The organism is Sphingomonas sp. S1-29 (assembly GCF_026167545.1).
In the GTDB taxonomy this organism is placed as follows: domain Bacteria; phylum Pseudomonadota; class Alphaproteobacteria; order Sphingomonadales; family Sphingomonadaceae; genus Sphingomonas.
The window spans coordinates 2,890,515-2,946,188 of sequence record NZ_CP110678.1 but is presented as its reverse complement, the minus strand read 5'-3'; the positions used below and the strand labels follow the sequence as shown (position 1 = coordinate 2,946,188).

Sequence of the window (55,674 nt, the reverse complement as noted above, 5' to 3'; positions counted from 1 at the left end):
CTGGGGCGGCAAGAGGGGCACCACCGCGATCGAATATCGCCCGGTGCACGAATATACGCTCACCGACGACATCGAGTATATCAAGCCCAAGAAGCGGGTATATTGATCCGCGGAGACTGAACCAAAGGACAAGGCGATGACCGTGTGGATGGTCCGTTCGGAATATGATCCCGAAGCTCGGGTTTGGTATGTAGCCGATTCGGACATCCCCGGCATCGCCGCCGACGCAGCCACGCTCGAAGCGCTGGCGGAAAAGATCGGACGGCTGTTGCCCGATCTGCTCGATTTGAACGCCTCGCTGGTTGCCGATGTCGCGCGCCTCGAAGGCCCGCACAGCATCCGCATCGTCGCGCACCACGAACGTGATTTTGCCGTCGCCGCCTGATCGATGGTGCAGGGCTATACCGATCGCGTGAAGCAGTTGCTCGTCGAGCATGGCTGCGCACGGCTACGCGCGGGCAAGGGCGATCACGAAATCTGGCAGTGCCCCGATCAGTTGCGATCGATCGTGGTCGTGGCAAGATCATGTCCCGCCACACCGCGAACGCCATATTGAAGCAAGCCGGTATCAAGACGAAGATCTAAGCCCGCCGTTTCCCGGTCCGGTTTTGGCTACCTCCCCGATATTTCATCCCCTCCCCCGGAACCATCCGCCGCGAATGCGGTTCGGGACGCGATGGAAGCCGGGGTTGCCGACGCCATCGTGTACGCCGTGTTCGCGGCGCTTGGCGTCATCGGCGTCGGCGTCGTGCTGTGGGCGTTGCTTTTCGATTCTCCGAAGGCGCGTACGACCGACGTACCGTCGCGTCTTTTTTCCATCCCATCGCCGCCCGACATTGAAGGGGAGCCCATGACCGATCAGACCCAGCCTGCCACTACCGCCGAAGACACGTCGCGCCGCGCCGCGATCAACGACTATCCGCTGCTCGCCAGCCCGCATATTTCGCTCAGCGGTCCGGTCGATCACGACATGTACGCGCTGTTCCGCGACGGCCTGGCTGTCGCGCCCAAGGACACCGCGACCGTCATCACCATTTCGACGCTAGGCGGCGATCCTGAGGTCGCGCGGCTGATGGGCGACGACATTCGCCTGCTGCGTGAATTCGAGGGCCGCGAATTCCTGTTCCTCGGCAAGGTCGCGGTCTATTCGGCCGGCGCCACTTTCATGTCGGCCTTCCCGGTCGACAAGCGCTTCCTGACGCGCGGCACACGGATCATGATCCACGAGCGGATCATGAACAAGACGATCGAGATCGCCGGCCCGCTCAAGACCTGCATCGCCACGCTCAAGGCCAATCTGCACGAGATCGAACATTCGATCCTGATTGAGGAAGAGGGCTTTCGCGCGATCGTCGAGGGATCGAAGGTAGCGATCGAGGATCTGGTCAAGCGCGCGCCCGAAAATTGGTACATTGAGGCCGAGGAGGCACGCGACCTGGGGCTAGTGCTCGACGTGGTGTGACGCATCGCACGGCCGACATGCGGTATTTGCGTATGTCGGCCGGTCATGTATCTGACCGCCAAGCTTGAACGAGGGGGGCCACACCCCACTTCGTCAGGAACCGAGGAACGAGAGCATCATGGCCACATTTACCCTGCCGAAGAACAGCGTCATCAAGAAGGAAGGCAAGGTCCACAAGGCCGCCGCCGACGCCAAGCGGGTCAAGAAGCTCAAAATCTATCGCTACGATCCCGATTCGGGCGAGAACCCGCGCTACGATATGTTCGAGGTCGATCTCGACGATTGCGGCCCGATGGTGCTCGACGCGCTGATTAAGGTGAAGGCCGAGGCCGATCCCAGTCTCACCTTCCGCCGTTCGTGCCGCGAGGGGATTTGCGGGTCCTGCTCGATGAACATCGACGGCACCAACACGCTGGCCTGCACCAAGGCGATCGAGGACGTGAAGGGCGATATCCGCATCACCCCGCTGCCGCACATGGACGTGATCAAGGACCTGGTGCCTGATTTCACCCATTTCTACGCGCAATATTCGTCGATCAAGCCGTGGCTGCAAACCGTCACCCCGCCGCCTTCGGGCAAGGAGCGGCTCCAGTCGCCCGAGGATCGCAGCAAGCTCGACGGCTTGTACGAGTGCATCCTGTGCGCCTGCTGCTCGACCGCGTGCCCGAGCTATTGGTGGAACAGCGACAAGTTCCTGGGGCCGGCGATCCTGCTCCAGGCCTATCGCTGGCTCGCCGACAGCCGCGACGAGATGACCGGCGAGCGGCTCGACGAGCTCGAGGATCCGTTCCGCCTGTATCGCTGCCACACGATCATGAACTGCGCGAACGTCTGCCCCAAGGGCCTGAACCCCGCCAAGGCGATCGCCGAGATCAAGAAGATGGAAGCCGAACGCGTAGTATGATGCTGCGTAAATCCTCCCCCGCCAGGGGGAGGTGGCGGGCGGGCTAGCGCCCGTTGGAGGGGGCGGATGGGGAGACGGTGGTGGTGAGCCACGACCGGCATCGCTTACCTCCCCCTCCGTCAGCCTCTGGCTGACACCTCCCCCTGGCGGGGGGAGGATAAACAAGCCTCGCTTGTGCTCTTTGATGCCAGACTCGTAACGTGCTGAGCGGAACAGTCCTCCCCCGCCAGGGGGAGGTGGCGCGCGCGCCAGCGCGTGTCGGAGGGGGCGGATGGGGTAACCTTGGTGGGAGATGCCACACCGCACCGCGTCCCTCCCCCTCCGTCAGCCTTCGGCTGCCACCTCCCCTTGCGGGGAAGGATAACGGGGGCCCACTTGGCCCGCAGCCCCCTACCCGCTATCCCGCTCGCCACGCAGCGCATCCGCCGCGCACGAACGGACCCCGATTGGCTGACTCCCCCTCCCCCCATTTTCGCTATTTCGCCGATCCCGATCTCCCCGGCTGGCACCGCTGGGAAATGATCGACGACACCCGCTTCAACGCCAGCCTCGCACCGATCTCGACCCGGATCGACGGGCCGATCGCACGCGTGCGGATGGTGCCGCGACGGCGGCATTCGAACCTGCGCGACCATGTTCATGGCGGCGCGCTGCTTGGCTTCATCGACGTCGCGGTGTTCGCCGCGGCGCGCGCGTTCGGGGTAATGGGCGAAGGCGGCGCCTCGACCGTCGACCTGTCGACCCAGTTTATCGCCGGCGCCGATACGACCGGCCCGATCGAAGCGCATGTCGAGATGCTGCGCGAAACCGGTCGGTTGTTCTTCGTGCGCGGGCTGGTGGTGCAGGGCGACGACAGCGACTGGACGACGATCGCCAGCTTCGCCTGCACCGCGCGCAAGGGGAGCATCCGCGCATGACCCAGGTGCTCGCCGCCTATGAAGCGCTGATCGCCGCGGGCGAATTGAAGCGCGATCCCGACCAGGCCGCCGCTGCTGCGCGGCTCGACACGCTCGCGACCGAACTCTCGGCCACCCCCAAGCGCGGCAGCGTGTTGTGGCGGATGCTCGGTCGTGCCCCCGAACCGCCCAAGGGCGTCTACCTGTGGGGCGGCGTCGGGCGCGGCAAATCGATGTTGATGGACCTGTTCTACGATCACGTCCCGGTCCGCCGCAAACGCCGCGTCCATTTCCACGCCTTCATGCAGGAGGTGCATGCGCGCATCCATGCCGAGCGCGCCAAGGAAAGCGGCGACCCGATCGCGCCGGTCGCCGCCGCCCTCGTCGGCGAAACCCGGCTGCTCGCGTTCGACGAGATGGTCATCAACAATTCGGCCGACGCGATGGTGCTCTCGCGGCTGTTCACCGCGATGATGGAGCGCGGTCTTACCGTCGTCGCCACCTCGAACCGCCCGCCCGCCGATCTCTACAAGGACGGCCTCAACCGCGAGCATTTCCTGCCCTTCATCGATCTGATCGAGGCGCGAATGGACGTGCGCCCGCTCAACGGCCCTACCGACTATCGGCGCGACCGGCTCGGGCGGATGGACACCTGGCTCACCCCCAACGGCACCCAGACGACGCAGGCGCTGTCGGCGGCGTTCTTCCGCCTGACCGATTTCGCGGTCGAGGACCGCGCGCATGTTCCGACCTGCGAGGTCGAGATCGGCGACACCCGCACGATGCACGTCCCCAAATGCCTCAAAGGGGTGGGCGTGTTCAGCTTCAAGCGGCTGTGCGGCGAGGCCCGCGGCGCGCCCGACTATCTTGCGATCGCGCGCAAGTTCCACACCGTCATCATCGTCGGCATCCCGCGCCTGGGTCCCGAGAACCGCAACGAGGCCGCACGCTTCGTCACGCTGATCGATTCGCTCTACGAATTGAAGGTTAAGCTGCTGGCGGGGGCTGATGCCGAGCCCGACGATCTCTACACCCGCGGCGACGGCGCGTTCGAGTTCGAGCGCACTGCGAGCCGACTGAACGAAATGCGTTCCGAGGCGTATATGGAGCTCGGCCACGGCGCGTCCGAATAACCGGACGCGCTTTGATACCACTCCATCGCACCTTATTGCACATCATTCGCAAGTGCAAAGAAACCCGTAACCCGCGCAGTTTGGCGGTTGCCCCATCGCGGCAAACCCGGTAGGCGAAGGCCCAATGCGATTTCGCCCGGCGAATTCGTGACATTGAACGACGGACGAGGGAGACCCTGATGGCTCGCAAGAAGATAGCGCTGATCGGCGCCGGCATGATCGGCGGCACGCTCGCCCATCTCGCCGCCATGAAGGAACTGGGCGACATCGTCCTGTTCGACGTCGCCGAGGGGCTGCCGCAGGGCAAGGCACTCGACCTGTCGCAGTCGAGCCCAGTCGAAGGCTTCGATAGCAAGCTCAAGGGCGCGAACTCGTACGAGGACATCGCCGACGCCGATGTCTGCATCGTCACTGCCGGCATCGCGCGCAAGCCCGGCATGAGCCGCGATGATCTGCTAAAGACCAACCTCGGCGTTATGAAGGCAGTCGGCGAAGGCATCGCCGCGCACGCGCCCAACAGCTTCGTCATCTGCATCACCAACCCGCTCGACGCGATGGTTTGGGCGTTGCGCGAATTCAGCGGCCTGCCGCACCAGAAGGTCGTCGGCATGGCCGGCGTGCTCGACAGCGCACGCTTCCAGCATTTCCTCGCCGAGGAATTCGACGTGTCGGTGCAGGACGTCACCGCCTTCGTGCTCGGCGGCCATGGCGACACAATGGTGCCGGTGATCGAATATTCGACCGTCGCGGGCATCCCCGTCCCCGACCTCATCAAGATGGGCTGGTCGACGCAGGAGCGGATCGATGCGATCGTGCAGCGCACGCGCTCGGGCGGCGGCGAGATCGTCGGTCTGCTCAAGACCGGCAGCGCCTATTACGCGCCCGCCTCGTCGGCGATCGCGATGGCTGAGAGCTTCCTGAAGGACAAGAAGCGCCTGCTGCCCTGCGCCGCGCACCTGACCGGCCAGTACGGCGTCGACAATCTCTATGTTGGCGTGCCGATCGTGATCGGTGCCAACGGCGTCGAGCGCATCGTCGAAATCGAACTCAACGAAACCGCACGCGCCAATTTCGACGTGTCAGTCGAAGCCGTGAAGGAGCTGGTCGTCGCATGCAAGGGCATCGAACCCGCGCTCGCTTGACCGTATCGACGTCGCGCCGCTTCGGCGGCGCGGCTGCGATCGTGATGGTGCTGGCCGCCGGCTCGCTCCGCCCCGTGGGCGCGGCGAGCGCGCAGGGCGTGGCGGCGGCCGCCGCCGCCTATCCGGCGACACCGGTGCTCGACGCCTTCCGCGCCACCTGCTCGAACCTGCGCGATCTAGCCGGCACCGAACGCCGGGCGACTTCCACGGGCTGGACCAAGCTCGCCGATCCCGCCGCCACCCCACTTGCCGGGCTGATGCGGTTCAGCGAGACCGCTGCTGCGGATTTCGTCAAGAAAGGCGGCGGTACGATGCGCCCTTCATCGATGTTCAAGCGCGAGATCGCCGGCGAGTTGGTGTATCTGGTGCTGTCGGGGGTCACGCTCGAAGGGCGCACCGTCAATGGTTGCCGCCTCTACGATGCCGACGAACCGCGCCGCATCGCGCCCGCCACCGTCACCGCCTGGATCGGCCGTGAGCCGGTCCAATCGGTCGACCAGTCCGCGCTCGCGCGCACCACCTGGGAACCCGGCATGGCCAAGGGTCAGGACAGTTTCGAACTCTCGTTCCTCGCCACCGCCAGCCCGATGCTCGGGGTGCCGCAGGTCGCGGGAATCGCGCTCAAGGCCGATCAGGTGATCGACACGTGATATTCTCCCTTTCGCACACGCGCTTCGGCGCGGCCCGTTTTTCCGCTGTATTGAAGGAAACCTACCCTTGAGCATTCTCGTCGACAGGCACACCAAGGTCATCACCCAGGGGATGACCGGCGAAACCGGCACCTTCCACACCCAGCAGGCGCTTGCCTATGGCACGCAGATGGTCGGCGGCGTCACGCCGGGCAAGGGCGGCACGACGCATATCGACCTGCCGGTGTTCGACACCGTCGCCGAGGCCGTCGCCAAGACCGGCGCGACCGCCAGCGTGATCTACGTGCCGCCCCCCTTTGCCGCCGATTCGATCCTCGAGGCGATCGACGCCGAAGTCCCGCTGATCGTGACGATCACCGAGGGCATTCCGGTGCTCGACATGGTCAAGGTCAAGCGCGCGCTGTCGGGTTCGAAGTCGCGGCTGATCGGCCCGAACTGCCCCGGCGTGCTGACGCCGGGCGAGTGCAAGATCGGCATCATGCCGGGCAGCATCTTTTCCAAGGGCAGCGTCGGCGTCGTCTCGCGCTCGGGCACGCTCACCTATGAGGCGGTGTTCCAGACCACCAATGCCGGCCTTGGCCAGACCACCGCGGTCGGCATCGGCGGCGATCCGGTCAACGGCACCAACTTCATCGACGTGCTCGAGATGTTCCTGGCCGATGACGAGACCAAGTCGATCATCATGATCGGCGAGATCGGCGGATCGGCCGAAGAAGAAGCCGCCCAATTCCTGCGCGACGAAGCAAAGCGGGGCCGCAGCAAGCCGATGGCAGGCTTCATTGCCGGTCGCACCGCGCCTCCGGGTCGTCGCATGGGCCATGCCGGGGCAATCGTCTCGGGCGGCCAGGGCGGCGCCGAAGACAAGATCGCGGCGATGGAAGCCGCCGGCATTAAGGTCGCGGCGAGCCCCAGCGAACTCGGCTCGACGCTGGCCGAGGTGCTGAAGAACCGCTGACCCTCTCCCCTGGATAGGGGAGAGGATACCGCAGCTTGCCAGCTTGCTGGCTAGCGCAGCTTGGAAAGGGGTGGTGCAGCCGCAGCGCCGAACCGCCCCTCTCCAGCAACGACTAGGACCGCAAAGCCGCGGACCAGCTTTTCTCAAGTCTCTCCCCCTATAACGGAGGAGAGAAAGAGGTGATTGAAATGGGTTACGAAGGTCAGGATTTCAGCGAGATCGCAGGCGGCGTCAGCCCCGCGTTCGTCGATGCGATGTACGCGCGCTACAAGGCCGATGTTGGCTCGATCGAGGCCGGCTGGCGTGCCTTTTTCGAAGGACTCGAATCGACCGCGACCGGCCCGAGCTGGGCGCGCAGCAACTGGCCGCCCAAGGACACCGACGCGCTCACCGCAGCACTCGATCCGACGCAGATGCAGGTCGAGCCCAAGCCCGCCAAGGGCGCCCCCGCGCCCAAACCAGCCGCCGCTGCCGCGCCTTCCCCTTCGGCAGCCGATATCCAGCGCGCCGCGAATGATTCGATCCGCGCGATGATGCTGATCCGCACCTATCGCGTGCGCGGTCATCTCGCCGCCAAGCTCGATCCGCTAGGCATCGCCAAGCACGAGATGCCCGCCGATCTTCGCACCGAATATCACGGCTTCAGCGACGACGAGATCGATCGCCCGGTATTCCTGGGCGGCGCGCTCGGCATGCAGACCGGCACGATCCGCGAGATCGTCGACACGCTGCGCAAGAATTACTGCGGCAATGTCGGCCTGGAATATATGCACATCGCCGATGTCGAGGAGCGCCGCTTCCTCCAGGAGCGTATGGAAGGCCGCGACAAGGCGATCGAATTCAGCCCCGAGGGCAAGAAGGCGATCCTGAGCAAGGTCGTGCAGGCCGAGCAGTGGGAGAAATTCTTGGGCCGCAAATATGTCGGCACCAAGCGCTTCGGCCTCGACGGCGGCGAGGCGATGATCCCCGCGCTCGAATCGATCATCAAATATGGCGGCGCGATGGGCGTGCGCGAGATCGTCTATGGCATGGCGCATCGCGGCCGTCTGAACGTGTTGGCCAACGTGATGGCCAAGCCGACCCGCGTAATCTTCCACGAATTCTCGGGCGGCTCGGCCAACCCCGACGAGGTCGGCGGCTCGGGCGACGTGAAATATCACCTCGGCACCTCGACCGATCGCGAGTTTGACGGCGTCAACGTCCATATGTCGCTGGTCGCCAACCCATCGCATCTCGAAGCGGTGAACCCCGTCGTGCTCGGCAAGGTCCGCGCGCAGCAGACCTTCCGCCAGGACCTCGAAAAGCACGAACAGGTGCTGCCGGTGCTGATCCATGGCGACGCCGCCTTCGCGGGACAGGGTATCGTGTGGGAATGCCTCGGCTTTTCCGGCATCCGCGGCTACAATACCGGCGGCTGCCTGCACTTCGTCATCAACAACCAGGTCGGCTTCACCACCAGCCCGCAATTCGCGCGGTCGTCGCCCTATCCGTCGGATGTCGCCAAAGGCGTCCAGGCACCGGTGTTCCACGTCAATGGCGACGATCCCGAAGCCGTGACCTTCGCGTGCAAGATGGCGATCGAGTTCCGCCAGGCGTTCAAGCGCGACATCGTGATCGACATGTGGTGCTATCGCCGCTTCGGCCATAACGAAGGCGACGAACCGAGCTTCACCCAGCCGCTGATGTACGCCAAGATCAAGCAGCATCCGCCGGTCAGCGAGGTCTATGCCAAGCGCCTGGTGAGCGAAGGCGTGATCGACGACCAGTTCGTCCCCGGCAAAGTCGCCGAGATCACCGCCGAACTCGAGGAGTCCTTCGAGGCGGCCAAGAGCTACAAGCCCAACAAGGTCGATTGGTTCGCCGGCCGCTGGTCGGGGCTGCACATGCCCGCCGAAGAGGAAAGCTCGCGGCGCAACATCGAGACCGGCATCGAACCCAAGCTGTTCGATTCGCTCGGCCGCACGCTCACCGACGTCCCCGAGGGGCTCGAGATCCACAAGACGCTGGCGCGCGTGCTCGATGCCAAGCGCGGCATGTTCAAGTCGGGCGAGAATTTCGACTGGGCGACCGGCGAGGCGCTCGCGTTCGGATCGTTGCTGTCGGAGGGCTATGGAGTCCGCCTGTCGGGCCAGGATTCGGGGCGCGGCACCTTCAGCCAGCGGCATGCGGTATGGGTCGATCAGACCGACGAGCATCGCTACGTGCCGCTCAAGGACATCCCGCATGGCCGCTTCGAGGTACTCGACTCGCCGCTTAGCGAATATGGCGTGCTCGGCTTCGAATATGGCTTCGCGCTCGCCGATCCCAAGACGTTGGTACTTTGGGAGGCGCAGTTCGGCGACTTCATGAACGGTGCGCAGATCATGATCGATCAGTTCATCGCTAGCGGAGAAGCCAAGTGGCTGCGCGCCAACGGCCTCGTCCTGCTGCTGCCGCACGGCTATGAAGGCCAAGGCCCCGAGCATTCGTCGGCACGCCCCGAACGCTTCCTGCAGATGTGCGCGCAGGACAATATGCAGGTCGCCAATTGCACCACGCCTGCCAACTACTTCCACCTGCTGCGCCGCCAGATGCACCGCAATTTCCGCAAGCCCCTGGTGGTGATGACCCCCAAGTCGCTGCTGCGCCACAAGATGGCGGTGTCGAAGGCGGCGGACTTCCAGGGTGCAAGCCACTTCATGCGGATCCTGTCGGACCCCACGCCGCCAGCCGATGCCGATGTGAAGCGGCTGGTGCTCTGCACCGGCAAAGTCGCCTATGACCTGATCGAGGCACGCGACGCGGCGGGCGACAAGAACACCGCAATCGTCCGCCTCGAACAGCTTTACCCCTTCCCCGGCGAGCCGCTGGTCAAGCGCCTCGAGCGCATGATCAATCTCGAAGAGGTGGTGTGGGCGCAGGAAGAGCCCAAGAACATGGGCGCATGGTTCTTCGTCGAGCCGTTCATCGAGGAATGCCTTGGCCAGGTCGCAGGTGCGCCAGCGCGTCCGCGCTATTCCGGTCGCACCGCGGCGGCGTCGCCCGCCACTGGGCTGATGAAGCGGCACCAGGCCGAGCAAGGCGCGTTGGTTGCCGATGCGCTTGGCCATAGCGTGCGCGAGGAAATCCGCCGCGCGCGCAAGACCGAAGACGAACGCACTGCTGGCAAGGCTGCCGGCTGAACGATTTGACTATTCTCACGCCCCGCGGTTGCGGGGTCGCGAAAGGAATACTGATGGCTACCGAAATCCTCGTGCCGACACTGGGTGAATCGATCACCGAAGCGACCCTGGGCGAATGGCTCAAGCAGCCCGGCGATGCCGTCGCCGCCGATGAGCCCGTCGCCAGCCTCGAAACCGACAAGGTCTCGGTCGAGGTCAACGCGCCTGCCGCCGGTGTCATGGGCGCGCACAGCGTCAATGCCGGTGACACGGTGAATGTCGGCGCGGTGATCGGCTCGATCGACGCCGGTGACGGTGCCGCTGCGGCACCAAAGGCCGCCGCACCCGCCGCACCAGCACCGGCTGCCGCACCCCAGCCGGAAGCTGCGCCCGCGCCTGCTGCGCCGGCAGAAGCCCCCGCCCGGCTCGACGCCGCCGCGCTGTCGCCGTCGGTTCGCCGCGCGATCCTCGAACATGGCGTCGATCCTGCGACGGTGAAGGGTTCGGGCAAGGACGGTCGCATCACCCGCGAGGACGTCACCGCCGCCGCATCGGGCAAGGCCGCAGCGCCTGCACCTGCCCCCGCCGCAGCCCCCGCGCCTGCTGCCGCCGCGAGCACGGGTGGCGAGCGTTCGCAGGAGCGAGTCCGCATGACCCGCCTGCGCCAGACGATCGCCAAGCGGCTGAAGGAAGCGCAGGACACCGCCGCTTTGCTCACCACCTTCAACGACGTCGACATGACCGCGGTCATCGAAGCGCGCACGAAGTATAAGGAGCTGTTCGAGAAGAAGCATGGCGTGAAGCTCGGCTTCATGGGCTTCTTCGTGAAGGCCGCCTGCATGGCGCTCAAGGACGTGCCTAGCGTCAACGGCCAGATCGACGGCGACGAGATCGTCTATCACGACTATGCCGACATCTCGGTCGCGGTCTCGGCGCCGCAGGGCCTGGTCGTGCCCGTGATCCGCGACGCCGACAAGATGAGCGTCGCACAGGTCGAAAAGACGATCGGCGATTTCGGCAAGCGCGCCAAGGACGGCACGCTCAAGATGGACGAGATGAAGGGCGGCACCTTCACCATCTCGAACGGCGGCGTGTTCGGTTCGCTGATGTCGACCCCGATCATCAACCCGCCCCAGTCGGCGGTGCTCGGCCTCCACCGCATCGAAGACCGCCCCGTCGTCCGCGACGGCCAGGTCGTGGTGCGCCCGATGATGTATCTGGCGCTCAGCTACGATCACCGCCTGATCGACGGCCGCGAAGCGGTGACCTTCCTCGTCGCGCTCAAGAACGCGATCGAAGACCCGACGCGCATCCTGATCGACCTGTAATTTCGCGACCCCCGGTAGCCATCCGCGATCATGCGATGCCTACCGGGGAGCTGGCGAAGTACCTATGTCGCGACTACACAATTTGAGGCAGACCATGGCTGAATACGACTTCGACGTTCTGGTGATCGGCTCCGGCCCCGGCGGCTATGTCGCGGCGATCCGTGCGGCACAGCTTGGGCTTCGCACCGCATGCGTCGAGGGACGCGAGACGCTGGGCGGCACCTGCCTCAACGTCGGCTGCATCCCGTCCAAGGCGATGCTCCACGCATCCGAATTGTTCGCCGAAGCCAGCCATGGCGCGCTCGCCAAGTTCGGCGTTGAGATCGAGGGGGTGAAGCTCAACCTCGACCAGATGCACGCCGAAAAGGCCAAGGCGGTCGGCGAGCTGACCGGCGGCATCGCCTTCCTGTTCAAGAAGAACAAGGTCGAGTGGATCAAGGGCTATGCGACGTTCGAGGACAGCTCGACCGTCCGCGTCGGCGATCGCACGATCACCGCGCGCGACATCGTCATCGCCACCGGCTCGTCGGTCACCCCGCTGCCCGGCGTCGAGATCGACAATGACGCCGGCATCGTCGTCGATTCGACCGGCGCGCTCGCGCTCCCCAAGGTGCCCGAGCATCTGGTGGTGATCGGCGGCGGCGTCATCGGCCTAGAGCTTGGCAGCGTGTGGCTGCGCCTCGGTGCCAAGGTCACCGTGGTCGAATATGTCGACCAGATCCTCCCCGGCTTCGACGAGGAAGTCCGCAAGGAATCGGCCAAGATCTTCAAAAAGCAGGGCTTCGAGCTGAAGACCTCGACCAAGGTCACCGGCGTCACCGTCGAGGGCGGCAAGGCGACCGTCACCACCGAACCCGCCGCCGGCGGCGAAGCGACGACGATCCAGGCCGACGCCGTGCTGGTTTCGATCGGTCGCCGCCCCAACACCGACAAGCTCGGGCTCGACAAGATCGGGCTCGAGGTAAACCAGCGCGGCCAGATCGAGATCAACCACGACTTCTCGACCAAGGTCGACGGCGTCTGGGCGATCGGCGATTGCGTCCCCGGCCTGATGCTCGCGCACAAGGCCGAGGACGAAGGCGTCGCGGTGGCCGAGAATATCGCGGGCAACACCGGCATCATCAACCATGACGTGATCCCCAGCGTCGTCTACACCATGCCCGAAATCGCCGGCGTCGGCCTGACCGAGGAAGCCGCGCGCAAGCATGGCGAGATCAAGGTCGGCAAATTCCCCTTCGCCGCCAACAGCCGCGCCAAGACCAACCGCGACACCGACGGCTTCGTCAAGGTGATCGCCGACGCCAAGACCGATCGCGTGCTCGGCGTCCACATCATCTCGTCGCTGGCGGGCACGATGATCGCACAGGCCGCACAGGCGATGGAATTCGGCGCAACCTCCGAAGACATCGCCCTGACCTGCCACGCGCATCCAACCCACGCCGAAGCTCTGAAGGAAGCCGCGATGGCGGTACAGGGCAAGCCGATCCACATCTGATTACAGGGCTGGCGGCGCTGTTGGCGGCGCCAGCCCTACCCACTGTAATTCAACCGTAGTCGTTCACACGCGCGGTTGAAACGTCTGCAACGCGGGCGTCAGGCTTTATTGCCATCAGAAGGGGTGTCCACGTCGAACAGCTGTACCCGCTCATCCGCATGCTCGCGGTAGTGAGACAGCCTCGATTCGAGCGTGCCTACATGGACCTCAAGCTTATGCCCGTCGGGATCGAGAAAATAGGTTGAGGCGCCTTCGCTCCGATCGACCTTCCAGATTGTGCATTGTGCGATCAGGCGCTTATGCAGCGCCGCGTAATCCCCGTCCGCCACGCTGAAGGCAATGTGAGTGTAATCCGGGTGCGGCGATGTTCGCGTCTGCGGATCGCGAGACAGGCAAAGCCAAAGCGGTCCCACTTCCAAATAGGCGCCATCGGCCCACATCGCACGCACCGAAAAGCCCAGAAGGTCACGATAAAATGCTACCGACCGCGCGACGTCGGTGACCGCAAGCGTGATGTGGTTCAGTCTCGTCACACCTGGCTGCATCGCTCACCTCCAGAACGCCCTGCCGATGTTTCAAGCACCGATTTGGCGGACGCACCTAAAATGATGATCCGTCTTTGTGCCGAAACCCCTGCCCGGCCGCCAGATGCATATCGATGTCGGGATAATGGCAATCGGTGTCGCCCGGTCCGCCAACCGCGACGAACACGCAATCGAATGGCGCGCGGTTCTGCAGCATATGGCCGTTCGCCTCCCCCGCCGGGAACGAAGCGCAATCGCCCGGGCGCATCACCTGCTCGCCGGCATCGTCGATCAGGATCGCTTCGCCGCTCAGGATCACCAGAAATTCGTCCTCGCCCTCGTGCCAATGCCGCTGTGACGAGCACGCGCCGGGCTTTAGCGTCACATGGCTGACCCCGAATTGCGATAGTCCGCTGGCAGGGCCTAGCCGCCGATACCACCGGTCACGCACCGGCCCGGCATATTCGGGCGGGTAGCCAGTCGCGTTGGTGAGCGGAAAGGCATCGAGGGTGAGTTTGGGCATCGCTTGCTCCAGCGTATCGTGCGACCGATCCTCCGCGATCCGCGCAGCGAGAGCAAGCACGCGCCGCGCCTCTAGCCCCTACTCACGCGACCCGCTACGCCCGCCCCATGCCTCCCGCCCTTCCCATCGCCCCCCTCCTCCCGCTGCTCGACTGGTTCGCGATCGCCACCTTCGCGGCATCGGGCGCGATCGCAGCGGCGCGCGCGCAGCAGACCTTCGTGACTGCGGCATTCTTCGCGCTCATCACCGGGGTGGGTGGCGGGACGGTGCGCGATCTGTTGATCGGCGCGCCGGTATTCTGGGTGCATGATCCGCTGCTCGCGACGATCTGCCTCGGCGCGGCGTTGCTGGTGTGGATGACGCCCGAGCGCTGGTGGCGCGGCAATACGCTCGACTGGCTCGATGCGGTCGGGCTGGCCGCCTATGCGGTGTTCGGCGCGGCCAAGGCCTTTCGGCTCGGCGTTCCGCCGGTCCCGGCGATCCTGATGGGGGTGATCACTGCGTGCGTGGGCGGCATCATTCGCGACGTGCTGGCGGGCGAACCGTCGATCCTGATGCGCCCCGAACTCTATGTTACCGCCGCCGCGCTGGCCGCAGGGCTGTATGTCGGAATCGTCGCGCTCGGCGCCCCCAGCATCGTCGCGTCGAGCGTCGCGGTAACCGCGGGCTTCGCACTCCGCGCAGCAGCCATCCACTTTCGCCTCGCGCTGCCCTCGTATCGCGGCAAACGCTGACCGCCCTCTCCCCTCCGGAGAAGGAGAGCGTTACCCCCGAACGACGCCCACATCCTTGAACGCGCGCGGCTCGACCGGTGGCACGGCGCTGTCGTTGAGCTCGCACTGCCAATAGCCGACATCGATCCAGCGCCCGAACTTGTAGCCGACCTCGCGATACACTCCCGCGCGGCGGAACCCCATCTGCTCGTGCAACGTGATCGATGCGTCATTGGGCAGCGCCAGCACGCCGATCGCCTGGGTGAAGCCCTGCGCGCGCAGCGTGTCGATCAGCGCCTCGTACAACAGCCGCCCGGTGCCGCGCTGCTGCGCCTCGCCCGCCAGGTAGATCGAGGTTTCGACGACATAGCGATACGCCGGCCGATCGCGCCAGCGACCGGCATAGGCATAGCCCAGCACCCCGCCGCCGCCTTCGCCGCCATTGGTCGCCACCAGCCAGGGATAATAGCCGTCGCTCGCGGTGATCCGGACGCGCATCGCGCGGGTATCGGGTGCCTCGGTCTCGAACGACACGGTGCCGCCGATCACAAAGGGTGCGTAGATCGCGGCGATCGCCGCGGCATCGCCGGCTTCGGCTGCCCGGATCGCGATCATGGCTTCATCCCCTTCATGGCAGCGTGCGCTCAATGAGGAAGGCCGCGATCCGCGCATCCTCGCGCGACGCGACCCCAGGCCCCATGCCGGCGCATTCGATGCAGCGCGCCTGCATCGCCGGCCCCTTGGCCAGCATCCGCATGTCGCCGATCGCCTGCGCGAACACCCCGCGCCGCTCGGCCGCCATCCGCGCGAAGATGTCGCGTGCGACCTCGCCCTCGCCGGCTTCCTCGTCACCCGATTGCGCGAACATCGCCGCCAGCTGCGCCGCGAAACCCGGCTCCTTTTCGAGATAGACCGGACGCACCTTCACCGGATCGAGCTTCGCCAGCCGCGCTGCCTCGGCGATCGCATCGGGCAGGCTGCCGAAACGATCGACCAGCCCCAGCTGGCGTGCGGTGCCGCCGTCCCAGACGCGTCCCTGTGCGATCTGGTTCACCCGCGCGACCGGCAGCTTGCGCGACTGCGACACCAGGGTCAGGAACCGCCGATAGCCATTCTCGATCGACGATTGCAGGATCGTGTCGACCGCGGCGTTGGTGCCGCGGAAAAGGTCGGGCTGCCCCGACAACGGCGTCGTTGCGATCCCGTCGGCGGTCACGCCGATCTTGGTGATCGCGTTCTCGAAGGTCGGGATGACCCCGAAGATGCCGATCGATCCGGTGATCGTGTTGGGTTCGGCGAAGATCACGTCGCCGGGGGTCGATACCCAATAGCCACCCGACGCGGCGAGCCCGCCCATCGACACCACCACCGGGAGCCCCTTGGCCTTGGCCTGCAGGATCGCCTGGCGGATCTTTTCCGATGCCAGCACCGATCCGCCCGGCGAATCGACGCGGACGACCAGCGCCTTGAGCTTCTTTTCGGCCAGCCCCTTCAGCAGCAGGTTCGAAATCGTGTCACCCGCCGCGGTTCCCGGGCCGGCCTTGCCGTCGATGATCGTCCCAGCGACCGTGATCACGCCGATCGCGTCGCCGCTGGTCGGCAACGGGTTCGCCGCCAGCCAGCTCGCCAGCTTGATCGTCTTGAAATTGCCCGCAGGCTTGCCGGCATCGGCGCCCGCCAGTTCGGCGACCCGCTTGCCGAAGCTGGTGCGGTCGCCGAGCTTGTCGATCAGCCCCGCGGTCAGGTTGGCGCGCGCGATGTCGCCATTGGCGGCGGTCACCAGCGTATCGGGCCGTGCGACGAACTCGGCGACGCGCGCCTTGGGCCGCGCCTTCTGCACCGCTTCCTGCCACTGGCTGAAGATCGCGCCGTACAGCGCCTGGTTGGCGGCGCGCGCCTCGGGCGACTGATCCGCGCGGGTATAGGGTTCGACCGCGGCCTTGTAGGTGCCGACGCGATAGATATGCGCGTTGATCCCCAGCCGGTCGATCAACCCCTTATAATAAAGCTGCGAACCGCCCGGACCGCTGAACAATGTGCCGCCGAACGGATCCATCCAGATTTCGCTGGCGTTGGCTGCGACCAGATAGCTGTCGTCCGAATAGGCGGTGGCGAACGCCAGCACCGGCTTGCCGCTTTGGCGTACCCGCCCGACCGCTTCGGCGAGCTGCGACACCGCGGCGGGATAGCCCCCCATGAAGCTGTCCATGTCGAGCACGACCGCCTTCACCCGCGTATCGCTCTGCGCGGTGTCGAGCGCGCGGATCACGTCGCGCAGCCGATGCTGCTTGGCGACGTCGCCGCCCGCCAGCGTCGCGAACGGATCGCTTTCCTCGGGCTGTTCGACGATCGTGCCGCTCAGGTCGACCAGCAGCGCGCCATTGGTGATCGCTGCGGCGTTGGGCCGCGCCGACAAGGCGGCGAAGATCAGGCCGAAGAACAGCAGCATCGCGAGCAGGACCAGCCCGTCCTTGATGCCCACCAGCAATTTCCAAGCGCCGCGTACCAGCTTCACGTCAAAATCCTCCGGGTCGAACGGTTCGTCGTTCCTGTCATGCGCTAGAGCATGGGTACAGACAGGTAAACGCCTGTATTACGCCACCAATACGCATTTGCGGGCGAAAGCCGCGAAATCGGGTGCCGTCGCGGTTGACGAATCCCCTCCACCGCCGCATATGGAGGTTCGTTAGCACTCGCCTTGGGTGAGTGCTAAACCAATTTTATCCCTTAAACAGGAAAGGAAAGCGCGCATGAACTTTCGTCCCTTGCACGATCGCGTTCTCGTTCGCCGCGTCGAAGCCGAAGAGAAGACCGCCGGCGGCATCATCATCCCCGACACCGCCAAGGAAAAGCCCCAAGAGGGTGAAGTCGTCGCAGCCGGCACCGGCGCGCGCAACGACACCGGCGACATCCACCCGCTCGAGGTGAAGGCCGGCGACAAGATCCTGTTCGGCAAATGGTCGGGCACCGAGGTCAAGGTGAACGGCGAAGACCTGCTCATCATGAAGGAAAGCGACATTCTGGGCATCGTCGAGGCCTGATCTTCAGGCTTCCGATTGTTTCCATTTCGTCAATTTCATCCACTTTAGCTGAAAGGACAGCCTCATCATGGCATCCAAGGACGTAAAATTCGGCCGCGACGCGCGTGAGCGCATTCTCCGCGGCGTCGACATCCTGGCCGACGCGGTCAAGGTAACGCTGGGGCCAAAGGGCCGCAACGTCGTGATCGACAAGTCGTTCGGCGCGCCGCGCATCACCAAGGACGGCGTCACCGTCGCCAAGGAAATCGAACTCAAGGACAAGTTCGAGAACATGGGCGCGCAGATGGTCCGCGAAGTCGCTTCGAAGACCAACGACATCGCCGGCGACGGCACCACCACCGCGACCGTGCTTGCCCAGGCGATCGTTCGCGAAGGCATGAAGTCGGTTGCCGCCGGCATGAACCCGATGGACCTGAAGCGCGGCGTCGATCTGGCCGTCACCAAGGTGGTGGCCGATCTGCAGTCGCGTTCGAAGCCCGTTTCGGGTTCGGCCGAAATCGCCCAGGTCGGGATCATCTCGGCCAATGGCGACCGTGAAGTCGGCGAGAAGATTGCCGAAGCCATGGAAAAGGTCGGCAAGGAAGGCGTGATCACCGTCGAGGAAGCCAAGGGTCTCGAATTCGAGCTCGATGTCGTCGAGGGCATGCAGTTCGACCGCGGCTACCTGTCGCCTTACTTCATCACGAACCCTGAGAAGATGTCGGTCGAACTCAACGATCCGTACATTCTGATCCACGAGAAGAAGCTGTCGAACCTGCAGGCGATGCTCCCGATCCTGGAAGCAGTCGTCCAGTCGGGTCGTCCGCTGCTGATCATCGCCGAGGACATCGAAGGCGAAGCATTGGCGACCCTGGTGGTCAACAAGCTGCGCGGCGGCCTGAAGGTCGCAGCGGTCAAGGCACCGGGCTTTGGCGATCGTCGCAAGGCGATGCTCGAGGACATCGCGGTCCTGACCAAGGGCGAAGTCGTTTCGGAAGATCTCGGCATCAAGCTCGAGACCGTCACGCTCGGCATGCTCGGCACCGCCAAGCGCGTCACGATCGACAAGGACAACACGGTCATCGTCGATGGCGCGGGTGAAGCCGATGCGATCAAGGGCCGCACCGATGCGATCCGTCAGCAGATCGAGGTCACGACCTCGGACTATGACCGTGAGAAGCTGCAGGAGCGTCTGGCCAAGCTGGCCGGCGGCGTTGCAGTCATCAAGGTCGGCGGCGCTTCGGAAGTCGAAGTCAAGGAGCGCAAGGACCGCGTCGACGACGCACTGCACGCAACCCGCGCAGCCGTCGAAGAGGGCATCGTCCCCGGTGGCGGCACCGCACTCCTCTATGCCACCAAGGCACTTGAGGGCGTCAACGGCGCGAACGAGGACCAGACCCGCGGCGTGGACATCGTCCGCAAGGCACTGACCTCGCTGGTTCGCCAGATCGCGGCGAACGCCGGCCATGACGGCGCAGTGGTTTCGGGCAAGCTGCTCGACCAGAGCGACACGTCGTTCGGCTTCAACGCATCGACCGATACCTATGAGAACCTGGTATCTGCCGGCGTGATCGATCCGACCAAGGTCGTCCGCACCGCGCTGCAGAATGCGGCATCGGTCGCAGGCCTGCTCATCACCACCGAAGCGGCGGTGAGCGAATTGCCCGACGACAAGCCCGCAATGCCCATGGGCGGCGGCGGCGGCATGGGCGGCATGGGCGGCATGGACTTCTGATTGCGCTCGGGGGCGGTTCGCCGCTCCCGACATGCGATGGGCATCCAGCCGGCCGGGCAGGGACCTCCCCGCTCGCCCGCCAAGGCACCGAACGACGAAGGGCCGGGGATCACTCCCCGGCCCTTTTTCGTGTCGGCGTGAAATGCTATGATCGGCCATGGCAAAAGTCGCGCTCGATCCCGCCTATCGCCGCATCGACGTCGACGAATTTCTGTCGATGCATTTCGGCGACGCGAAGGCCGAGCTCGAGGACGGCCTGATCTACATGATGACGGGTGGCAGCCAAGCGCATGCGCGTATTGCGGGCAACGTCTATTTTGCCCTGCGCCTCGCGCTCCGCGGAACGGGTTGCATGCCCTTCAACTCGGACTGTGCGGTCCAGACCGGTACGCAGACCATCCGCTATCCCGACGTCGCGGTCTACTGCGGCGACCCTGGACGCCCTGCCAATGATGGCAAGAAATTGCTCGGCGATCCGATGTTGATCGTCGAAGTGCTGTCGTCATCGACCGCCTCCTACGATCAGAGCGTCAAGCTGGCCGAATATCGCGAATTGCCTGGCACCACCGATATCCTGCTGGTCGATCCCCAACAGGAACGCGTGCGACACGTTCGCCGCACGGCGACCGGCTGGGTAGATGATTGGCTGCCCAGCGGCACCGATGTTGCGCTGCCCTCGCTCGCCACCACGCTGCCGCTTGCCCAGATTTTCGCGCGCGACTGACATCGTTTCCGCGCAACCATTGCGCGCCGTTGGTCCGGCACCGAATATCAATCGCTTTTGTGTCGTTTCTGCACCCCGCACCCTTCGTCACGCTGGTAATTTTGTTACGACTGTGTTAAATCATCGGCAACGAGGCTCAAAAGCCTCGCCCCTCGGAGACGCAAACTCATCGACCCGAACGTGCTCACGCGGCCAACAAGCCCGTTGCAGCCGCCCCGCCCCCCCCGGTTCGATGGTCCACGGAAAGGTTTCGTATCAATGGCTGCCAAGGCGCTGTCCTTCGACGTCGGTGATTATGTCGTTTATCCAAAGCACGGCGTCGGCCGTGTGATCGAACTGCAAAAGCAGGAAATCGCAGGCATGCAGCTCGAGCTGTACGTGCTGCGCTTCGAAAAGGAGCGCATGACGCTGCGCGTTCCTACCAACAAGGCCGAGAGCGTCGGCATGCGCAAGCTGTCGAGCGACAAGACGCTGCGCGAGGCGATGGAAACGCTCAAGGGCAAGCCCAAGGTCAAGCGCACCATGTGGTCGCGCCGCGCGCAGGAATATGAAGCCAAGATCAATTCGGGCGACCTGGTGTCGATCGCCGAAGTGGTCCGCGACCTGTTCCGTGCCGATGACCAGCCCGAGCAAAGCTATTCGGAGCGCCAAATCTTCGAAGCCGCCGCCAGCCGCCTCGCGCGCGAACTCGCCGCGATGGAAGAGGTCGACGAGCCCAAGGCGCTCGAGAAAATCCTCGACGTGCTGCGCGCAGCGGCTGCGATCTACAACAAGGACAAGGCCGAGGCCTGATCCCGTCCGCCACTTGCCTTTGCGATCAGCTACTGTATTATTTTACTAATACAGCAGCTGATCGGAGGCAGGGATGGACGACGGTTTGACAGCAGCGTTGGCGGCCCTGATGCTTGCCGCCTGTTCGGGCGGCAGCGTCGACGGCGATGACGGTGAAGCCGCGGGCCCACAGGCACAGCGCAGCTTCACCTTGTCGGGGTTCGACAAGGTCGATCTCGCCGGCCCCGACAATGTCCGCGTGATGACCGGCAGCGCCTTTTCGGTGCGCGCCGAAGGTCCGCAGGACGTGATCGACAAGCTGAAGCTCGAAGTCGTCGACGGCACGTTGCGCGTCGGGCGCGAGCGCAGCTCGAACTGGAAATGGGGCCGCAACCCGCGCGCCACCGTCACCGTCACCTTGCCCAACGCCACCGGCGCGAGCGTCAGCGGCGCGGGCGGCCTCACCCTCGACCGCGGCACCGGCGATTTCACCGCGACGATCAGTGGTGCGGGCGATCTCGCGGTCGGACGGATCGACGGCGGCAACGTCACGCTCAAGCTGTCAGGCACCGGCGATATCGCCGCAGCGGGCGTCGCACGCACGCTCAACGCCAGCGTATCGGGCGCGGGGAGCATCCGTGCCGAGGAACTCGTGGCGCGCCAGGGCAAGGTGAGCCTGTCGGGGGTCGGCGATGTCGCGGTGCGGATCGATGGCCCCGCACAGGTATCGGTATCGGGCGTCGGATCGGCACGCCTCGGTCCAAATTCGGTGTGCACCACGCGCAAGAGCGGCGTCGGCAGCGTCGAGTGCGGTAGCGGCGGTCGCTGACCCTCTTGCGCGGAACCGTGCGGCGGTGCCAGTTGCGCCGATGAACCACATCCTGCTCGCCGCCGCCTTGCTGTCGACCTTGCCAGCGCCCGCGCATGCCGAGGATAGGCGGGTCATGGTCACGGGGTTCGACTCGATCCGCGTCGAGGGCCCCTTCGATGTCGAGCTGCGAACCGGAGGCGCTACCGGCGCGACGATCAGCGGCGAAGCCCGCACGCTCGACGGCGTCGCGGTCCGTGTCGAAGACCGGGTGCTGGTGGTCAGCGCCAATCCCAATGGCTGGGGCGGCTGGCCCGATGCGCGCGCCGCGACGCCGCGGATCGTCGCCACCGCGCCCGCGATCCGCAGCGCGACGCTGGTCGGCAACGGCCGGCTGGCGATCGATCGCATGGCAAGCCAGCAGGTGACGATCGACATGTCGGGATCGGGGTCGTTGCGCGTCGCCGCGATCGCCGCCGACGAATTCCGCGCGACGCTCACCGGCGCCGGATCGCTCGAGGTACGCGGCACCACCGCACGCGCGCGCTTCGCATCGAACGGCGCCAACCGGATCGACGCCGCGGGCCTCGCGGTGCGCGATCTGACGGTGCTTTCGCAAAGCCCGAGCGAAAGCAGCTTTGCGGCGAGCGAGACCGCCAACGTCACCGCCGCGGGGCTGGGTCAGGTCACCGTATCGGGCAAAGCCGCCTGCACCGTTGCGGGCCCGGGCCCCGTCATCTGCGGCAATCGCACCCAGTAGGCGTTGATACCGACCAACAGACGTATCGGCACCCGCCCGCCGCCTCCCCACTTATTGGGCGAGTGTCGCGGTGGCACTTGGCTTTTGATACGGCGTTCCCCTCTGTCGTCACGTCTTTGGCCTCGTATTCCCGCAGAACCGTCGCCGCGGCGCTCACCCTATTCGACCCGCGGATGACGAAGTGGTTGAGGCGCGGCACCGCCTCGCCCATAAGGCTGCGCATGCAGCGTATCCTTGCCTTGTTCGTCCCGCTCGCGCTTCTGGCCGGGTGCGTGTCCCCTTCACGCCCCGCGCCGCAAGCGCCGCCGCCCCCGCGCCCCGTGCCGGTGCCGCCCCCCGCCCCCACCCCGCCGCCCGCGAGCAGCGACTGGCGCGACTGGCCGCTGACCGCTGGAACATGGTCGTACAGCCGAGACGCGCAGGGATCGATCGCGCGCTTCGGGCAGCCGGGCGCCGAACCCGAACTCAGCCTGCGCTGCGATCGTAGCGCGGGCGCGCTCGTCCTGTCGCGCCGCGGTACCGCGCCTGGCAACGCGGCGATGACGGTCCGCACCAACACCAGCACCCGCGCCCTGCCGAGCACCGCGACCGCTGGCGCCATGACGGTCCGCCTGCCCGTGCGCGACGCGCTGATCGATGCGATGGGTTTCAGCCGCGGTCGCTTCGTCGTCGAGCTTCGACCACTGCCGGTACTGGTGGTGCCCACCTGGGCCGAATTCCTTCGCGTCGCCGAGGATTGCCGCGGATGATAAGTTCGCGGGCGAGCAGGCGCACCCTGACGCTCGCGGCGCTTCTGGTGGTGGCGGGCTGCAAGGCCGAACCAACGCCGGCCCCAGCACCGGCGCAACCCGATGCCGAGGCGACCCCCGAAATCGCCACCGCGCCCCCGCCTCCCGCGTCGAGCGTAGCGGGCGCGCTGCCCACCCCCGAACTCGATAATGTCGGGACCGCGCTCGGCCGCTGGGTGCTGCGCGATGGCAGCGCGATGTTCGGTCCGCCCGATGCGCCCGCCTATTTCATCCTGTCATGCGATCGCGACGCAAGGCGGGTGAAGATGGCGCGCACCGATCGCCGCGGCGACGTCAGCCGCATCCAGATCGTGACCCCCAGCGCCGCCGCAACGATGTCCGCTACGGTCGAGCCCGGTCCGCCGCGCATGGTCACCGGCAGCTTGAGCGCCGACGACGTGTTCTTTGGCGCATTGCTTGCCACCGACGACCGGTTCGGGGTGCGGATCGACCAGGATCGCACGCTGGCGATGACGATGGCGTCCGAGGTCCGTACGGTGATCGAGGGATGCCGCCGCCCGGTTTGAGGCGTTTGCGGCAGGCGGGAGAGAATCGTCCAATTCGCTGTGCATTACAAGACTTGTTCTGCGCTCTGCGATGATTCACAACGTGATTCGTGCCGCAGGGCACGACCATTTTTCAACTAGCGAAAGGAGGTGATCCGATGTCTCATGGTTCAGCAAAGGGGTCGGTTCAGTTCGTTGGGGAGACGCGCCGCTAAGCTTCGGCAGCCGAGGGCGGGGGCGCTATTGCCCCATCCAACGCCTTCCTGACCGCAAGTGCGCGGCTCGCATGGTCTCCCACGCTGGAACTTCCGGCCGCTGACCATGTCCGAGGCTGTCGGGTCCGTACACCGGGTCCGGCAGCCTCTTTCATGTCCACTGCATGGCGCGCGCCGGGCGTGCCCCGAAAGCAATCGCAATGCCGCACCGTATTCTCGTCTTCTACGGCTCCTATCGCCGCGATCGCCAGGGTATCCGGCTCGCGCACTATCTGGTCGAGGCGCTGGCGGCGCGTGGCGACGATGTCGAGTTGATCGACGCCAAGGCGGTCGGGCTGCCGATGCTCGATCGGATGTTCAAGGAATATCCCGAGGGCGAGGCACCCGCGAACCTAGCGACGCTCGCCGACAAGATCCGCACCGCCGACGGCTTTGTCTTCGTCGCGGGCGAATATAATTGGGGCATGCAGCCCGGCCTCAAGAACCTCACCGACCATTTCCTCGAAGAATGGTTCTGGCGCCCCGCGGCGATTGCCAGCTATTCGGCGGGCCGGCTGGGCGGGGCGCGCGCGAATTCGGCCTGGCACGCGACACTCGCCGAAATGGGGATGGCGGTGATTTCGAGCACGCTCACCGTCGGCGGTATCGGCCAGGCGCTCGATGCCGACGGCCAGCCGACCGGCGACGGCGGCCAGGCGCTCGCTAAGGCGTTCCCGCGCTTCGCCGACGATCTGCGCTGGTGGATCGAGGCGGCGGGTGCGCAGCGCGAGCGACGCGCGCCGCCCTATTGAACCCCATTTGCCGCTTGCCGGGCGCATGACGCGCTGACATGCTCTCCGCATCCTCGTGAGGGCGTAAGTTTATGCGTAAGAACTCGGTTCGGCATCGCACATTGTCGGCGGTGGTGGCGTCGGCGATGTTGCTGGCGGCATGCGGCGGCGGAGGGTCGGGATCGATCGCGGTCCAGCCAGGCGGCGGCAATACCGGCGGCACGCCATCACCCACCCCAACCCCGCCGGCGACCGGCACGTGCGCATTGGGTGCCCGCCAGAGCTGGGTGCTCGCGCAGATGCGCGAATGGTATCTGTTCCCCGAAACGCTGCCCGCCGCGCTAGACCCCGCGGGCTTTTCGACGCTCGACACCTATGTCGACGGACTGACCGCAACCGCACGGACGCAGGGTCGCGACCGGTTCTTCACCTATGTCACCTCGATCGCCGAGGAGAACGCCTTCAACAGCTCGGGCGCCACCGCAGGCTTCGGCTTCCGCCTCGCGGTCAATGCATCGAACCAGCTGGTGGTGAGCGAATCGTTCGAAGACGCGCCGGCGCTGGCAGCAGGGATCGACCGCGGTACCCAGATCATCGGCATCGGCACCACGACCGCGGACGTTCGCACGGTGCAGGACATTGTGAATAGCGGAGGCAATGCCGCGCTCACCAATGCGTTCGGCCCCGACACCCCGGGCACTACCCGCGTGCTGCGCGTTCGCGGCCTCGACGGGTTCCAGCGCGACGTCTCGGTCGCCAAGGCGAACTTCAACCTGTCGCCGGTGTCGTCACGCTACGGCGCACGCGTGATCGACAATGGCGGCCAGCGCGTCGGCTATCTCAACCTGCGCACCTTCATTCTGTCGGCCGATCCGCAAATGCGCGAAGCCTTTGCGCGCTTCCGCGCCGAGGGGATCACCAATCTGATCGTTGATGTCCGCTATAATGGCGGCGGGTTGCTCAGCACTGCCGAACTGCTCGGCGACTTGATGGGCGGCGACCGGACCCCGTCGCAGATCTTCAGCACCCTGCGCTTCCGCCCCGAAAAGACCGCCGAGAACCGAACCAAATTCTTCGCGCAGCAACCGCAGACGATCGCGCCGATGCGAGTCGCCTTCATCGGCACCGGCGGTTCGGCATCGGCAAGCGAGCTGATCGTCAATGCCTTCATCCCCTATCTGAACAACCGCGCCGCGCTGATCGGCACCAACACCTTCGGCAAGCCCGTCGGCCAGATCGCGCTCGACCGCGCCGAATGCGACGATCGGTTGCGCGTCGTCGCGTTCGCGACGGTCAATGCCGACAACCAAGGCGACTATTATGGCGGGCTGGCCTCCACCGTTCGCGCGAGCTGCCAGGCGAGCGACGACTTGAACTTCCCGATGGGCGATCCGCGCGAGCAATCGACCGCGCGCGCGCTCGATTTCCTCGCCGGTCGCAGCTGTACGCCGATCGCCGGCACCCAGGCCGCGGCGACGATGCCGGGGCAAACCGCGGGCAGGAATGCGGGTCAGTCGGTCGCACAAGGCCAGGAACTCCTGGTGCCGCTGCGCCCGACGCCGATGCAGCGCGAGGTGCCGGGCGCTTTCTAAAGCCGCCCCGCGCAACTCAGGCCGCGAGCGCGAACCGCAACATGCGATCGGGGAGCGGCACCAACGCCTGCGCCCCCGGGCCAACCGCGCGAACGATCTCCGGATGCGTCGCGTCGAGCCCGCCGGTCAGCGCGCCGAACGCGGGCAGGATCAGCTTGGTCGGGGTCGCGACGAAACAGCGCCGCGCGATGTTGCGCCCCCGTACCGTGACGCGCAGCTTCGGATGGAAATGCCCCGACATTTCGGGACGCGCCTCGCCCGCCTCGGCCTCGTGGCGAAGCACCACCCCGTCGACGACGGCTTCGGCGAGGACCTCGCCGCCGCAGCGATCGATCATCCCGGCATCGTGATTGCCGGTGATCCACACCCAGCGCCGCCCGCCGACCAATGATCGCAACCCATCCTGTACCGTAGCAGGCAAACGATCGCAGCCCGCTGCATCGTGAAAGCTGTCGCCCAGGCACCAGATCTCGCGCGGGTCGCAACGTGTGACCGCCGCCTGCAACCGGTCGAGCGTTTCCATCGAATCATAGGGGGGCAGCATCTGGCCGTGCGACGCGAACCAGCTCGCCTTTTCGAAATGCAGATCGGCGACCAGCATCGCGCGGCGAGCGGGCCAGAACAGCGCGCCATCGGCCAAGGCGGCAAAGTCATGCCCAGCGAACGAAAAGGGAACCATAGCCCCGCCTATGCCGCGTCGGGCAGACGCGTGCAACCGGTTCACGGCATCCGCGTGCCGGTGAGCGAGGCGGTACGGAAGCTTTGGCGCGGCAGCAGGAAGCGGACTTCGCGATTGGCGAAGTCGATCCGCACCTTGCGAAACAGCCGCATCGCATCCATCCCCAGGAACAAGGCCGGGCGATCGTCGAGCCCCAGCCGCCGGAACGGCGCGACATCGGCGAACGCGATCCCCAGATGCTGAAACTCGGCACCGCCGATCGTGATCCGCGGTACCTGGTGATGCTCGACCATCAGCACGTCGCCGGTGACGCTCGTCAACTCCACCGGGCGCAGCGGGGTCGATCGCTTGCGCACTAGGTCGAGCAGCTTGGCGTTGCCGATGCTCACGCTGGTGCCGGTATCGAGGATCACCGCGATCCGCTTGCCGGCGTAGGACGCATCGGACACGATCAGCCGGCCCGCCAGCGTCTTGGCGCGAACGACGATTTCGCCCGGGTTCGAGGCACGGCGGCGGCGAAACGCCTTGGCGACGTGCATCTCGTTCGCCTCGAAATCGATCTGCACCGCGCTGCCGGCAAGCGAATCGATCCCGACCAGCCCGTCGGCGCCCAGATGCGCACGATCCAGCGAGGGCGCCTCGATCCGCAGCCCGCGCGGCACCGCGTCGATCTCGAGCGAGGGGATCAGCACCGTCGCGGCTGGGCTGCTACCCGTCATCGCCGCGATATTGACGGTGCGTCCCGCCGCCAGCCCCAGCATCCCCGCCACCTGGTGCGCGATGACGGTGCGCTCGGCGCCGGTGTCGATGATGAAGCGATAGGGGCCGCTGCCGTTGAGCCGCACCGGCACGCTCATTCGCTCGTCATAATCGGTGAAGGCGAGCACCGCAGCGAGCGGATCGACCGGGGGTTCGGCAAGCGGATCGGTGGGCTCGGCGACGACCGGCGTCGGCACTTCCTGCGCAGCAACCGGGCACGCGATCAGGGTACAGGCCCAAAGGGCAAAGGTACGCAGCATCGGCGCAGCATACGCCTCAGCGGGCGCGTCAACAATCGGATTCAATCGGCGCGCATCGCCTCGGCCGCCAGCACTTCGGCCTCTTCGAGCAGCGCGTCGTCGGCGCTACCTTGGGCCACGCTTTCGCGGCCAATCAGCACCAGCACCGGCACCGCGAGCGGGCTCACGCGATCGAGCTCGACATGCAGCATCGTCGCAGCCGCCCGGTCGAGCAGGCTGGCCAGCCGCCCAACATCGGTCATCCGCGCGCGCGCATCGTCCCACGCCGCCTGGAGCAGCAAATGCCCGGGCTCGTATTTGCGCAGCACGTCGTAGATCAGGTCGGTCGAGAAGGTCACCTGCTTGCCGGTTTTCTTCTTGCCCGGAATTTGCCGTTCGACCAGCCCGCCGATCACCGCAACTTCGCGAAAAGCGCGCTTGAGCAGCGCCGAACCCTGCACCCATTCGACAAATTCATGCTCGAGGATGTCGGGGGAGAACAAAGCCGCAGGATCGGTGATCGGCTCTAACCCATAGCAGGCCAACGCATAATCGTTCGACACGAACCCGATCGGCTTCAGCCCCAACTGCTCCATCCGCCGTGTCACCAGCATCCCCAGCGACTGGTGCGCGTTCCATCCCTCGAAGCTGTACATCACCATGTAGTGCCTCCCCTCGCGCGGGAAGGTCTCGACCAGCAGCTCGCCGGGCTTGGGCAATACCGATCGGTTGCCCTGCATCTCCAGCCATTCGCGCACGTCGGGGGGGAAATCGTGCCAGGCGCTGCGATCGTTGAGATAGGTGCGCACCCGATGCGCCAAATTGGTCGACAGCGGCAGCCGTGCACCGACATAGCTCGGGATCCGCGCGGGCCGCGAGGTCGCACGCACGACCAGATCGAGCTGATCGATCTTTTCGACCTCCAGGCTCATGCCGGCGAAGAAAAACGTATCGCCCGGCGACAAGGTAGAGGCGAAATATTCCTCGACCGTTCCCAGCTTGCGCCCGTTCCTGAAGCGTACTTCGAGCGTCGCGGCATCGACGATGATCCCCGCATTCAGCCGATGCTGGGTCACGAAGCGCGGATGCGCCACCCGCCACAATCCGTCCGGCCCCTTCGCCAGCCGCTTGAACCGATCATAGGCCTTCAGTGCATAGCCCCCATCAGCGATGAATTGCAGCACACGCTCAAACACCTCGTCGGTCAGCGCCGAATAAGGCAACGCCCCGCGCACTTCGTGCAGCATGACCGCAGCATCGAACGGCGCGGCGCACGCACACGCCATCAAATGCTGCGCCAGCACGTCGAGCGCGCCGGGGCGGAAGATGTCAGGATCAAGCTCGCCAGCATGTACCGCGTCGAGCGCGGCGCGCGCTTCGAGATATTCGAAGCGGTTGCCGGGAACCAGAATGGCCTTGGACGGCTCGTCGAGCCGGTGATTGGCGCGGCCGATCCGCTGGAGCAGCCGCGACGATCCCTTGGGCGCGCCCATCTGGATCACGCAATCGACATCGCCCCAATCAACGCCCAGGTCCAGGCTGGCGGTGGCGACCAGCGCGCGCAGCCGTCCGTCTGCCATCGCCGATTCGACCTTGCGCCGCGCCTCACGCGACAGGCTGCCGTGATGCACCCCCATCGGCAGATTGGCGTCGTTGACCTTCCACAAATCCTGAAAGATCAGCTCGGCCAGCCCGCGCGTATTGCTGAACACGATCGTGGTGCGATGCTGCGCGATCGCCGCCATCACCTGCGGCGCGGCATAGCGCCCCGAATGGCCCGACCACGGCACCCGCCCCTGTGGCAGCAGGATGGCGATATCGGGATCGGCCCCCGCCTCGCCCTGCACCAGTTCGACGGTGTCGATATCGCCATCGGGTGCCAACCAAGCGCGATAGCCATCGGCATCGGCTACAGTCGCCGACAGCGCGACCCGGCGCATCGCAGGCGCTATCGCCTGTAGCCGTGCCATCCCCAGCGACAGCAGATCGCCGCGCTTGCCGGTGGCAAAGGCGTGGACTTCATCGACCACCACGCAGCGTATCCCGGCGAACATCGTGAAGCTGTCGGGATAGCTCAGCAACAGGCTCAGCGATTCAGGCGTGGTCAGCAAAATGTTGGGTGGCTTGGCGCGCTGCCGCGCCTTGCGGTCGGACGGCGTGTCGCCGGTGCGTGCCTCGACGGTGATCGACAGCCCCATCTCGGCAATCGGGGTAAGCAGGTTGCGCTGCACGTCGATCGCCAGCGCCTTGAGCGGCGAAATATAGAGGGTGTGGATGCCCTCGTGCGGGCGCTCGATCAGCGCGGTCAGCGTCGGCAGGAACCCCGACAGCGTTTTGCCCGCGCCCGTAGCGGCGATCAGCAGGGCGTGACGCCCCGCGCGCGCTGCACCCAGCATATCGAGCTGGTGCCGGCGCGGTTGCCAGCCACGCGCAGCAAACCAGTCGGTAAGCTGCGCGGGTAGATTGGCGGCGGTCATGCCACGCTCAATCCGGCATCGCGGCGCGCCGGGCAACCGCGAATGCCGGCGTCACGCAACCAGTGCCTCAACGTTCGTCGGCGGCCTTGTCGGCTTTTTCCTGCTCGTCGTAATTGCGGCGCGTCGCTTCCTCGGTCGCCTGGACTTCGCGCGCGGTGCCGCGATTGTTGCGCATCGCCCAGACGATCGCGATCACCAGGATGATCGGCCCGATGATCGTGAGCGCGCCCCAAACCGAGCTAAAATCGAACGACATGCTATTCTCCTTCGCCTGCCCAACGACGGCGAAACGCGTTCGATCCAATTGCATGGCGCCGCCGCGCCACCACATGGAACCGATGAGCCCAGGCCGATGGATCGAACCCAAGCCCGAGGGCATCTATATTCCCGCGGCCGATGCCTGGGTCGATCCCTCGCAACCCAAGCCGCGCGCGCTGGTGACGCATGGCCATGCCGATCACGCGCGCGGCGGACATGGCGCAGTGTGGGCGACCCCCGAGACGCTGGCGATCATGGACGTGCGCTATGGGCAGCAGGCCGGGCACCCCGTCGCCTATGGCCAGACGCTGCGGCTGGGCGAGGTCGACATCTCGTTCGTTCCCGCAGGGCATGTGCTGGGATCGGCGCAGATCGTGCTCGACCATGCGGGCGAGCGCGTGGTGGTCTCGGGCGACTATAAGCGCCGCGAAGACCCCACCTGCGCGGCGTTCGAGCCGGTCAAATGCGACGTCTTCATCACCGAGGCGACCTTCGGCCTGCCGGTGTTCCGCCATCCGCACACACATGACGAGATGGACAAATTGCTGGCTGCGTTGCGCGCCGAACCCGATCGCTGCGTGCTGGTCGGCGCCTATGCACTGGGCAAGGCGCAGCGGGTGATTCGCGAGCTGCGCGTGCTGGGGTTCACCGATCCAATCTATCTGCACGGCGCGCTGCAACGCCTGTGCGACCTGTATGTGGCGCACGGCGTCGATCTGGGCGAACTGCGCCCCGCCGCCGGCGTGCCAAAGGCCGAGCTTGCCGGGCGGATCGTGATGGCACCGCCATCGGCGCTCAACGATCGCTGGTCGCGGCGGCTGCCCGATCCGATCACCGCGATGGCATCGGGCTGGATGCGCGTGCGCCAGCGTGCGCGCCAGCGGCAGGTCGAGCTGCCGATCATCCTGTCGGACCATGCCGATTGGGACGAGCTGACCGCGACGATCCTGGAAATTGCCCCGCGTGAAGTATGGGTGACGCATGGCCGCGAGGACGCGTTGGTCCACTGGTGCGCCCAGCGCCAGATCAAGGCGCGCGCGCTCGACCTGCTGGGCTTCGAAGACGAGGACGACTGAGCGGCGGATTAGTGGGCAATGTCATTGCCCGCTCGATCACCGTTCGTTTCGAGCGAAGTCGAGAAACCGCGCGGACGTACCCGGCCAGCGTTTCTCGACTTCGCTCGAAACGAACGGTGACAGGGTACCTATTTCGAAACGCATTGCCGCCGCCTGCCCCGCCGGTTAGCCTTGCCGCTTCCCCGGGCCGATCGCCCGCCAATCAAGGGCTATCCATGTCGCCTCGCCTGTTGCTGCCGTTGATCCTGCTTGTCCCCGGCTGCGCCGCGACCACGCCGCCGCAGGCCGTCTCTGCCCAGCCCGCCGCTGCTCCCGGTGCCAATGCCGAGGACGCGCGGCTGCTCGCCTTCCTCGACAGGGCGTTCGACGAGGCGGTCGCGCTCAGCCCCGAAACGCTCACCAGCTTCGGCAGCAAGACCGATTATGACAAGCTCGACGACTACACTTCCGCCGAGGGCGAACGCCGGATGGCGATGGCCGAAGCTACGCTTGCGGAAATGCGCCGCCAGTTCCGCCCCGATGCGCTGAGCGAAAGCGGACGCCTCAGCTACCGGCTGTTCGAGACCCAGGTCGAAAACCAGCGTCGCCAATATGCCTTTCGCGACTATAGCTTCCCCGTCTCGACCAATGGCAGCCCGGCAGGGTCGATCCCGGTCTTCCTGATCAACCAGCACAAGATCGCCAGCGTCGCCGATGCTCAAGCCTATATCGCGCGCATCGCCGAGACCGATCGCGTGATGGGCGAGGTTGCCGCGCACATGCGCATGCAGGCCGGCAAGGGGATCATCCCGCCCAAGATGGTGTTCGCCCCCGCGCGCGCCGACGCGCAGAAAGTCATCACCGGCGCGCCCTTCACCGCGGGCGAAGACAGCACCTTGCTCGCGGACTTCAGGAAGAAGGTAGCCGCGCTCGATGCGCCCGCCGCGACCAAGGCAAAGCTGGTCGCCGATGCCAGCGCCGCGCTCACCGGCCCGTTCAAGTCGGGCTTCACCACGCTGTTCGCCGCGCTCGACGAGATCGAGCCGCAAGCCAAGGGCAATGACGGCGCGTGGAGCCTGCCCAATGGCGAAGCCTATTACGCCGCCCGCCTTGCGCAGAACACCACTACCGCCATGAGCGCCGACGCCATTCACCAGGTCGGCCTTGCGCAGGTCGCGCGCATTCGTGCCGAGATGGAGGCGGTGAAGGACCGCGTCGGCTTCAAGGGCACGCTCGGCGGGTTCTTCGAGGACGTCCGCAGCAATCCACGCTTCAAATATGAGAATTCGGCTGCGGGTCGCGAGGTGTATCTGAACGACGCGCGCGCCGTGATCGCATCAATGATGGCCGCCGCCCCGCGCTATTTCCACACCTTGCCCAAGGCGGCGCTCGAAGTGCGCGCGGTCGAGGCTTGGCGGCAGGACACCGCCGCAGTCGCCTTCTACAACCGCCCCGCCCCCGACGGCTCGCGACCGGGCATATTCTACGTCAACCTCGCCGATATGGGGCAGGTGCAAAAGGTGCAGACCGCAGGGATCGCGGTCCATGAAGGCGCGCCCGGCCATCATTTCCAGATCGCCCGGCAGCAGGAACTGCCAGACATGCCCAAATTCCGCCGGCTCGGCGGCTACAGCGCCTATTCCGAAGGCTGGGGGCTCTATACCGAGCGGCTCGCCAAGGAGATGGGCGCGTATAGCGATCCCTATGACGAGTTCGGCATGCTCTCGCTCCAGATGTGGCGCGCGATCCGGCTGGTCACCGATACCGGGATGCATTCGAAGCGCTGGTCGCGCGAAAAGGCGATCGCCTATTTCCAAGAGAATTCGTCGCTGGCGCAGCGCGACATCGTCAAGGAGGTCGAGCGCTACATCAACAATCCGGGCCAGGCGACCAGCTACATGATCGGCCAGCTCAAGATCGCCGAGCTGCGCGCGCGATCGGAGAAGGCGCTGGGCAGCCGCTTCGACATTCGCGATTTCCACGAAGTGATCCTGGGCAATGGCGCGATGCCGCTCAACGTGCTCGAGGAGCAGGTCGACCGCTATATCGCCGCCAAGCGCGGCTAGAAATCGGTCCCCAGCGTGACGGCGAGGCCCGACCCCGGGGTGGCCTTGCCCGCCACGCGCTGGCGCCAATCGACCGACAGCCGCAACGATCGGCCTGCTACGGGCAATGCGATCGTTGCGGTCGGCCCCAGATCGAGCCGCTGGGCATCGCGCTGCGCCCCGCCCCAGGCACCGGCGCCGATTGTGACCCCGGGCAGGATCGGGCGCGTCAGTCGCAGCGCACCGTCGGCGAAACCCTCGATCGCGCGGCCGCGCGCCACCGCGCCGGCCTGGCCATAGCCTTCGACGATCAGCCCCGCCGCGATCGAGGTCGGCCCGACCCCGCCGACTGCGAACACCGCCTGCCCATCGGCGGTGCCGTCGATCCCGAAGCGCTGCTCAGCGATCATCGCGACATTGGCGCCGACCGGACGCCATTCGATGCCGAGCGCCGCTTCGCTCCCGCTCCCCCGCAACGGGGTCGCCACCCGCGCAGTTGCCGCAAACCTTCCCGTCTCGCCCAGCGCATAGCGCAATCGCACCCCCGCCTGCGATCCACCTAGCTGCCCGGCATCGGACAACGATCGCCCGCCGTCGCGTGCGACGAGCCAGGCGGTGCCGCTGAACCGCCCCTCCCCACGCGTGGCAGGCACGATCGACGGACGCGGTGACGGCGCCCAGCGTTCCTGACGGACGTCCGCGCCCATGAACGCCGGTGGCGAAGGCGACGTTGCGAGCATGAGGTTAGGCGGGTAAGGCAGGATGGATTCGGGCATCGCCTTTCCTATCGCGACAACCGGGACGGGCCGCGTTACCGAAATCACCACTCGCTCGACCACCGCCTCTCGCGCCATCACCGTCATCGCCGCAGGCGAAGCCTGCGCCACCAGCGACGGTGCCGCCATTTCTACCGCTTCGGGCAGCAGGAACGCCACGCGCAGCGCGATCCAGCCCCCCAGCACATAGCCGACGAACCACAAGGGCCGCCCGGCACTGCTCATCCCCCATCGCTTTCGGCGAGATCGGGGAAATGATGCCGCGTCTTGTCCCAGGTAAGCGCCTGCCCACGCAGGAGCCCGACATAGCGAAACAGCGCGCGCCTCGCCGCCAGCAGCGCGATCACGTTGCTGACGAACATCCGCGGCACCGACAGCATCGCCTCGATCCGCCCATAGGCAGCCCCCACGAACGCCATCCGCATCGCGGTGCGCCAGAGCAGCAGGCCGGCATTGACCGCCAGCAGCCAACGCAGCGCCGGCGACAGCGGATCGGGCGCGGTCCCGAACCACCAGTGCAGCCCCGCACCCAGCGCCCACCCCACCAGCGCGGCATAGGCCGCAAGCAACAACAGCAGCGCGATCAGCGCGCGGCGGTCGCGCATCCGCATCCAGTGATCTCCCAGGTCGAAGCGCCGCCCCCAACCAATCCGATCCCATCCGGCAAGCGCGATCCCCGTCATCCACCGCGCCTTTTGCCGAACCGCCGCATCGAGCCGCGCGGGGAAGTACGCGTGCACCGCGACCGGCGGACCGCCGGGCCGCTCGGCCACCCGCGCGAACACCGCGCGACCGCCCAGGCCCGCAACCGTCAGCCCGAGCTCGTAATCCTCGACCAAGCTCGTCGCGTCGAACGGCACCCCACCGCGCAACTCTGCGACCTTCGCCATCATCGGCCGGGAAATCGCGCACCCGACACCGGCGAGCGGCATCGCCGCGCCAAGCGCCTGTCGTACCAGCGCCTGTTTGGCGTGGAGTTCTGTGAATTCGTCCAGATAATGCCCCGACACGAAGCGCGAGCTACGATCGACCAGCGGCGACACCGGGATCTGCACGATATCCGCCCGGGCCAGAAAATGCGCATAGACCTGCAACTCGCCGGCATGCACCACATCCTCGGCATCGTGGAGCACGATCGCATCGACCATCCGGCCGTCGCGCGCTTCGTCGTCGAGCATCGCGCGCCACACTACGTTGAGGCAGTGCGCCTTGGTGGTCGGCCCCGGCAGCTCACCCACGACGAGCCGCACCCTTGGGTCACCTCCCGCCGCTGCCGTCACCGCGTCGATCGTCGCCCGGTCATTGGGATAGGTGCCGACATAGATCCGGTAATCGCCACGCCCGAAGCGCGCGAGCGCGGTGCGCACCATCCCGCCGATGACGTCCGATTCATCCCACGCGGCGACGAACACCGCGATCCGTATCGGCGGCGGGCGAAGCATTGCCAGGCTGAGCGGGGCGTCACCGCGTAATCGCAGCGCGATCAGGCGAATAGCGTACAGTATATCGACCAAAAGATCGTCTAGCCCGCCAATAGCGAAGCCAATCGCTGCGAAGAGCATCGCTTCGTGCGTGACTGTGTCGAGCACGCCGGTCACCAACGTCTGCCCGCCATAGCCCCGCCACCCCCGATTCGGGGATCATATTAGCTGGTTTACAAGGTGTTTACGCAACCAAGCCGGACTATTTCACCACCATTTCGGACACAACCTTACCCCGACCGGCATGAAGCCGGCCGGGGTTGGCCCACCTGTTGTAGTTGCTGCTTCGCTTAGAAGTAGAACCCGCGGATCGTGTCGATCACGATGCCCCGGCGGTAATCGACAAGCACCACGTCGTTATAGTGGCGCACCCAGCGCTGATTGCCCCGCACCGGGGGCAGGCGATAGCGCCACGGATCGTTGATCCAGTAACGCTGGCCGTAAAAGGCCGGCGCGATCCGCGCACCGGCGCGGAACTGGTTGTAACGGAACGGCGCATTCCAGTTGCCGCGTGCATACAGGTTGCGATTGGTGTTGCGATAGGTGCGCCAATCGTTGCGGCCATAGACCCGGTTGCGATCGCGAACGTCTTCGCGGACTTCCTGGCGCGCCTGGCGGACGTCACGGCGTTCGCGGCGGACATCGCGGCCATCGCCATAACGCCGCGCCTGGCGCAGGTCGCGGCGCTCTTCGCGCAAATCCTGGCGGCTTTCGCGCACTTCGCGCTGCGACTGCGCGCTGGCGGGTACGGCGATCGCCGGCATGGCGACGGCTGCCATCAGCGCGGTCAATACAAACTTACGCATTTGCGATCCTCCTTCGATCTTCGTCTAGGGGCGATTCGGCGAACCGCCCCCGATGCAGATGCTTTTGCAGGAGTTGCGCTGAACGATGCGCGAACGCGTTTGTCAGCGAACTGAAAGCAAGCCTAGTTGGGGCCGCCCGGACCGCCACCGCCCGCGCCCGGCGCGCCAACGGTGCCGATGTTGCCGAACAGCTCCTGGAAGAAGCTCTTGTCGCGGCCCAGCGTCGGCGTCTTCTTCTTCAGCGGATCGACCGAGGCAACTTGCTCGATCCCCATCCGATCAATGCTCGCGACATTGCCAGCTTCGTCGAAGCGGATGCGCAGTGTCGTTTGCTTGGCGGCTTCGGGGTTATTGAACGCCAGATTGCGGCTGTCGCGCGAGACATAATACCACTCGCCCTTGTCGAACTGTCCGGTCAGCGTCGGCTGGCCCAGCGTCTTGAGGACCGATTCGCGATTGTCGACGCCGGGCTGGACCGAGTTCACCAGATCGGGATCGATCACATAGCCCTGATGGCTGCGCAGCGGCGTACAGGCCGACAAAGCCACGCCGATCAACAGCAAGGGAAGGAAGACGCGGGTGCCGATCGGCGACATGGGGGGCAACATTCGTCGTGGCTCCTGAAACGCAAGCAAGCGATACTGCGCCAATGGATTGCATCGGCGGGCATTGCCCTCAATATGCCGGAGCGCCCGGCCAAACAAGGCCGCGCGCCGAACATGGACAAACCAGCCGATGGGCCTGCTGAACCGACTCTTCGGTCGCACCGAACCGCGCGAAGCCGCGACCTTGTACGATCAGGTGGTCGCAAGCGCGCGCGCCGAACATTGGTACCTCGCCGGCGGCGTACCCGACACCGTCGACGGGCGGTTCGACATGGTCGCCGCGGTGCTGGCAATGGTGCTGCTGCGGCTCGAGCAGGAGCAGCAGGAAGCCGGCCAATTGAGCGCGTCGCTCGCCGAATGCTTCATCGACGATATGGACGGCCAGCTGCGCCAGATCGGGATCGGCGACATCACCGTGGGCAAGCATATCGGCAAGATGATGGGGATGCTCGGCGGAAGGCTGGGCGCCTATCGTGACGGGCTGGCGGCGGGGTCGCTCGACGCCGCGCTGGTGCGCAACCTGTATCGCGGCGAGGCGCCCGCCCCGGCTGCACTGGCGCACACCGCCGAATCGCTGATGGCGATGCGCAGCGCGCTCATCGGCACCTCGATCGACACGCTGCGCGCCGGACGCCTGCCATGACCCCCGAATTCTCCCGCCCGCACCGCCTCGACCAGATCGGCACCGGCGAGAACCGGATCCATATCGAAGCCAGCGACACCGAGCGCGCGGCGCTCGCACGCCGGTTCGACCTGCAGGCGATCGACCGCCTCGTCGCCGACTATGCGCTCCGCCGCGATGCTGCTGGCGTCATCGTCGCCACCGGCACGCTCGAGGGCGCGGTGATCCAGTCGTGCATCGCCAGCGCCGCCCCGGTGCCTGCGTCGATCGCCGAAAGCTTCACGATCCGCTTCCTCCCCACCCCCGATGCCGACACCCCCGACGAAGTCGAACTCGACTCCGATGATTGCGACACCGTCTTCTATTCGGGCGGCGCGGTCGACCTGGGCGACGCCGCCGCAGAGACGCTGGCGCTCGCGCTCGATCCGTTCCCCCGCAGCCCCGCCGCCGAAGCCGCGCTGCGCGAAGCAGGCGTGCTGCGCGAGGAGGAGCTACGCCCGGTCACCGGCCTGTCGGGGCTGGCCGATCTGCTGAAGAAGGGCTGAGCCCAGCCTTCAGCGTTCGCGGGTCGCGGCGAACTTCACCGCGGGATAGCGTTCGGCGATGTAGTTCACCTCCCATGCCGATTTCGCGAGGAAGACCGGATTGTCGTCGCGATCCTTCGCCATCGACGTCCGGTTGAGCTCCATGAAGGTCTTGAGCTCGGCAGGATCGTCCGCCGACACCCAGCGCGCGGTGTCGAACGGCGCGGGCTCGAGGCCTGCCGCCACCTTATATTCGGCATCGAGCCGGCTGAGCAGCACTTCGAGCTGGAGCTGCCCGACCACGCCGATGATCCAGTTCGATCCGATCTCGGGGTAGAAGACCTGGGTCACCCCCTCTTCGGCCATGTCGTCGAGCGCCTTGCGAAGCTGCTTGGTCTTGGTGAAATCCTTGAGCTGAACCCGGCGCAGGATTTCAGGCGCGAAATTGGGCAGGCCGGTGAAGCGCACCCCCGGCTTTTCGCTCAGCGTATCGCCGACGCGAAGCACGCCGTGGTTGGGGATGCCGATGATGTCGCCCGGATAGGCCTCGTCGGCCAGTTCGCGTTCGCGGGCGAAGAACAGGATCGGCGAATGGATCGCGATCGGCTTGCCATGGCCGCTGGGGGTCAGCTTCATGCCGCGCTTGAAGACGCCCGAGCACAGCCGCATGAACGCGATCCGGTCGCGGTGGTTGGGGTCCATATTGGCCTGGACCTTGAAGATGAAGCCGGTGACTTCGCTGTCCGAAGGCTGCACCGGTGCGGGCTCGGCGGGCTGCGGGCGCGGACTGGGCGCATGACGCGCGATCGCGTCGATGAGCGAATCAACGCCGAATTCCTTGAGCGCCGATCCGAAATAGACCGGGGTCAGATCGCCCGCGCGATAGCGGTCGCCATCGAAATCGGCATAGCCAGCCACCGCCAGCTCGGCCTCCTCGCGCAGCCGATCGACGCCCTCGGGGCTGAGCGTGTTCGCGAGATCGGGATCGTCGAGCCCGCGATATTGCTCGACCTTGCCCTGGAATTCACGGCTGTCGCCCTCGGGCAATAACAAGCGGTTGTCGACGAGATCGAAAATTCCCTCGAACTGGCCGCCCATGCCGACCGGCCAGGTCATCGGGCACACGTCGAGCTGGAGCATGTCGGCGACTTCGTCGAGCAATTCGAACGGCGGGCGGCCCTCGCGATCGACCTTGTTGACGAAGGTGATGATCGGCACGCTGCGCAGGCGGCAGACTTCGAACAATTTGCGCGTCTGCGGCTCGATGCCCTTGGCGGCGTCGATCACCATCACCGCCGAATCGACCGCGGTCAGCGTGCGATAGGTATCCTCGCTGAAATCCTCATGCCCCGGCGTGTCGAGGAGGTTGAAGGTGATCCCCTGCCGCTCGAAGGTCATTACCGAAGAGGTGACCGAGATGCCGCGCTGCTGCTCGATCTTCATCCAGTCCGATCGCGCGCGCCGCGCCTGGCCGCGCGCCTTGACCTCACCGGCAAGATGGATCGCGCCGCCGAACAGCAGCAGCTTTTCGGTGAGCGTGGTCTTGCCCGCATCGGGATGCGAGATGATCGCGAAGGTACGGCGGTCTTGGGGGGTCAATTCTACTACTTTCGTCATGCCGGGCTTGATCCGGCATCCATGCGAGCCGGCGGCGGCGCGCATTGGGCTAGTGGCGTCGCATGGACCCCGGATCAAGTCCGGGGTGACGAATCCTGTTCCAGCGTGACCGCCATAGCCACCGCCCGCGTCTCGCCGGGTGCCAGCCGCATCATCCCCGGCTTGTCCCAGATTTCGCCGGTAAAGCCTTCGGGGTCGGCAATGCCGTGCCACGGCTCGACACAGACGAACGCGGCGCCGGGCCTGCTCCAGATGCCGAGCATCGGGGTGTCGGGGAAGTCGATCCGCAGTTGCGGGCCTTTAGCGGCACCATAGCGGACCGACTGGCTTTCGATCGATTCCCATACCAAGGCATCGACCGCGAAGAGGTCGTCGTTGAGCGCCAGCGTCCGCGCTTCGATCGGCGCGTCGCGATCGGCGGGGCCGATCAGGCCGCCGGCTACGATGCGGCTGAGTCTGCCGGGCTCGTCGCGCTCGAAGACGATCCGGTGATCGGCGCGGGCATGGCCATAAGGCAAAGGCCAGGCGAAGGCGGGGTGGAAGCCGATGCTCGCGGGCATGTCGGCATCGCCGCGGTTGGTGACCGTCACTGTGGTCGTCAGCGTCGCACCGGCGATTGCGTGGGTGACGTCGAGCGCGAAGGCGAAGGGATAGGCCTGGCGGGTGGCTTTGGTGTCGGTGAGCCGTAGCGTGACGCTTGCTGCGTCCTGCGACACGAGTTCGAAGGGCAGCTTTCGGGCAAGGCCGTGCTGGGGCAGCGCGTAGTGCTGGTCGCCGAGGCGGTAGGTGCCGCCGTTCAGCGCGCCGACGATCGGGAAGAGGATCGGGGCGTGGCCGGTCCAGAAGGCGGGATCGGCATCGGTCATCAGCTCGCGACCGGCGGGGTCGCGCAGGTGGGTGAGTTCGGCGCCAAGCGGGTTGATGATTGCGGAGAGCTGATCGGTGGCAATTGTAAACATCGGAGGCATCCTATCCTCCCTCTCCCGCGAGCGGGAGAGGGTTGCGCAGACTTGGTCTCGCTTCTTTAGCGAGGCCTAGTCGTAGCTGGGTGAGGGTGCAGCGGTCGCACTCGCGACCGCGCGGCGCGAGAGCGCCGCACCACCCTCATCCAACCTTCGCTAGGCCGCTTTGCGACCAAGCTTCGGTATCCTTCTCCCGCCAGCGGGAGAAGGATCAGCGATTCGGGTCGGAAGGCTACAAAAGCTACACTACGTACCCCCCGGATTCGCCCCTTCCGCGGCATGAAACGCGATTCCGGTGGAAGGTAGGAGCGGGTTCATGCGGCGACCCTATCAAGCCGGGGCCTTGTAGGACAGCGCGCGGGTCACCCCCGCAACACCGCCCCCAGCTTCGCCGCCGCCGCCACCACCTTGTCCGCCACCGCCTTCAGCTCGGCATCGGTGAAGCTCTTCTCGCCAGGCTGCAACGTCACCTCGACCGCCATCGAGCGTTCGACGCCCTCGTCGGTCGCGCGTTCGAACACGTCGAACACCCGCGCATCGACGATCGCCGCCTTGTCGGACCCCCGGATCGCGCGCACCAGATCGCCCGCCGCCAGCGCCGGCGACACGGTGAAGGCGAAGTCGCGAGTCACCGCCTGCAATGCGGGGGGCGCGAACGCCGGGCGCATGAAGCCGCTCGCGCGCTTGGGCGGCAGCGCGTCGAGGAACAGCTCGACCGCCGCGACGTCGCCGGCAATGTCGAACGCCTTGAGCACGCCCGGATGCAGCATCCCGAAGCGCGCCAGCACGGTCTTCGGCCCGAGCCGCAGCGTCGCCGACTGGCCGGGGTGCCAGGCATCGCCCGCCTCACCTCCTTCGACCGTGCTCAGGACAGGCATCACCTGCAGGTTCGCCACAGGCGCGCCTGCCGCCTCGAGCAACGCCAGCGCCTCGGCCTTGGCATCGAAGGCGTCGAAGCGCTGCGGCTTGCCCGCCTGCCAGCCGCGCGGTGTACGCTCGCCCGCCAGCACCAGCGTCAGCGTCGCGCGTTCGTCGGGTGCGCCTGCGGCGTCGGCGAGGTAGCGCCGCCCGACCTCGAACAAGCGGACGCTGCTCGCGCCGCGGCTGAGGTTGCGCTGCACCGCCGACAGCAGGCCGGGCAGCAGCGAGGGGCGCATGACCTTCATATCCTCGCTGATCGGGTTGGCGAGCGTCCATGCGCCGCCGCCGAACACCGCCGCTTGGGGCTCGGGGATGAAGCTCCACGTCACCGCCTCGTGCAGCCCGCGCGCCGCCGCCGAGCGGCGGACCTTGCGCTCGATCTTTTGCTCAGGGGTAGCGGTTGGGCGCGCGACGCCGTCGGGGCGTGGCAGCGGCACCGAGGGAACGCTGTCGATCCCTTCGATCCGCACCACTTCCTCGACCAGATCGGCGGGGCCATCGATGTCGCGCCGCCAGCTTGGCGGGGTTACCTGCCAATCGTCGGTGACCGCGAAGCCCAGCCGCGCCAGAATGTCGCGCTGGCGCTCGGGCGCGACCGACAGGCCGCCCAGCCGCTCCGCCAGCGCCGGATCATAGGCGAAGCTAGGCATCGCCAGCGGTGGCTCGCCCGCACGGGTGACACCGCTGGCGGTGCCGCCGCACAGGTCGAGCACCATCGCGCAAGCAATCGCCAGCCCGTCGTCGAGGAACGCCGGATCGACACCGCGCTCGAACCGCCCGCGCGCGTCCGAGGTGAGGTTGAGCTTCTGGCCGGTGCGGGCGATGGCCTCGGGGGTGAAATAGGCGCATTCGATCAGCACGTCGGTGGTGGTGTCGGACACGCCCGACTCCTCGCCGCCCATGATGCCGCCGATGTCGTGCACCTGCGCGTCGTCGGCGATGACGGTCATGCCCGCATCGAGCGCATAGGTCTTGCCGTTGAGCGCGAGCACCTGCTCGCCAGCCTGCGCGCGCCGCGCGACCAGCCCGCCCGACAGCTTGGCGCGGTCATAGACGTGCAGCGGACGGCCGAGATCGATCATCACATAATTGGTGATGTCGACCAGCGCCGAGATCGGCTTCTGGCCGATCGCCTTGAGCCGGCGCTGCATCCAATCGGGTGCGGCGCGGTTGACGACGCCCGCCACCGATTGCGCGTAGAAGGCGGGGCAGCCCTCGGCATCGTCGGTGCGGACATCGGGACCAGCGCCGGTGGTCGCGGGCGTGGGCACCGTGAACGGCTTGAGCGTCCCGAGCCCCGCCGCCGCCAGATCGCGCGCGATGCCGCGCACGCCCATGCAATCCTGGCGATTGGGGGTGATCGACACGTCGATCACCGGATCGTCGATCCCGGCATAATCGGGGAACGCCATGCCCACCGGCGCATCGGCGGGCAGTTCGATGATACCGTCATGGTCGTCGCCAAGCTCGAGCTCGCGCGACGAACACATCATGCCGTTCGATTCGACCCCGCGGATCGCCGACACCTTGAGCTGCATCCCGTTCGACGGCACCACCGCGCCGGGCAGCCCGAGCACGCCGATCATGCCGGCGCGCGCATTGGGGGCGCCGCACACCACCTGCAGCGGCGCGCCGTCGCCGGTATCGACCGACAGCACCTGCAACTTGTCGGCCTGCGGATGCCGCTCGGCGGTGAGCACGCGCGCGATGCGGAACGCCGCCAGCGCCTCGCCGGGATTCTCGACGCCTTCGACCTCGAGGCCGATCCGCGTCAGCGTGACCAGGATCGTGTCGAGCGATGCGTCGGTGTCGAGATGCTCGCGCAGCCAGCCAAGCGTAAACTTCATGCGCCGACTCCCCCGGCAATCGTGGGCACGTCGAGCGCGCCGAACCCGTAATGCTTCAGCCAGCGCAGATCGCCGTCGAAGAAGGCGCGCAGGTCATCCATGCCGTATTTGAGCATCGCCAGCCGATCGACCCCGGTGCCGAAGGCAAAGCCCTGCCATTCGTCGGGATCGAGCCCGCACGCGGCGATCACCTTGGGATGCACCATCCCGCTGCCCAGCACTTCCATCCAGCCGCCATTGGCGGCGTCGCCCGATCCGCCGATCACGCGCTTGCCCTTCTCGATCGTGTAGCCGACATCGACCTCGGCCGAGGGTTCGGTGAAGGGGAAATAGCTGGCGCGCAGCCGCAGCACGATGTCGTCGCGCTCGAAGAACGCCTTGAGGAAGGTCTCGAGCGTCCATTTCAGATGGCCGAGCGTGATGCCGCGATCGATCACCAGCCCCTCGATCTGGTGGAACATCGGGGTGTGCGTGGCATCGCTGTCGCTGCGATAGACGCGGCCCGGCGCGATGATGCGGATCGGCGGCTTTTGCTGTAGCATCGTGCGGATCTGCACCGGCGAGGTGTGCGTCCGCAGCAGCATCCGCTGGACGCCCCCCTCGCTGTTATCGTCGGGGAAATAGAAGGTATCGTGCATCGCGCGTGCGGGATGCGTCTCGGCGATGTTGAGCGCGGTGAAATTATGCCAATCGTCCTCGATCTCAGGCCCGGTCGCGACCGCGAAGCCGAGGTCGGCGAAGATTTCGGCGAGCTCGTCCATCACCTGGCTGACCGGATGCACGCTGCCGGGCGCGACGCCGCCGGCGGGCAGCGTCATGTCTAGCGTCTCGCTCGCCAGCCGGGCATCGAGCGCGGCGCGTTCGAGCGCGGCCTTGCGATCGGCGATTGCGGTCGTCACCGCTTCGCGCAGCGCCTGGATGCGGGGGCCTGCGGTCTGGCGCTCGTCGGGCGACATGCCGCCCAGCGTCTTGAGCAAGGCGGTGACATTGCCCTGTTTTCCCAGCGCCGCGACGCGCACCCCCTCGATCGCATCGAGGGTGTCGGCGGCGTCGATCGCGCCCAGCAGGTCGGATCGCAGTTGGTCGAGGTCGGTGGTCATGGCTTTCCGTTCACTGTGCTGATGGGCTCGAACCGCAGACGGGCGCTGAGGTCAAGCATTTGCGTCGATCAGATGCGGCTGCCGAGCAGCGCCGCGCCGAAGCCGATGAACAGCGCCCCCGTCACGCGGTTGAACAGCCGCTGGCGGTTGGCAGGTGCCAGCCAGCGCGCCAGCGAACGCCCGCCGGTGGCGTAGATGCCGAACCAAAAGGCCTCGATCACCATGAAGGTCGCGACCAGCACACCGAGCTGCGGCACGAACGGGCGGCCGACATCGATGAATTGCGGCAGCAGCGCCGCGGCGAAGACGATCAGCTTGGGGTTCGACAGCCCGGTGCCCAGGCCGGTGGCATACAGCACGCGCAGCGATCGGCGCGCCACCGGCACCGCCGCGCCCTCGCCCATGCCCACCGGCGCACGCCACGCCTTGATGCCGAGCCACAGCAGATAGGCGACCCCGGCATAGCGCAATGCATCGTACAGCCCCGGCGATGCCTTGAGCAGCGCGCCGAGCCCCAGCGCCGATGCGACCAGGTAGATCAGGTTCGCGGTCATCAGCCCCGCCATCGACGCCAGCGCGCGGCGCGGGCCGTGCTGGATGCTCTGGACCATGACGTGGAGCATGTTGGGCCCCGGCGTCGCCGAGATCACGAAGACCGCGGTGACGTAGAGCCACCAGGTGTGAAGTGCCATCTGCTTGCCTCCGCCTCGGTTTGAGTCAGGTACTCGCCCTATCCTCCCCCGCCAGGGGGAGGTGGCGCCGAAGGCGTCGGAGGGGGAGGTAAGCGACCAACCCGCGTCGGTGATACCTCCCCCTCCGTCACGCTTCGCGTGCCACCTCCCCCTGGCGGGGGAGGATCGCAAATGAAAAGGGGCGCCGGTGGCAAACCACCGACGCCCCAAATCATGTACTGCTGCAAACCGCTTTAGGCGGCCTGGGGCAGTGCCGCCTTCGCCTGCGCGATGATCGCGCTAAACGCTGCTTGCTCGTGCATCGCGATGTCGGCCAGGACCTTCCGGTCGAGTTCGACGCCCGCGAGCTTCAGCCCGTGCATGAACTGCGAATAGGTCAGGCCCTCGGCGCGGACGCCGGCGTTGATACGCTGGATCCACAGGCCGCGGAACGTGCGCTTCTTAACCTTGCGGTCGCGATACGCGTACTGGCCGGCCTTTTCGACTGCCTGGCGGGCGATGCGGATCGTGTTCTTGCGACGGCCATAATAGCCCTTCGCCTGATCGAGAATCCGCTTGTGCTTCGAGCGGGTGGTAACCCCGCGCTTTACTCTTGCCATCTATCGGGCTCCCTTACTTCAGGCCGTACGGCGCCCACAGGCGCACGTGACCGGCATCCGAATCAGAGACGACCGAGGTCCCGCGATTCTGGCGAATATATTTGGAATTGTGGCTCATCAGACGGTGACGCTTGCCAGCGACGCCGTGCTTGATCTTGCCGGTAGCGGTGAACTTGAAGCGCTTCTTCACACCGCTCTTGGTCTTCATCTTGGGCATTTTCGTCTCCTTGGGTCGACGATCGCGAATCGCCATGGCAGCCCACACTGGCCAGGCGGTTCCTTCGAAATGATCGCGGAAGCGCGAGCGGTTAGCCGATGGCCGGGAAGAATGCAACGGCCACCGCTGCCGTTCGCACTGAGCTTGTCGAAGTGCCGTCCTTCCTTCGAACTGCAGCAAGAAGAACGGTGCTTCGACAGGCTCAGCACGAACGGGGAAAGGTCAGTGGTTTCCGCGGCACCCCAGCGCGTCGAGAATGTCGTCGATCCGTGCCGGATCGCCCGCCGCGATCACTTCGCCGACCGACCCCTTGTGCAGCGGATCGCCCGCCCAATCGCACATCCGCCCGCCCGCACCCTCGACCACCGGCACCAAGGCGGCGAAGTCGTGCAGCTTCAGCCCCGCCTCGACCACCACGTCGAGATGCCCCGAGGCCAGGCAGCCATAATTATAGCAGTCGCCGCCGAGCACCGTGCTCTGCGTCTCGGCCTCGAGATGCTCGAAGGCGTGCAACTGGCCGTCGTCGAACAGCGCGGGCGAGGTCGTTGCCAGCAATGCCTGGCCGAGCTCGCGGCATATCCGCGTCTTGGCGGGCACGCCGTTGAGCGTCGTGCCGCGCCCGACGACGCCGACCCAGCGCTCGTGGATGATCGGCTGGTCGATCACGCCGAGCACCGGCCAATCGTCGACCAGCAAGGCGATCAGCGTCCCGAAGATCGGCCGGCCCGAGATGAACGCGCGCGTCCCGTCGATCGGATCGAGCACCCAGGTCCGGTTGCTGCTGCCCGCGCGGGCCGCTTCCTCCTCGCCGACGATCGCGTCCATCGGCTGCTCGGCGATGATCAACCGACGCATCGCCGCCTCGGCGGCCTTGTCGGCGAGCGTCACCGGCGAGGCGTCGTCCTTGACCTCAAGGCCGTACGCGGCGCGATAAAAGGGGCGGATCGCCGCGCCTGCGGCATCGGCGAGGCGGCCGGCGAGATCGATATCGGCTTGGGATACTGGGGGGGATATTGGCATCGCCTCCCCCTAGTGCGCGCACCCGGCCAAGGCCAGCCGATCGCGCATAATTCGGACTCGCGCCTGTCACATCGCGATGCCATGAGAATCGCCATGCGCCTCGCTTTCGCTACTGCAGCCCTGTCCTGCCTCGCCGCTCCCGCCGCCGCGCAGCTCCGCCCCGTCGCCGATCAACCCACCTCGGCCGACGCCGCGCAGGCGGGGGTCGATGTCCTGTTCGTCAACGACGGCAATGCCGCCGCCGATCCGCAACCGCCCGAGACGATCGAGGTCACCGCCGCCGACGGCACACGGCTGCGGCTGCAGCGCGACCAGGCCGCGGTGCCCTTCGTCGCGGCGGGGGGCTTCACCCGGCTGCGCTACCGCCCCGCGCCGCGCGAGCTTGCCGAGGCAGCGCCCGTCACGACGGAGCGACAGGACGCGGTCGAAGCGTCGCGCGAGACCGTCGCGCTCGGATCGACGGGCACCGGATCGGCGATCCTCGACCGCTTCGCCCCCTATCGCCCGGTCTATGGCGCGTTCGGCGCCGGCGATTCGGGCGCCAAGCTGCAGCTGAGCTTCGCGTTCCAGCCGTTCGAGACCAATGGCGCGCTCAACGGGCTCCGGCTCGCCTGGACGCAGACGATGTTCTGGCGGATCGACCTGCCCTCGGGCCCGTTCCGATCGACCAACTACAGCCCCGAAATCTTCTACGAAGTCCCGCTGGCACAGGATACGGTCGCCGCGGTCGGCTATGCGCATGATTCGAACGGGCGCGGCGCGGTCGGCTCGATCGACGTCAACCGCATCTATGCCCGCGTCGCGCACCGCTTCGACCTTGGCGACCGCTGGTATGCCGAAGTCGCGCCGCAAGCATGGTTCTATGTCGGCGCGCGCGGGATGAGCCGCGATCTCGACCGCTATTGGGGCTATACCGCGCTGGGGGCCAGCATCGGCCAGGTCGACGGGGTCAAACTGGCGCTCACCGCGCGCGGCAATCCCGGCACCGGCAAGGGCGCCGCCGAATTATCCGCCTCCTATCCGCTGGCGCGCGTCGGCGGGGGCCTGGGCATCTATCTGTTCGGACAGGGCTTTACCGGCTTTGGCGAAGCGCTCGACGACTATCGCCTGCGCGACACCCATGCCCGGCTCGGAATCGCGCTCACCCGCTGATCGACTCGCGCGCCGGCGCGCGCTAGCCTCGGTTACGACATCCCGGGAGAACCATCATGCGCGCAGCCTCGATCCTTGCCGTCCTTGCCCTGACGCTCGCCATGCCGGCCTCGGCCGCGCTCGCCCCCGGCGCCCGCGCGCCCGATTTCGCGACCAAGGGCGCGATGGCGGGCAAGGTCTTCAACCTGCGGCTGTCGCAACAGCTCAAGCGCGGGCCGGTGGTGCTGTATTTCTTCCCCGCGGCCTTCACCTCGGGCTGCAATGCCGAGGCCAAGGCGTTCGCCGACGCGGTCGTCGATTTCAAGGCGGCGGGCGCGACGGTGATCGGCATGTCGGCCGATGCCATCCCGCAGCTGCAGAAATTCTCGACCGAGTTGTGCGCAGGCAAGTTCGCGGTCGCCACCGCGACCCCGGCGATGCTCAAGGGCTATGACGTCGAACTCAAGCGCCCCGGCGGCGCGGCGATCAGCAACCGCACCAGCTATGTCATCGGCCAAGACGGTCGAATTGCTTTTGCGCACAGCGACATGAGCCCGGTCGATCACGTTCGCACCACTTTGGCTGCAGTACGCAAGCTCAAGGCCGCGCGCTGAGAATATTGTCCTATGTTCAGGGGGTTGCTTAGGCAATATTAGTACAATGCCGGTATCGCCCGATGACCCAACGGTCGTCACAGACCGCTGGCATCTGGCCGACTGACGAGGAACCCCAAACGCATGCCGCCGGCATCCGCCCAACGAAGCGACGCGATATCGGCTGCTGCTCGCGAGGTGTTCGACCGCGTCGGGACGTTTCTGTCCGATCAGCGTCTCGACCCGACGCCGCTGAATTACGCCTTCGCGTATCACGTCGTCACCGATCCGCAGGGCGTGCTTGCCGGCGCGGTCGCGTCGCTCACCGATGGCGGAGTGCGACTGACCCAACGCGACATCGAATCGTTGGGGGTCCAAATCAGCGCCGATCGGGTCGCGCCGGCCCATGCAGGAACCCACGATTCCGCGGCGCTGGCGGCGCAAACCGAAAACCAGGTCGCGGGGTTCATCGACATCGTCGAGACGGTGCAGTGCGAGACCCGCGATTTCGGCCGCGACCTGGCCGCCAGCGTCGATGCGATCGGGCGATCGACCGACGGCGAGACGATCGGGTTCCTCGACGATGTGAACCAGATCACCGCGACGATGATCGGCCGCGTCCACGCCGCCGAACGCCGGCTCGATCATGCGCACAAGGAGACGCAGGAGTTGCGGCGGATGCTCGAACAGGCGCGCGGCGACGCGCTGCGCGATCCGCTGACCGGGCTGCCCAACCGCCGCGCCTTCGAAGCCGCGTTCGCGCAGGTGCTCGCCGAGGGTCGCAGCGCCTGCATCGCGATCTGCGACGTCGATCATTTCAAGGCGGTCAATGATCGCTTCGGCCATGCCGTCGGCGACCGGGTACTGCGCGCGATCGGCCAGACGCTCGAACAGACGTGCAGCGGCCATCTGGTCGCGCGCTATGGCGGCGAGGAATTCGCGTTGCTCATTTACGGGCCGCTGGACGACGGGATCGCGACGGTCGATGCCGCTCGGCTCGAGGTAGCGCGAAAGCGCTATCGCCTGCGCGAATCCGACGCGCCACTGGGCGAGATAACGATCTCGGTGGGGGTAACCCCGCTGACGCGCGACGACCGCGCCGCCGACGCATTCCAGCGCGCCGATCGCTTGCTATACGCCGCCAAAGACGCCGGGCGGAACCAGGTGCTGACGGATAGCAATCTTCGCGACTGATTGGCCAATTACACCGACGAATATTGTCGACAATTCCCAACTCAACGCGGAGGCGCGCCGATTTCGGCAGTTTTCTGCCACTCGCGTGAATTGGCACGAGCCGTGCAAAGCTCTTGGCATCGGCAGCCGGATGGTCCGGACAAGCCGAAATCAGGGAGTTTTCACCATGTCGCTTCGTTTCGAAACCATCCAGCGCTCGGCCATCTCGTTCGTCGGCGCGGTCCTGTTCACCGCGATGCTGGTCGCAGCATCGGCACCCTCGGTCCCGATCGTTTGAGCGTGACCGAAACTTTCTGCCCCAAATATCGCTTCGCGCGCCGGTAGGCTCAACAGGGCCGCCGGCGCTGCAGGCCCCAAGGAACGTCGCTCGCGCTCACCGGTTGACCCCCTCGAAACCGAGGAGTTCGACGATGAGTGCCACGATCCCGATGATCCACGAAGACGCGCTGCCAGGCCATGAAAGCGCGCTCGACCCCAAGCCGCAATGGGAACCGCGCTACCCCGGATCGGGCCGGCTTTCGGGCAAGGTTGCGATCATCACCGGGGCGGATAGCGGCATCGGCCGCGCGGTCGCCGCGCTCTATGCGCGCGAAGGCGCCGATATCGCGATCCTGTATCTCAATGAGCATGACGATGCCGAGGAAACCGCGCGCATCGTCCGCCACGAGGGCCGCCGCGCGCTGACGATCGCGGGGGACGTTGGCGACAAGGCGTTCTGCGAGGAAGCCGTTGCGCGGGTCTACTCGACCTTCGATCGCATCGACATCCTGGTGAACAATGCCGGCGAGCAGCATCCCGACAAGGATATCGTCGACATCACCGAGCAGCAGCTTCGCCGCACCTTCCAGACCAATATCTTCGGCATGTTCTTCATGGTGCAGGCAGCGCGCCCGCATCTGCAGGCGGGCGCGGCGATCGTGAACTGCACGTCGGTGACGATGTACAATGGCGCCAAGAATCTGCTCGACTATTCGGCGACCAAGGGCGCGATCACCGCCTTCACGCGCAGCCTGTCGGAGAATCTGATCGGCGATGGCATCCGCGTCAACGCGGTGGCACCGGGGCCGATCTGGACCCCGCTCAACCCGTTCGGCGGCGCCGATCCCGAAAAGCTCAAGACCTTCGGCGAGAAGACCCCGATCGGTCGCCCCGGCCAGCCCAACGAAGTCGCGCCGAGCTTCCTGTTCCTGGCGTGCGAGGATTCGAGCTACATGTCGGGACAGGTGCTGCACCCCAATGGCGGGATGATCGTGGGCGGCTGAGCCGCGCCCTCATGCGGCGGCGGGGACGGCCTTGCCCACCAAGCCGGTGGGCTGGGCCTCACCGCGCGAATAGGTGCCGGTCAGCAGCCCCGCCGCGAGCACCCGGCCGCGCATCGCCTTGAGCATCGCCCCCCGATTGGGGTTTTCCTTGAGGTCAGGCCCCTCCGCCAGCGCGAAGAGCTGGAAGGCATAATGGTGGACGCCATGCCCGGTCGGCGGGTCGGGCGGCAGCCAGCCTTCGGCGAAATAGCTGTTGCGCCCGACATCGCTGCCGTCGGCGGCGTCGCGGCGCTTGTCGGCGACGATCGCGCCTTCCTTGAGCTCGCCATCGCCGACGGGCAGATCCCACACCACCGCATGCACCAGCGGCGACGGGGTCGGCGCGTCGGCATCCTCGACCAGCAGTGCCAGCCGCACCGCGCCCTCGGGCACGTCGGTCCAGAAGAGCGGCGGCGACACGCCCTCGCCATCGGCGGTGAAGCGCTCGGGCAGCCGCGCGCCATTGGCGAAGGCGGGGCTCGCCAGCCGGATCGATTCGAAGCTGCCGAGTTCGGATTGCGCGATCGCCAGCTTGTCCTGGCCCGCGCGCAGGCCGCTCAGCGCCTTGCCGAGCCAGCGGGGAACATGTTCGAGCATCGCCCTTTCCCTCCTTACAGGTCGAGTTTCTCGTAATCGGCGTGCGGGCTCACGACTTCCATCCGCTCGGCGAGCAGCGGGCGAAAGCTCGGGCGGCTCTTCATGCCGACATACCAGCGCTTGGTCTGTTCGTGGCTCTTCCAGTCGATCCCGCCCAGATAATCGGCGATCGAAATCTGCGCCGCCGCCGCGAGGTCGGCGAGGCTGATCGTCGACCCGGCGATCCATTTGCGATGGTCGAGCAGGTAATCGATATAATCGAGGTGCGAGACCGCGGCCTTCATCGCCTCACGCAGCCGCCCGGCATCGGGCGATTCGCGCAGTACCAGCCGCTTTTCCATCCGCTCCTTGAGCAGGGGCGCGGTGATGTCGCGATAAAATTGGGTGTCGAACCAGGTCACCAGCCGGCGGATTTCGGCGCGGTCGGCGGCGGTGCCGTTGATCATCGCGGCCTTTTCGACGGTCTCTTCGAAATATTCGCAGATCGCCATCGAATCGATCATCGGCCGGCCCGGGCGGTCGCTATGCACCATCACCGGGGTCTGCCCGGCGGGGTTCATGTCGAGAAACTCGTCGCGCCGCAGCCAGGGCGATTCGCGCACCGGATCATAGCCCACGCCCTTCTCAGCGAGCAGGAGGCGCACCTTGCGCGAAAAGGGACACAAGGGGAATTGGTAGAGTTGCCACATGCGCGGCAGTGTTAGGCTTGCCGCACGACGGGGGGAAGATTGTTTCCACGACGACGGCAATCTATATTGGTGGCAGAAAATCTAGAAGGAACGATCGTGGCCCTCAGCATCAAGGACGAAGCCACCGATCGCATGGTTCGGCACTACGCAAAGCTGAAGGGGCTCACCTACACAAGCGCTATCCGCGTTGCCGTGACCGACGCATTGCGTCGCGAGAACGCGTTGCCCGATGAGGAAAGCTTCGTTGAGCGAATGCGGAAAGTTCAAGACCTCGTCGCCGCACACCCGATTTTGGATGGTCGGAGCGCTGACGAGATCATCGGCTACGATGAGCACGGCTTGCCCGGGTGATCGCGATCGATACGTCCGCGATCCTCGCCATTGTTCTACGCGAGCCGGAAGCCGAGACCTTTGGCGCGCTCATACAGGCGCATAGGCGGGTATTTATCGGTGCGCCGACTTTATTCGAGTTGCGCATGGTGACGCTGGGCAAGTTTCCCGAACCGGTTAGGGCGGCAGTAGATGCGCTGGCGCTTGCGGCACCGATCGAAACCATCGCCTTCACGGCTGAGCATCATCTTGTGGCGCTCGATGCGTTCGACCGATACGGCAAAGGCAGGCACCCTGCGTCGCTGAATATGGGTGACTGCCTATCCTATGCCATTGCGAAAATCGCGGATTGCCCCCTGCTTTTCAAAGGGAACGACTTCGGTCTGACCGACATTGCCCGAGTAGCCTGAACTACTCCGCCGCCACCAGTTCGGGGGCGCTGCGGTCGTCGATCGGCACTGCGAGCCGCTCGAGCATTTCCTTGGGCACCACTTGCCAGAAATGCCCGCGCACCCGGTCCCAATCGTCGAGCAGCCCGCCCGACCATTTGCTGTCGGTCGCATCGTGATGCGCGGCGATCAGGTCGCGCAGCACGCCCTCCCAATGCGCCGATGACAGGCGATTCCACACGATACTCTCGGGGTTCGCGCGCGCGGCGAAGCTGGCGTCGGGGTCGTAGATGAACGCCATTCCCCCGGTCATGCCCGCCCCGAAATTATGGCCGACCTTGCCGAGCACCACGGCGATGCCGCCGGTCATATATTCACAGCCATTCGCGCCGCATCCTTCGACTACCACTTCGGCCCCCGAATTGCGCACCGCGAACCGCTCGCCCGCCTGCCCCGCCGCCAGCAACCGCCCGCTGGTCGCGCCGTACAGCACGGTATTTCCGAGGATCGTGTTGTCTTGGGATGCAAGCGGCGACGACACCATCGGTCGCACCACGATGCGCCCGCCCGACAGCCCCTTGCCGACATAGTCGTTGGCGTCGCCGAACACTTCGAGCGTCACGCCCTTGCACAGGAACGCGCCCAGCGACTGGCCCGCGCTGCCGCGCAGCCGGACATGGACATGCCCATCGGCCAGCTTCGACATGCCGAAGGTGCGGGTGATCTCGCTCGACAGCCGGGTGCCGACCGCGCGGTGCGTGTTGCGCACCGAATAGGTCAACTGCATCTTCTCCCCGCGCGAGAAGACTGCGGCCGCATCCTTGATCATCTGCGCATCAAGGCTGTCGGGCACCGCGTTGCGGAAGGTGCTGAGGCTGAAGCGCCGCTCCGCATCGGTAGCGTCGACCTTGGCGAGGATCGGGTTGAGGTCGAGATCGTCGAGATGCTCGGCCCCGCGGCTCACCTGGCGCAGGAATTCGGTGCGCCCGACCAGATCGTTGAGCGTCTTGACCCCCAGCCGCGCGAGGATTTCGCGCACTTCCTCGGCAATAAAGGTCATCAGGTTGATGACCTTTTCGGGCGTGCCGGTGAACTTGGCGCGCATCTTCTCATCCTGCGTGCACACGCCAACCGGGCAGGTGTTCGAATGGCACTGGCGCACCATGATGCAGCCCATAGCTACCAGGCTCAATGTACCGATGCCGAATTCCTCGGCGCCCAGGATCGCCGCGATCACGATGTCGCGCCCGGTCTTCAGGCCGCCATCGGTGCGTAGCGTCACCCGCCCGCGCAGATTGTTCAGCGTCAGCGTCTGGTTGACCTCGCTCAAGCCCATTTCCCACGGCGTGCCGGCATATTTGATGCTGGTCTGCGGGGACGCGCCGGTGCCACCGACATGGCCGGCGATCAGGATGACGTCGGCATGCGCCTTGGCCACGCCCGCCGCGACGGTGCCGATGCCCGCCGACGACACCAGCTTCACGCACACCCGCGCGCGCGGATTGATCTGCTTGAGGTCGTAAATGAGCTGCGCGAGATCCTCGATCGAATAAATGTCGTGGTGCGGCGGCGGGCTGATCAGCGTCACCCCCGGC

General features: G+C 66.1%; 57 protein-coding genes (2 of these 57 running past the window's edge). 34 read left to right on the top strand and 23 right to left on the bottom strand.

Annotation, left to right across the window (positions count from 1 at the left end; translation table 11 throughout):
* The 13 genes from sdhA to lpdA all read left to right on the top strand — a co-directional run.
* Nucleotides 1-106 carry the 3' end of a succinate dehydrogenase flavoprotein subunit gene (gene sdhA, locus OKW76_RS14030; protein WP_265549471.1) on the top strand. Its footprint begins 1,697 nt before the window's first position, so only the last 106 of its 1,803 coding nucleotides appear in the window; the start codon falls outside the window, past its left edge; its stop codon occupies nt 104-106.
* Between the two features lie 30 nt (nt 107-136).
* Complete coding sequence (locus OKW76_RS14025) at nt 137-385, top strand: DUF1902 domain-containing protein (RefSeq protein ID WP_265549470.1); 249 nt, start codon at nt 137-139, stop codon at nt 383-385.
* Nucleotides 386-412: 27 nt separating this feature from the next.
* Nucleotides 413-556 (top strand): hypothetical protein, encoded by a 144-nt coding sequence (locus tag OKW76_RS14020; protein ID WP_265549469.1) that lies wholly within the window; start codon nt 413-415, stop codon nt 554-556.
* 294 nt (nt 557-850) lie between these two features.
* Nucleotides 851-1,462, top strand: coding sequence for an ATP-dependent Clp protease proteolytic subunit (locus tag OKW76_RS14015; RefSeq protein WP_265549468.1), 612 nt, complete (start codon nt 851-853; stop codon nt 1,460-1,462).
* Nucleotides 1,463-1,580: 118 nt separating this feature from the next.
* Nucleotides 1,581-2,366 (top strand): succinate dehydrogenase iron-sulfur subunit, encoded by a 786-nt coding sequence (locus OKW76_RS14010; protein ID WP_265549467.1) that lies wholly within the window; start codon nt 1,581-1,583, stop codon nt 2,364-2,366.
* Nucleotides 2,367-2,812: 446 nt separating this feature from the next.
* Nucleotides 2,813-3,283, top strand: coding sequence for a PaaI family thioesterase (locus OKW76_RS14005; RefSeq protein ID WP_265549466.1), 471 nt, complete (start codon nt 2,813-2,815; stop codon nt 3,281-3,283).
* On the top strand, nt 3,280-4,395 hold the full coding sequence (zapE, locus tag OKW76_RS14000; RefSeq protein ID WP_265549465.1) for a cell division protein ZapE: 1,116 nt from the start codon (nt 3,280-3,282) through the stop codon (nt 4,393-4,395). Before OKW76_RS14005 ends, zapE begins: the two co-directional genes overlap by 4 nt.
* 179 nt (nt 4,396-4,574) lie before the next feature.
* Complete coding sequence (gene mdh, locus OKW76_RS13995; protein WP_265549464.1) at nt 4,575-5,537, top strand: malate dehydrogenase; 963 nt, start codon at nt 4,575-4,577, stop codon at nt 5,535-5,537.
* Entirely contained in the window at nt 5,534-6,187 is a 654-nt protein-coding gene (locus OKW76_RS13990; protein ID WP_265549463.1) for a hypothetical protein, read from the top strand. Before mdh ends, OKW76_RS13990 begins: the two co-directional genes overlap by 4 nt.
* Nucleotides 6,188-6,254: 67 nt before the next feature.
* A complete protein-coding gene (gene sucD / locus OKW76_RS13985; protein ID WP_265549462.1) occupies nt 6,255-7,142 on the top strand; it encodes a succinate--CoA ligase subunit alpha in 888 nt (295 codons plus the stop codon).
* Nucleotides 7,143-7,330: 188 nt separating this feature from the next.
* Nucleotides 7,331-10,303, top strand: coding sequence for a 2-oxoglutarate dehydrogenase E1 component (locus OKW76_RS13980; RefSeq protein WP_265549461.1), 2,973 nt, complete (start codon nt 7,331-7,333; stop codon nt 10,301-10,303).
* 53 nt (nt 10,304-10,356) lie between these two features.
* Nucleotides 10,357-11,610: a 2-oxoglutarate dehydrogenase complex dihydrolipoyllysine-residue succinyltransferase gene (gene odhB, locus OKW76_RS13975; RefSeq protein WP_265549460.1), complete on the top strand. Its 1,254-nt coding sequence runs from the start codon at nt 10,357-10,359 to the stop codon at nt 11,608-11,610.
* A 94-nt stretch (nt 11,611-11,704) separates the two neighbouring features.
* Complete coding sequence (lpdA, locus tag OKW76_RS13970) at nt 11,705-13,105, top strand: dihydrolipoyl dehydrogenase (protein WP_265549459.1); 1,401 nt, start codon at nt 11,705-11,707, stop codon at nt 13,103-13,105.
* Nucleotides 13,106-13,203: 98 nt separating this feature from the next.
* Here the strand turns inward: lpdA and OKW76_RS13965 are convergent, their stop codons facing one another.
* Both OKW76_RS13965 and OKW76_RS13960 read right to left on the bottom strand, forming a co-directional pair.
* On the bottom strand, nt 13,204-13,650 hold the full coding sequence (locus tag OKW76_RS13965; RefSeq protein ID WP_265549458.1) for a VOC family protein: 447 nt from the start codon (nt 13,648-13,650) through the stop codon (nt 13,204-13,206).
* Between the two features lie 55 nt (nt 13,651-13,705).
* The gene (locus tag OKW76_RS13960; RefSeq protein WP_265549457.1) at nt 13,706-14,152 is read right to left on the bottom strand and encodes a cupin domain-containing protein; all 447 of its coding nucleotides are present in this window, start codon (nt 14,150-14,152) and stop codon (nt 13,706-13,708) included.
* A gap of 107 nt (nt 14,153-14,259) precedes the next feature.
* On the opposite strand from OKW76_RS13960, the gene OKW76_RS13955 reads away from it, so the two are divergent.
* Nucleotides 14,260-14,886, top strand: a complete 627-nt coding sequence (locus OKW76_RS13955; RefSeq protein WP_265549456.1) for a trimeric intracellular cation channel family protein — start codon at nt 14,260-14,262, stop codon at nt 14,884-14,886.
* A gap of 30 nt (nt 14,887-14,916) precedes the next feature.
* Here OKW76_RS13955 and OKW76_RS13950 read toward each other — a convergent pair whose 3' ends face one another.
* Together OKW76_RS13950 and sppA are read right to left on the bottom strand one after the other, a co-directional pair.
* On the bottom strand, nt 14,917-15,480 hold the full coding sequence (locus tag OKW76_RS13950; RefSeq protein ID WP_265549455.1) for a GNAT family N-acetyltransferase: 564 nt from the start codon (nt 15,478-15,480) through the stop codon (nt 14,917-14,919).
* A gap of 13 nt (nt 15,481-15,493) precedes the next feature.
* Nucleotides 15,494-17,380, bottom strand: coding sequence for a signal peptide peptidase SppA (gene sppA / locus OKW76_RS13945; RefSeq protein WP_265549454.1), 1,887 nt, complete (start codon nt 17,378-17,380; stop codon nt 15,494-15,496).
* A 235-nt stretch (nt 17,381-17,615) separates the two neighbouring features.
* On the opposite strand from sppA, the gene groES reads away from it, so the two are divergent.
* The 10 genes from groES (at nt 17,616) to OKW76_RS13895 (ending at nt 26,554) form a co-directional block, all read left to right on the top strand.
* Entirely contained in the window at nt 17,616-17,906 is a 291-nt protein-coding gene (groES, locus tag OKW76_RS13940; RefSeq protein ID WP_256506481.1) for a co-chaperone GroES, read from the top strand.
* Nucleotides 17,907-17,973: 67 nt separating this feature from the next.
* A complete protein-coding gene (gene groL, locus OKW76_RS13935) occupies nt 17,974-19,620 on the top strand; it encodes a chaperonin GroEL (RefSeq protein WP_265549453.1) in 1,647 nt (548 codons plus the stop codon).
* A gap of 157 nt (nt 19,621-19,777) precedes the next feature.
* Entirely contained in the window at nt 19,778-20,344 is a 567-nt protein-coding gene (locus OKW76_RS13930) for a Uma2 family endonuclease (protein WP_265549452.1), read from the top strand.
* Between the two features lie 258 nt (nt 20,345-20,602).
* Nucleotides 20,603-21,136, top strand: coding sequence for a CarD family transcriptional regulator (locus tag OKW76_RS13925; RefSeq protein ID WP_256506478.1), 534 nt, complete (start codon nt 20,603-20,605; stop codon nt 21,134-21,136).
* Between the two features lie 73 nt (nt 21,137-21,209).
* The gene (locus OKW76_RS13920; RefSeq protein ID WP_265549451.1) at nt 21,210-21,944 is read left to right on the top strand and encodes a head GIN domain-containing protein; all 735 of its coding nucleotides are present in this window, start codon (nt 21,210-21,212) and stop codon (nt 21,942-21,944) included.
* 40 nt (nt 21,945-21,984) lie between these two features.
* Nucleotides 21,985-22,683: a head GIN domain-containing protein gene (locus tag OKW76_RS13915; protein WP_265549450.1), complete on the top strand. Its 699-nt coding sequence runs from the start codon at nt 21,985-21,987 to the stop codon at nt 22,681-22,683.
* A 221-nt stretch (nt 22,684-22,904) separates the two neighbouring features.
* The gene (locus OKW76_RS13910; protein WP_265549449.1) at nt 22,905-23,432 is read left to right on the top strand and encodes a hypothetical protein; all 528 of its coding nucleotides are present in this window, start codon (nt 22,905-22,907) and stop codon (nt 23,430-23,432) included.
* On the top strand, nt 23,429-23,998 hold the full coding sequence (locus tag OKW76_RS13905; protein ID WP_265549448.1) for a hypothetical protein: 570 nt from the start codon (nt 23,429-23,431) through the stop codon (nt 23,996-23,998). The genes OKW76_RS13910 and OKW76_RS13905 overlap by 4 nt, the downstream gene beginning before the upstream one ends.
* A 394-nt stretch (nt 23,999-24,392) precedes the next feature.
* A complete protein-coding gene (locus OKW76_RS13900; RefSeq protein WP_265549447.1) occupies nt 24,393-24,983 on the top strand; it encodes an NADPH-dependent FMN reductase in 591 nt (196 codons plus the stop codon).
* Between the two features lie 71 nt (nt 24,984-25,054).
* Nucleotides 25,055-26,554 (top strand): S41 family peptidase, encoded by a 1,500-nt coding sequence (locus tag OKW76_RS13895; protein WP_265549446.1) that lies wholly within the window; start codon nt 25,055-25,057, stop codon nt 26,552-26,554.
* A 16-nt stretch (nt 26,555-26,570) separates the two neighbouring features.
* Here OKW76_RS13895 and pdeM read toward each other — a convergent pair whose 3' ends face one another.
* From pdeM to OKW76_RS13875, 4 genes are all read right to left on the bottom strand, one after another.
* Nucleotides 26,571-27,233 carry a ligase-associated DNA damage response endonuclease PdeM gene (gene pdeM, locus OKW76_RS13890; RefSeq protein WP_265549445.1) on the bottom strand — a complete coding sequence of 221 codons (663 nt, stop codon included), beginning with the start codon at nt 27,231-27,233 and terminating at the stop codon, nt 26,571-26,573.
* A 41-nt stretch (nt 27,234-27,274) separates the two neighbouring features.
* Complete coding sequence (locus tag OKW76_RS13885; protein WP_265549444.1) at nt 27,275-28,252, bottom strand: retropepsin-like aspartic protease; 978 nt, start codon at nt 28,250-28,252, stop codon at nt 27,275-27,277.
* Between the two features lie 41 nt (nt 28,253-28,293).
* On the bottom strand, nt 28,294-30,708 hold the full coding sequence (locus OKW76_RS13880) for a ligase-associated DNA damage response DEXH box helicase (RefSeq protein WP_265549443.1): 2,415 nt from the start codon (nt 30,706-30,708) through the stop codon (nt 28,294-28,296).
* Nucleotides 30,709-30,775: 67 nt separating this feature from the next.
* Entirely contained in the window at nt 30,776-30,964 is a 189-nt protein-coding gene (locus tag OKW76_RS13875) for a hypothetical protein (protein WP_265549442.1), read from the bottom strand.
* Nucleotides 30,965-31,046: 82 nt separating this feature from the next.
* On the opposite strand from OKW76_RS13875, the gene OKW76_RS13870 reads away from it, so the two are divergent.
* Both OKW76_RS13870 and OKW76_RS13865 read left to right on the top strand, forming a co-directional pair.
* Entirely contained in the window at nt 31,047-32,042 is a 996-nt protein-coding gene (locus tag OKW76_RS13870; RefSeq protein WP_265549441.1) for a ligase-associated DNA damage response exonuclease, read from the top strand.
* A gap of 215 nt (nt 32,043-32,257) precedes the next feature.
* Entirely contained in the window at nt 32,258-34,087 is a 1,830-nt protein-coding gene (locus OKW76_RS13865; RefSeq protein ID WP_265549440.1) for a DUF885 domain-containing protein, read from the top strand.
* On the opposite strand, the gene OKW76_RS13860 is transcribed toward OKW76_RS13865, so the two are convergent.
* From OKW76_RS13860 to OKW76_RS13845, 4 genes are all read right to left on the bottom strand, one after another.
* A complete protein-coding gene (locus tag OKW76_RS13860) occupies nt 34,084-35,067 on the bottom strand; it encodes a hypothetical protein (RefSeq protein WP_265549439.1) in 984 nt (327 codons plus the stop codon). The two genes, OKW76_RS13865 and OKW76_RS13860, sit on opposite strands and share 4 nt — an antisense overlap.
* Nucleotides 35,064-36,440 (bottom strand): glycosyl transferase family protein, encoded by a 1,377-nt coding sequence (locus OKW76_RS13855; RefSeq protein WP_322740095.1) that lies wholly within the window; start codon nt 36,438-36,440, stop codon nt 35,064-35,066. The genes OKW76_RS13860 and OKW76_RS13855 overlap by 4 nt, the downstream gene beginning before the upstream one ends.
* A 173-nt stretch (nt 36,441-36,613) precedes the next feature.
* A complete protein-coding gene (locus OKW76_RS13850) occupies nt 36,614-37,129 on the bottom strand; it encodes an RcnB family protein (RefSeq protein WP_265549437.1) in 516 nt (171 codons plus the stop codon).
* Nucleotides 37,130-37,251: 122 nt separating this feature from the next.
* Nucleotides 37,252-37,737, bottom strand: a complete 486-nt coding sequence (locus OKW76_RS13845; protein WP_416221822.1) for an outer membrane protein assembly factor BamE — start codon at nt 37,735-37,737, stop codon at nt 37,252-37,254.
* A gap of 127 nt (nt 37,738-37,864) precedes the next feature.
* Between OKW76_RS13845 and OKW76_RS13840 the strand changes: the two genes are divergently transcribed.
* Nucleotides 37,865-38,377, top strand: a complete 513-nt coding sequence (locus OKW76_RS13840; protein ID WP_265549436.1) for a ubiquinol-cytochrome C chaperone family protein — start codon at nt 37,865-37,867, stop codon at nt 38,375-38,377.
* On the top strand, nt 38,374-38,901 hold the full coding sequence (locus tag OKW76_RS13835; RefSeq protein ID WP_265549435.1) for a YceD family protein: 528 nt from the start codon (nt 38,374-38,376) through the stop codon (nt 38,899-38,901). The genes OKW76_RS13840 and OKW76_RS13835 overlap by 4 nt, the downstream gene beginning before the upstream one ends.
* Before the next feature lie 9 nt (nt 38,902-38,910).
* On the opposite strand, the gene OKW76_RS13830 is transcribed toward OKW76_RS13835, so the two are convergent.
* The 8 genes from OKW76_RS13830 to OKW76_RS13795 all read right to left on the bottom strand — a co-directional run bounded on the left by OKW76_RS13830 (nt 38,911) and on the right by OKW76_RS13795 (nt 47,855).
* Nucleotides 38,911-40,497, bottom strand: a complete 1,587-nt coding sequence (locus OKW76_RS13830) for a peptide chain release factor 3 (RefSeq protein WP_416221821.1) — start codon at nt 40,495-40,497, stop codon at nt 38,911-38,913.
* 74 nt (nt 40,498-40,571) lie between these two features.
* A complete protein-coding gene (locus OKW76_RS13825) occupies nt 40,572-41,456 on the bottom strand; it encodes an aldose 1-epimerase family protein (RefSeq protein WP_265549434.1) in 885 nt (294 codons plus the stop codon).
* A 365-nt stretch (nt 41,457-41,821) separates the two neighbouring features.
* Complete coding sequence (gene pheT / locus OKW76_RS13820; RefSeq protein WP_265549433.1) at nt 41,822-44,227, bottom strand: phenylalanine--tRNA ligase subunit beta; 2,406 nt, start codon at nt 44,225-44,227, stop codon at nt 41,822-41,824.
* Nucleotides 44,224-45,327, bottom strand: coding sequence for a phenylalanine--tRNA ligase subunit alpha (gene pheS, locus OKW76_RS13815; RefSeq protein ID WP_265549432.1), 1,104 nt, complete (start codon nt 45,325-45,327; stop codon nt 44,224-44,226). The genes pheT and pheS overlap by 4 nt, the downstream gene beginning before the upstream one ends.
* Nucleotides 45,328-45,395: 68 nt before the next feature.
* Complete coding sequence (locus OKW76_RS13810; protein WP_265549431.1) at nt 45,396-46,019, bottom strand: LysE family translocator; 624 nt, start codon at nt 46,017-46,019, stop codon at nt 45,396-45,398.
* Nucleotides 46,020-46,252: 233 nt separating this feature from the next.
* Nucleotides 46,253-46,618: a 50S ribosomal protein L20 gene (gene rplT, locus OKW76_RS13805; protein WP_033922591.1), complete on the bottom strand. Its 366-nt coding sequence runs from the start codon at nt 46,616-46,618 to the stop codon at nt 46,253-46,255.
* Nucleotides 46,619-46,631: 13 nt separating this feature from the next.
* Complete coding sequence (rpmI, locus tag OKW76_RS13800) at nt 46,632-46,835, bottom strand: 50S ribosomal protein L35 (RefSeq protein WP_256506457.1); 204 nt, start codon at nt 46,833-46,835, stop codon at nt 46,632-46,634.
* A 222-nt stretch (nt 46,836-47,057) separates the two neighbouring features.
* Nucleotides 47,058-47,855 carry an inositol monophosphatase family protein gene (locus tag OKW76_RS13795; protein WP_265549430.1) on the bottom strand — a complete coding sequence of 266 codons (798 nt, stop codon included), beginning with the start codon at nt 47,853-47,855 and terminating at the stop codon, nt 47,058-47,060.
* A 93-nt stretch (nt 47,856-47,948) separates the two neighbouring features.
* Here OKW76_RS13795 and OKW76_RS13790 point away from each other — a divergent pair, with 93 nt between their 5' ends.
* The 4 genes from OKW76_RS13790 to OKW76_RS13775 all read left to right on the top strand — a co-directional run bounded on the left by OKW76_RS13790 (nt 47,949) and on the right by OKW76_RS13775 (nt 52,035).
* Nucleotides 47,949-49,007 carry a phospholipase A gene (locus OKW76_RS13790; protein ID WP_265549429.1) on the top strand — a complete coding sequence of 353 codons (1,059 nt, stop codon included), beginning with the start codon at nt 47,949-47,951 and terminating at the stop codon, nt 49,005-49,007.
* Nucleotides 49,008-49,063: 56 nt separating this feature from the next.
* The gene (locus tag OKW76_RS13785) at nt 49,064-49,600 is read left to right on the top strand and encodes a peroxiredoxin (RefSeq protein WP_265549428.1); all 537 of its coding nucleotides are present in this window, start codon (nt 49,064-49,066) and stop codon (nt 49,598-49,600) included.
* Between the two features lie 123 nt (nt 49,601-49,723).
* A complete protein-coding gene (locus OKW76_RS13780) occupies nt 49,724-50,773 on the top strand; it encodes a GGDEF domain-containing protein (protein WP_265549427.1) in 1,050 nt (349 codons plus the stop codon).
* 410 nt (nt 50,774-51,183) lie between these two features.
* A complete protein-coding gene (locus OKW76_RS13775) occupies nt 51,184-52,035 on the top strand; it encodes an SDR family oxidoreductase (protein ID WP_265549426.1) in 852 nt (283 codons plus the stop codon).
* 9 nt (nt 52,036-52,044) lie between these two features.
* Here OKW76_RS13775 and OKW76_RS13770 read toward each other — a convergent pair whose 3' ends face one another.
* Together OKW76_RS13770 and OKW76_RS13765 are read right to left on the bottom strand one after the other, a co-directional pair.
* The gene (locus OKW76_RS13770) at nt 52,045-52,671 is read right to left on the bottom strand and encodes a YbhB/YbcL family Raf kinase inhibitor-like protein (RefSeq protein WP_265549425.1); all 627 of its coding nucleotides are present in this window, start codon (nt 52,669-52,671) and stop codon (nt 52,045-52,047) included.
* A 14-nt stretch (nt 52,672-52,685) separates the two neighbouring features.
* The gene (locus OKW76_RS13765; RefSeq protein ID WP_265549424.1) at nt 52,686-53,360 is read right to left on the bottom strand and encodes a glutathione S-transferase family protein; all 675 of its coding nucleotides are present in this window, start codon (nt 53,358-53,360) and stop codon (nt 52,686-52,688) included.
* A 96-nt stretch (nt 53,361-53,456) separates the two neighbouring features.
* Here OKW76_RS13765 and OKW76_RS13760 point away from each other — a divergent pair, with 96 nt between their 5' ends.
* On the top strand, nt 53,457-53,711 hold the full coding sequence (locus OKW76_RS13760; RefSeq protein ID WP_265549423.1) for a type II toxin-antitoxin system VapB family antitoxin: 255 nt from the start codon (nt 53,457-53,459) through the stop codon (nt 53,709-53,711).
* Nucleotides 53,708-54,100, top strand: coding sequence for a type II toxin-antitoxin system VapC family toxin (locus tag OKW76_RS13755; RefSeq protein ID WP_265549422.1), 393 nt, complete (start codon nt 53,708-53,710; stop codon nt 54,098-54,100). The genes OKW76_RS13760 and OKW76_RS13755 overlap by 4 nt, the downstream gene beginning before the upstream one ends.
* A 1-nt stretch (nt 54,101) precedes the next feature.
* On the opposite strand, the gene gltB is transcribed toward OKW76_RS13755, so the two are convergent.
* A protein-coding gene (gltB, locus tag OKW76_RS13750; protein ID WP_265552984.1) for a glutamate synthase large subunit crosses the window boundary here: on the bottom strand, nt 54,102-55,674 show its end. The gene runs 2,948 nt beyond the window's last position; the window shows 1,573 of its 4,521 coding nt (coding positions 2,949-4,521); its start codon lies off the right edge, out of view; the stop codon is at nt 54,102-54,104.

What these genes read in the sequence shown, in the direction of transcription:
- OKW76_RS14025 (WP_265549470.1), top strand. Translation starts at nt 137, where the DNA reads ATGACCGTGTGGATGGTCCGTTCGGAATATGATCCCGAAGCTCGGGTT.
- OKW76_RS14015 (WP_265549468.1), top strand. Translation starts at nt 851, where the DNA reads ATGACCGATCAGACCCAGCCTGCCACTACCGCCGAAGACACGTCGCGC.
- OKW76_RS14010 (WP_265549467.1), top strand. Translation starts at nt 1,581, where the DNA reads ATGGCCACATTTACCCTGCCGAAGAACAGCGTCATCAAGAAGGAAGGC.
- zapE (WP_265549465.1), top strand. Translation starts at nt 3,280, where the DNA reads ATGACCCAGGTGCTCGCCGCCTATGAAGCGCTGATCGCCGCGGGCGAA.
- mdh (WP_265549464.1), top strand. Translation starts at nt 4,575, where the DNA reads ATGGCTCGCAAGAAGATAGCGCTGATCGGCGCCGGCATGATCGGCGGC.
- OKW76_RS13980 (WP_265549461.1), top strand. Translation starts at nt 7,331, where the DNA reads ATGGGTTACGAAGGTCAGGATTTCAGCGAGATCGCAGGCGGCGTCAGC.
- odhB (WP_265549460.1), top strand. Translation starts at nt 10,357, where the DNA reads ATGGCTACCGAAATCCTCGTGCCGACACTGGGTGAATCGATCACCGAA.
- lpdA (WP_265549459.1), top strand. Translation starts at nt 11,705, where the DNA reads ATGGCTGAATACGACTTCGACGTTCTGGTGATCGGCTCCGGCCCCGGC.
- OKW76_RS13965 (WP_265549458.1), bottom strand. Translation starts at nt 13,650, where the DNA reads ATGCAGCCAGGTGTGACGAGACTGAACCACATCACGCTTGCGGTCACC.
- OKW76_RS13960 (WP_265549457.1), bottom strand. Translation starts at nt 14,152, where the DNA reads ATGCCCAAACTCACCCTCGATGCCTTTCCGCTCACCAACGCGACTGGC.
- OKW76_RS13955 (WP_265549456.1), top strand. Translation starts at nt 14,260, where the DNA reads ATGCCTCCCGCCCTTCCCATCGCCCCCCTCCTCCCGCTGCTCGACTGG.
- OKW76_RS13950 (WP_265549455.1), bottom strand. Translation starts at nt 15,480, where the DNA reads ATGATCGCGATCCGGGCAGCCGAAGCCGGCGATGCCGCGGCGATCGCC.
- groES (WP_256506481.1), top strand. Translation starts at nt 17,616, where the DNA reads ATGAACTTTCGTCCCTTGCACGATCGCGTTCTCGTTCGCCGCGTCGAA.
- groL (WP_265549453.1), top strand. Translation starts at nt 17,974, where the DNA reads ATGGCATCCAAGGACGTAAAATTCGGCCGCGACGCGCGTGAGCGCATT.
- OKW76_RS13930 (WP_265549452.1), top strand. Translation starts at nt 19,778, where the DNA reads ATGGCAAAAGTCGCGCTCGATCCCGCCTATCGCCGCATCGACGTCGAC.
- OKW76_RS13925 (WP_256506478.1), top strand. Translation starts at nt 20,603, where the DNA reads ATGGCTGCCAAGGCGCTGTCCTTCGACGTCGGTGATTATGTCGTTTAT.
- OKW76_RS13920 (WP_265549451.1), top strand. Translation starts at nt 21,210, where the DNA reads ATGGACGACGGTTTGACAGCAGCGTTGGCGGCCCTGATGCTTGCCGCC.
- OKW76_RS13915 (WP_265549450.1), top strand. Translation starts at nt 21,985, where the DNA reads ATGAACCACATCCTGCTCGCCGCCGCCTTGCTGTCGACCTTGCCAGCG.
- OKW76_RS13910 (WP_265549449.1), top strand. Translation starts at nt 22,905, where the DNA reads ATGCAGCGTATCCTTGCCTTGTTCGTCCCGCTCGCGCTTCTGGCCGGG.
- OKW76_RS13905 (WP_265549448.1), top strand. Translation starts at nt 23,429, where the DNA reads ATGATAAGTTCGCGGGCGAGCAGGCGCACCCTGACGCTCGCGGCGCTT.
- OKW76_RS13900 (WP_265549447.1), top strand. Translation starts at nt 24,393, where the DNA reads ATGCCGCACCGTATTCTCGTCTTCTACGGCTCCTATCGCCGCGATCGC.
- OKW76_RS13895 (WP_265549446.1), top strand. Translation starts at nt 25,055, where the DNA reads ATGCGTAAGAACTCGGTTCGGCATCGCACATTGTCGGCGGTGGTGGCG.
- pdeM (WP_265549445.1), bottom strand. Translation starts at nt 27,233, where the DNA reads ATGGTTCCCTTTTCGTTCGCTGGGCATGACTTTGCCGCCTTGGCCGAT.
- OKW76_RS13885 (WP_265549444.1), bottom strand. Translation starts at nt 28,252, where the DNA reads ATGCTGCGTACCTTTGCCCTTTGGGCCTGTACCCTGATCGCGTGCCCG.
- OKW76_RS13880 (WP_265549443.1), bottom strand. Translation starts at nt 30,708, where the DNA reads ATGACCGCCGCCAATCTACCCGCGCAGCTTACCGACTGGTTTGCTGCG.
- OKW76_RS13875 (WP_265549442.1), bottom strand. Translation starts at nt 30,964, where the DNA reads ATGTCGTTCGATTTTAGCTCGGTTTGGGGCGCGCTCACGATCATCGGG.
- OKW76_RS13870 (WP_265549441.1), top strand. Translation starts at nt 31,047, where the DNA reads ATGAGCCCAGGCCGATGGATCGAACCCAAGCCCGAGGGCATCTATATT.
- OKW76_RS13865 (WP_265549440.1), top strand. Translation starts at nt 32,258, where the DNA reads ATGTCGCCTCGCCTGTTGCTGCCGTTGATCCTGCTTGTCCCCGGCTGC.
- OKW76_RS13860 (WP_265549439.1), bottom strand. Translation starts at nt 35,067, where the DNA reads ATGAGCAGTGCCGGGCGGCCCTTGTGGTTCGTCGGCTATGTGCTGGGG.
- OKW76_RS13850 (WP_265549437.1), bottom strand. Translation starts at nt 37,129, where the DNA reads ATGCGTAAGTTTGTATTGACCGCGCTGATGGCAGCCGTCGCCATGCCG.
- OKW76_RS13845 (WP_416221822.1), bottom strand. Translation starts at nt 37,737, where the DNA reads ATGTTGCCCCCCATGTCGCCGATCGGCACCCGCGTCTTCCTTCCCTTG.
- OKW76_RS13840 (WP_265549436.1), top strand. Translation starts at nt 37,865, where the DNA reads ATGGGCCTGCTGAACCGACTCTTCGGTCGCACCGAACCGCGCGAAGCC.
- OKW76_RS13835 (WP_265549435.1), top strand. Translation starts at nt 38,374, where the DNA reads ATGACCCCCGAATTCTCCCGCCCGCACCGCCTCGACCAGATCGGCACC.
- OKW76_RS13830 (WP_416221821.1), bottom strand. Translation starts at nt 40,497, where the DNA reads ATGACGAAAGTAGTAGAATTGACCCCCCAAGACCGCCGTACCTTCGCG.
- OKW76_RS13825 (WP_265549434.1), bottom strand. Translation starts at nt 41,456, where the DNA reads ATGTTTACAATTGCCACCGATCAGCTCTCCGCAATCATCAACCCGCTT.
- pheT (WP_265549433.1), bottom strand. Translation starts at nt 44,227, where the DNA reads ATGAAGTTTACGCTTGGCTGGCTGCGCGAGCATCTCGACACCGACGCA.
- pheS (WP_265549432.1), bottom strand. Translation starts at nt 45,327, where the DNA reads ATGACCACCGACCTCGACCAACTGCGATCCGACCTGCTGGGCGCGATC.
- OKW76_RS13810 (WP_265549431.1), bottom strand. Translation starts at nt 46,019, where the DNA reads ATGGCACTTCACACCTGGTGGCTCTACGTCACCGCGGTCTTCGTGATC.
- rplT (WP_033922591.1), bottom strand. Translation starts at nt 46,618, where the DNA reads ATGGCAAGAGTAAAGCGCGGGGTTACCACCCGCTCGAAGCACAAGCGG.
- rpmI (WP_256506457.1), bottom strand. Translation starts at nt 46,835, where the DNA reads ATGCCCAAGATGAAGACCAAGAGCGGTGTGAAGAAGCGCTTCAAGTTC.
- OKW76_RS13795 (WP_265549430.1), bottom strand. Translation starts at nt 47,855, where the DNA reads ATGCCAATATCCCCCCCAGTATCCCAAGCCGATATCGATCTCGCCGGC.
- OKW76_RS13790 (WP_265549429.1), top strand. Translation starts at nt 47,949, where the DNA reads ATGCGCCTCGCTTTCGCTACTGCAGCCCTGTCCTGCCTCGCCGCTCCC.
- OKW76_RS13785 (WP_265549428.1), top strand. Translation starts at nt 49,064, where the DNA reads ATGCGCGCAGCCTCGATCCTTGCCGTCCTTGCCCTGACGCTCGCCATG.
- OKW76_RS13780 (WP_265549427.1), top strand. Translation starts at nt 49,724, where the DNA reads ATGCCGCCGGCATCCGCCCAACGAAGCGACGCGATATCGGCTGCTGCT.
- OKW76_RS13775 (WP_265549426.1), top strand. Translation starts at nt 51,184, where the DNA reads ATGAGTGCCACGATCCCGATGATCCACGAAGACGCGCTGCCAGGCCAT.
- OKW76_RS13770 (WP_265549425.1), bottom strand. Translation starts at nt 52,671, where the DNA reads ATGCTCGAACATGTTCCCCGCTGGCTCGGCAAGGCGCTGAGCGGCCTG.
- OKW76_RS13765 (WP_265549424.1), bottom strand. Translation starts at nt 53,360, where the DNA reads ATGTGGCAACTCTACCAATTCCCCTTGTGTCCCTTTTCGCGCAAGGTG.